This window comes from Rhizobium sp. BK289 (genome assembly GCF_014193575.1).
Classification (GTDB): Bacteria; Pseudomonadota; Alphaproteobacteria; order Rhizobiales; family Rhizobiaceae; genus Rhizobium; species Rhizobium tropici_C.
Genome location: NZ_JACHZO010000016.1, coordinates 115,343 through 164,038, shown reverse-complemented (window position 1 = coordinate 164,038; position 48,696 = coordinate 115,343). Strand labels below are relative to the sequence as shown.

The following is a 48,696-nucleotide window of genomic DNA, read 5'->3' as shown; positions in this document are numbered from 1 at the left end:
CCGCGCTCTCAAACCACCATCCACCACAACGATGTCCTCACTGCCGTATCAGGTTCCTAATGACCCCAAATTCAATTCTGCCAAAGTAGTGCTAGTGCATGTCATTGCCGCAAAACCGCTACGCACTTTTGCGCGACATGCCTTAGCGGCTGCGACCTCGTGTTCGGCCACGCCGGCGGGTTCGTCATCGATGTTCCCGCCGGTTGATATTTCATCACCCTCCGATCAGGGTCTCTCTTGCCATTGCCGAAAGGGATCAATCCTCACGGATGGCGCTGCTTTTGGCCGTATCCCGCATGAAGAGATAGATGACGAGCGAGATGCCGATCATTGCCGTCACATACCAGTAGAAGCCTTGCTCCCAGCCGCTGCTCTTGAACTTCAGTGCCACGAATTCGGCCGTACCGCCGAACAGCGTGTTGGCAAGAGCGTAGGGCAATGCGACGCCGAGGGCACGGATATGGGCCGGAAAAAGTTCCGCCTTCACCACCGCATTGATCGACGTGTAGCCGGTGACGATGATCAGCGCACCCATGACGAGCAGCCCTGCGATCAGCGGGTCCTTCGTGGTCTCGAGGGTCGAGAAGATCGGGTAGGTGAACAGCACGCCGCAAAGACCGAAGCCGATCATCAGCGGCTTGCGGCCGATCTTGTCGGAAAGCCCGCCTGCGATCGGCTGCAACAGCATGAAAACGAAGAGCGTGATCGCATTGATCTGGCTTGCCGTCTCGCGCGTGAATCCGGAGGTATTGACCAGGAATTTCTGCATGTAGATCGAATAGGCGTAGAAGGCGAGCGTGCCGCCGGCCGTCAGCAGCATCACCAGTGCGGTTTCCTTCGGATGCTGGGTGATGAGCATCCAGAAGCCGGATTTCTGCATATCGCTCGCGCGCACATTCTTGAAGCTCTCGGTTTCGGCAAGGCCGCGCCGCAGCCAGAAGACGACGACGGCAAGCGCCGCGCCGACGAAGAAGGGAATGCGCCATCCCCAGGCATTGAGCGTCTCCGCCGTCATAAAAGCCTGCAATATGATGAGGACGGCGATGGCGAGGAGCTGCCCCGAGATCAGCGTGACATACTGGAACGACGAGAAGAAACCCCGGCGCTGCCGGCCAGCCATTTCGGAAAGATAGGTCGCCGAAGCGCCGTATTCGCCTCCCACCGACAGGCCCTGCATCAGGCGGGCAAGGACCAGAAGTGCCGGTGCCGCCACGCCGATTGCTTCGTATCCCGGTGTCAGGGCGATGATCAGCGAGCCGGCACACATCAGCGTCACCGAAAGCGCCAACCCGGCCTTGCGACCCTTGCGGTCGGCATAAAGCCCCATGATCCAGGCGCCGATCGGCCGCATGACGAAGCCTACGGCGAAGACTGCTGCCGAGTTCAGCAACTGCGCCGTCTGATCGCCGGCGGGAAAGAAGTGCGGAGCAAAATAGAGTGCGAATGCGGCATAGACATACCAGTCGAACCATTCGACCAGATTGCCCGTCGAGCCGCCGATGATCGATTTGAGACGATTGCGTTTTCCGGCGGCATCCGCTGCTGCCGTCGTCTCGATGGAATCTTGCAATGTGTCCAGCATTGAACCTCTCCTCCCTTGGTCGCTTCAGCCGCCGCCATCACGATCGATCGCGACGGGATTTTGAGAGAAGCCGCATATGCGCTTGCCCGCCGGCCCATCGTTGCGAGACGGAACGGGCCAATACCGATTACTATCGAGGATCACTCTCCCAGTGCCATCATTGTTGCGTGTGGAAATCCCAGAGACGAGGACTATCAGGCGTCATGATACCCATATTGAAATATTTCATATTTTCATGATCTCACCGTGGTTCTTGCTATTATTTGCGCAAGATTCTGCATGGCAATTTCGAGGCTTGTGCAATATTCTGCACAAATGACTGCATTCGGATGGGCACGGATTCTACTTATAGCAATGGCTGGTGTGGCTGCCGCAGCCGGCATTTGGCTTACGGCGCTCTCGCTGTCGCGCCATGAGGCGCTGGCGCGGCTGGAAGCGGAGGCCGCCGGGCTTGCCGTGCAGCACAGCCGCCTGGTCGACAGCGAGCTGGCTCGTTTCCGGCTGTTGCCGATCGTGCTTGGCGAATATCGCGATCTAGGCGAGGCTCTTGCAAGCCCCACCGCCGACGCAGCCCGTCGGCTCGACCAAAAGCTCGGCTTTCTCGCCCATCAGACCGGTGCCTATATCATATATCTGGTCGACCATACCGGCCTCGTGATCTCCGCATCGAATGCGGGGACCGAGGATAGTTTCGTCGGCAAGAATTTCAGTTTCCGGCCCTATTTTTCCGAGGCGATGAAAGACGGCATGGCGGAATATTATGGCGCCGGTGCAATCAGCGGCCGGCCAGGCCTGTTTATCGCGCGCAGGGTCGGCGATGCGGCGGCGCCGGCCGGCGTCGTAGTCGTCAAATTCGAATTCGAACCCGTGTCGCGGATCTGGGCGAACGATCCGGGTAAAACGCTCGTCGTCGACGAACATCAGATCATCCTTGCCGCATCCGACCCGTCACAGGTGCTGACCGCGCTCGCGCCGCTATCGCCGGAGGACCGTGCCCGCGTCGTCGCGAGCGGCCAGTATCGGGACGCGGCGCTGGGGCCGGGGAACTACCGTGTGGAAGATGCCGGCCGTATTCGCGGACCGCGAGATCAGATCATGGTCGCAGCCGAGCAGCCGGTCGCCGGCACGCGTCTGCGCCTCCTGCATCTTCTCGATACGCGCATGGCCTTGCAGGAGGCCCGCGCGCAGGCTTGGCTGCTGGCCTTGCCAGTCATCCTCGGGCTCGTTGTCATCGGGGCTGCGATCTGGTGGCGAATGACCCGCGTCGCGCGGGCGGCGGCTGATCGGCGGGCGCTTGAAGAGGCCGTCGCCGCGCGCACGGCCGAACTGCGTGACGAGATGGCCGAACGCACCCGCGCCGAAGACCGCTATCGCGATGCCCGCGAAGAGCTTGCCCAGGCCAATCGGCTCGCTTCCGTCGGCTCGATCACGGCGGGGCTGATGCATGAAATCAACCAGCCGGTCGCCACCATTCGCACCTTGGCCGAAAACGCTCGCCACCATCTCGCCGCCAACCGCCTCGATCGCGTCGGAGCCAATCTCGATGCCGCGGTCGACGTGACGGCGCGCATAGGAACGATCATGCAGGAGATGCGGCGGTTTTCGCGCCGGGGGCGGCATGCCGCCGGGCCGGAACCGCTCGATGCCATCATCGCCTGTGCCTTGCTGTTGGTCGGGAACCGGTTCCGCAAGGCGGCTGTGCGGCTGGATCTTCCGCCACAGGGCCAACCGCAGGTGCTGGCCGAACGGGTGCGGCTGGAACAGGTTCTCGTCAATCTGCTGCAGAACGCCATCGATGCGGTGTCGAACGTCGACGATCCGCATGTTGCTTTGCTCGTCGAGGCCGCGGAGAAAGATACGGTGAGGCTGACGGTCGCCGACAATGGTCCGGGCATAGACCCGGACTTGGGGAAGGAGATATTCCGTCCCTTCATGACGGGCAAGCCCGATGGGTTGGGCCTTGGGCTTGGAATCGCCCAGGACATCATGAACGATCTTGGCGGATCATTGACGATCGGCCCGTCGCCGCTTGGTGGTGCGGCCTTCATAGTTACGATGAGGCGGGCATGACGCTGCAAGTGCCGCAGAAAGTGCTGCTGGTGGAAGACGACGGCCCTTTCAATGCCGCTCTCAGCGATTCCTTTGCCATAGCCGGTTTCGAGGTGGAGACGCATGGCGATGGGCAGTCGGCGCTGGCGAGCCTTGCCGTTGCGCTGCCGGGCGTGGTCGTCACCGACATCCGCCTGCCCCGCGTCGACGGACACGATCTCCTCGAGGCAGTGCAGGCGCGCGATCCCGACCTCCCCGTCATCCTGATGACCGGTCATGGCGATATCGCCATGGCGGTCGGTGCCTTGAAGCAGGGCGCTTATGATTTTATCGCCAAGCCTTTTGCCACGGATCACATGATCGCCTCCGTGCGCCGCGCGCTGGAAACGCGGCGTCTGGTGCTGGAAAACCGCCGCCTGCGGCAGGCCGCGGCGGAAGCGGAAGATACTTCGCCGCTTCTGGGCCAGACGCCGATCATGGCGCGATTGCGTGAAACGATACGCCAGGTCGCCGTCGCTGATGTGGATGTTCTGGTCGAAGGTGAAACCGGCACCGGCAAGGAACTCGTGGCGCGCCTCATCCACCGCTGGAGCAGGCGGCATGGGCGCAGCTTCGTCGCGGTCGATTGCGCCGCCCTGCCGGATGTGATCGCCGACGAAACCCTGTTCGGAAACCGCGCCCGGCGCGGACGCATCGCCGAGGCGGATCGCGGCACGCTTTTTATCGATGAGATCGACAGCATGTCGCCCATGCTGCAGGGACAACTTCTGCGTGTGGTCGAGGAGCGCGAATTGCCCTCATCGACAGGCGAGCCGGCTCCCGTCAATCTCCGGATCGTCGCGGCGACCAAGACCGATCTGCATGGTTCGGTCGCCGAGGGCCATTTCCGCGCCGATCTGCTCTATCGGCTGGAGACCGTGCGGATCCGCATCCCGCCGCTACGCGAGCGCCGGGCCGATATCGGCCTGTTGTTCAGTGCCTTTCTCGACGATGCCGCGCGCCTACACGGTGTTGCGCGCCCGCAAATCGATGCTGCGATGGAGGCGCGTTTCCTGACTGATGATTGGCCGGGCAATGTCCGCGAATTGCGCAACTACGCAACCCAGGTCGTTCTGGGTCTGACGTCAGCCCGGAGCCGACCCGCTTCGGAACTTGGTCTGTCAGATCAGATGGATCAGTTCGAGGCGAGCGTCTTGCGCGCAGCGCTTGACCGGTTCGAGGGTGATATCGCCAAGGTCGCTGCGGCGCTGCAATTGCCGCGCCGCAGCCTCTATGCCCGCCTGCAACGCCACGGCATCAACCCATCGGTTTATCGAAAGCGAGATAATGCGCATGGTGACGGTGGGAGGGGCTGATCAAATATGGCTCGGTTCGTTCGTATAGCATTCGTGCATATTGCGTGCGACCCGCATCCTCAGTGAGCGCCTCCGCCACCGCCTGCCTGTGGGCGCTTGGTGAACAGCATCGTGATAGCCGCGATGGCGAGCACCACGCCGATGACTGCGAAGGTATCGCTGAATCCCATGATCAGCGCTTGCCTTTTGATGACTTGGCCGAGCGCGATGATTGCCTTCTGCTGGGCCGCCTGATGATCCGAAATACCGTGTGACAGGAAGTAGTTTGTCATCTGGTCTATTCGTTGACGAACCTCATCGCGAGCAAGGGTCACGGATTGGCCGATGATGTTGGAGTGAAACTGCTCGCGTTTGGTCAGGATGGTCCCAAGCGAGGCGGTTCCCACCGCGCCACCAAGATTTCTCAGCATGTTCGCCAGGCCGGAGGCCGCCGCCGCATCCGCAGGGGCAATGCCGGCCGTGGTGATTGCGGTAACCGGGGTGATGACGAACGCCTGGCCGATGGCGCGGATGATGTTCGGAATGAAGAACTGGTCCCCGGCATTGTCGGCCGAAAGCGTGACGTTCATGAAACAGCTGAGCGCAAAAACCGCAATGCCGAAGAAGGCAAGCCAGCGCACATCCACGCGTTTCATCATCAGCGGCACCAGCGGGATCAGCAGTAGCTGTGGCAACCCCGTCCATGCCAGGACGTTGCCGATCTGCTCGGCATTATACCTCTGCACCTGGCCGAGATATTGCGGCAGGATGTAGACTGTGCCGAACAGCGCGACGCCCACGAGAATATTCGCAAGCACGCCCAGCCCGAAGTTCCGTTGCTTCAGTAGCCGCAGTTTCACCAGCGGCTTCGAAACCTTCAGCTCGATGATAATGAAGAGCGTCAGGAACACGGCCGCGACGATGCTGAGCCGGACGATGAAGGGCGAGGAGAACCAGTCGTCCTTGTTGCCCTCTTCTAGCACGGTTTGCAGGGCGGAGAGGCCGATCGCCATCGTGACGATACCGGCCCAGTCGCCTTCGCGCAGCAATTTCAGCTGCATCGGCTGCTTGTCCAGCGCCAGCGCCAGCGCCACCACCATGATGGCGCTCGGGCCGGCATTGATGAAGAAGATGGTCTGCCAGCCGTAATTCTCGGTCAGGTAGCCGCCGATCGTCGGGCCGATGGCCGGAGCGAAAGTGACGGACAGGGCAAAGATCGCCAGCCCCAAGGGCTGCTGCGGCTTCGGAAGCTTCGTCAGCACCATGGTGAAGGCCATCGGGATCAACACGCCGCCGGCAAATCCCTGCAGACCACGCAGCACGATCATCGTTCCGAGATCGTGGGCAAAGGCGCAGGAGAGAGACAACAGCGGAAACAGAACCGAGTTCACCAGGATGTAACGGCGAAACGAGAAGACGCTGCTGAGATAGGCGGTGAGCGGAATGACGACGATCTCGCCGATCAGGTAGGAAGTCGAGATCCAGGCGCCATTATCAACTCCGGTGCCGATGCCCCCCTCGATGTCGAGGAGGGAGGCATTGGTGATCTGGATATTCAGGATCGCCATGAACGCGCCGATCATGCCGGCCAAAACCGCGATCCACTCTCTTGTCGATGCGCGCGGCTCCGCCGCTGCGGCCGGCATCGGACGGCCATCCATCGTAATCGTTGACATTGTGGGCTCCCGCCGTCAGTTCCGCTGTGCGGCGTCTGCTTTGGTGTTGATGCTCGGCTCGACGGACATTCCCGGGCGCAGTTCACCGCTCTTCATGGTCTGCGCGTCGAGCGCTATCCTGACCGGAATTCGCTGAACGACCTTGGTGAAATTGCCGGTCGCATTGTCAGGCGGCAGCAGCGCGAATTCCTGCCCGCTCGCCGGCGCAAGGCTATCGACATGGCCATGGAAGGTCTTGCCGGGGAACATGTCGACTTCGATATCGACGGGTTGACCGGCATGGACATCCGTCAGCTGCGTCTCCTTGTAATTGGCGACGACATAGGCTTGGTCGGTCGGCACGAGTGACATCAGCTGCGTTCCGGCCTGAACATATTGGCCGATGCGCAGCGTGCGGTTGCCGATCGTACCGTCGACGGGAGCAATAATGGTTGCATAGGAGAGGTTCAGCTCAGCCTGATGCTGGACCGCCTGGCTTTTCTGCAGGGCGGCTGTCGCCTGTGCGATCTGGGCCTTCAGAAGTTCGACCTGCTTGATGGCGCCTTCCAAGGTTGCGGTGTCCCGGACGATGGAAGCTTGCGCTGCGGCGATCTGCGATGCCGCCTGCTGCGCTGTCTGCACGGCGGCATAGCCGTTGGAGGCGAGGCTGGCATAGCGCCTGTTGTTCTGCTCTGCGAAGGTTTCGTTGGCCTTGTCCACATCCAGCGTGGCGCGCGCGGCCGCAATCGTCGACTGCTGGATATCCAGCGACGCCTGCTCGGCCTGTATGGTTGCCTGCGCGGCGGCGACATCGGCCTTTGCCTGGTCGAGCGCTGCGCGGAAATCGCGGTCGTCGATGCGGGCGAGCGGCTGGCCGGCCTTCACGGTCTCATTGTCCTTGACCAGGACTTCCGCCAGGTAGCCCGAGATTTTTGGGGCGATCGAGCTGTTGTCGGCCTGCACATAGGCGTCGTCGGTCGACACCTCGAAGCGGCCATTTTGCCAGTAATTGTGCCCGCAGTAACCCGCTGCAGCCATGATGACGATTGCGCCCGCGCCGTACATCAGGCGGCGCGGCATCTTGTTGCGCTTTGCGGCGGCATCGCCGGCCGCCGGGCCCTTCGGTGTCTCTGGACGGGGTTCGGTCGTCACCCCTTCCTTGACCTTCGCCTCGACACTCTCCTGCGCTTCGCCGGAAGTGTCCTTGGAGGTCACGATATGCAGATTGTTTGCCATGTACTTGCTCCTGACAGGGGTCGCTGCCGGGCAGGGGTAGCGGCCAAGTTCTATTTGGAAACTTGATATTTTCCAAAATAAGCGCTATAAGATGCAAGTCAACTATATTTTGGAAAATATTTATGGTCCTAAATCCAAAAACCACGAAACGACCACGAGGACGCCCACAGGTTCGTTGTGATGACGAAACTCGGGCAATCGTGCTCTCTTCGGCGCGCAAGCGCTTTCTGGAAGCGGGCTATGCATCGGCATGCATCAACGACATCGCGCAGGGCGCCGGTGTCTCCACGAAGACGGTCTATCGGCTGTTCGAAAGCAAGGGCGAGATCTTCAATGCGGTGATTACGGATCGCATCGCCCGTTTCAACGTCGAAGTGGATCAGGGTCTCCTGAAGCATCCGGACCTGCATCACCAACTCGAGCAAATCCTGATCGCCTATGGCCGTCTGGCGCTGGATCCGGAAACGATCGCCATCAATCGGCTGGCGGTCGCCGAAGCGGATCGCTTTCCCGAAATCGCGGCGTCCTTCTACGAGCGGGCAATCAGGGCCTCGACCGTGGTCTTCGAGGTCTGGCTGCGCAGCCAGCGCGACAAGGGCGCGATCGGGATCGCGGATGTTTCTCTTGCCGCCGGCTTTCTGCGCGGGATGATGACGATGGAGCCGCAAAGGGCCGTCATGCTGGGCCAGCGGCAAGCGCCGGACGACGAAGAAATCAGGATGCGAGCCGCCGAATGCGCCGCGATTTTCCTGCGGGGTTGCGTTACCGCTTCGTCCTGAGCCTTTTCTGGACAGAAAAAGAGCAGACGGATATCACATCTGCCGGGAGCGAGGCCGCCCGCGTGACCGCGGACGGCTTCGGGATCGTTCAGGGCGCCACCGTAAAGCCATAGGTGCCGTTGGTCTTGTGCCCGTCCGTGGACAGAACATGCCATTCGACCGTGTACTTGCCGGGCGCAAGCCTGTCGCTCACGGGCACCATCAATGTCGTGTCGCCGTTCATCAGCATGCCTTCGCCGGTCTTGACCGCCGTCTTGTCAGGACCTGTGACCTTGATGCCGCTGAATTTCAGGTTGAGGCCTTCGCTAAAGGTGAGGTCGATTTCCGAGGGGGCGGCCTTCACCGTCCCGTCGGCCTCCGGAACGGCCGATTTCAGATGGGCATGGGCCATGACCTGGCCGGCAAGCGCGATGCTGATTGCGGCGGCAGCGAGGAGCATTTTCGTCATCGGGGACATATCTGGTTTCCTTATCATGTTGATGACCCGCGAAAGTTCGCGAGCGTGCGATGGCGAGCCAGTGATCGCCGATATTCACCGGCGGGCCTGCCGGACGATATTATCTTTTTCGAGTGGCCGCCGAGACCACCGAACTATTCCCGTTGCAGCAGCTCCCGGATTTGTTTCGGCGCGGCATCGGCGAGCACCGCGGACGCAATGTGATCCATACTGGAGGAGGGCGGGAGCAGCAGCACCAAGACGGCGGAAGCAAAAGCGTGTTTCGGCATGATCGATATCCTTGATCTGGAAAAGGAGAGACAGGCGAAGCCTCAGGCTCCCCCTGATCTCGTCAGGAAAAGAAGCGCCGGAGCGGCGGGACGAAACGAACCACGAGCTGGTCGAAGAGCAGCATCGCGGCGATGGCGGCTCCCGTCAGCGGAAAGGCCGCGCCGAAGATGATGGCGATGAACCAGAGGCCGACATAGACGGACTTTTGCGGCGGCATCGGCGGTACGCCGAGGCGGCCTGTTGGCCTGCGCTTCCACCACATGATCGCGGCCGTCACGCAGCACAGGATGATGGCCAGGCAAGCGGCGAGCATCAGAAGCTGGTTGAAGAGGCCCCATTCCTGTCCCTGATGGATATTGATGCACCATTCGATCGCCCTGCCGAGCGCCGGATACTGATCATAGGAGATATCGACGAGCCGCTTTCCGGAATATTGGTCGATATGAACAGTGCGTTCCTTGCCAAGATCGCCGAAATAATGGCTGGCGGTGTAGACGCCGGTCTCATCCGTCGGGATAGCAAGGTCAGCGCCGGCGATCATGCCCAGGCCGTGCATGATCTCCACGGCCCTGTTCAGGCCAATCGGCTTTGCCGACTGCGCCGCCGGGATATCGGACACCGGAACCGGCGCGTTTTCGACCACCCAGCCGGGCCGGCTGACGATGTCCTGCGTGACCCTCGTCGATTTCGGTACATCGTCCCAGACTGCGGCCGGTGTTCCGAAATTGTGAGCGGTCAGCCAGGCATTGACATTGGCGCCCCAATAGCCGGACCAGGGCATGCCGCTGAAGGCCAGGAAGAGGATGAGGATGCCGGCAAGCGCGCCAGTCACGGCATGCAGGTCGCGCCAGAAGACGCGCCGCGACGGATTGCCGCGAACCGTGAGCACGCCGCCGCTCTGCTGTCGCGGCCACCACAGATAGATGCCGGTCACCACGAGAACGAGGGCAAAGCCCGCAACGATCTCGATGAGGCGATTGGTCCATGTCCCGAAATATTCGAGGCTGTGGATACGCTTGACGACCCAGCCGAATTCCTGCTTCGAGCCGACCGATCCCAGAATGCTGCCGTCATAAGGGTTGACGTAGACGATGGTTGATCGGCCGTCCTTGGATACCGTCACCCAGGCCGAGCGGTTTGGCGCCGACGCTTCGTGATAGGAGATTGCGCGGGCGCCCGGAAAGGCCGCAAGCGCCGCATCGGCAATCCGTTGCGGCGGCAGCATCGTGCCGGTCCCGGCAACGAGGTAGCGGTGCGAATAGAAAGTATCGGCGATCTGATCCTTGAACAGGTAGAGCGAGCCGGTGATCGCGAGATTGAGCATGAAGGGAATGACAAGAAGACCGGCGAAAAAATGCCAGCGCCAGATCGCGCGATAGAGCGAGATATTGTGGGTTGTTGCTGCTGCAGGCTCTGCAGCGGTAAAGGCAGACATGAAATCCTCCGAAGATCGGCAGGCTGCCACAAGCGGTCGATCCGAGGAGGAGCGGCGATGGTTCGCCGTTTTGGGGTGAGCTTGCTTGCCGATAACCAGCCGGGCCAATCGGCCACGTTCGGCATGGTACAGCTTGGAACACCAATCCTCAGATTTCACGACCCGATGGTCGTGCACGCGGCAGCGTTGACGGTGGGCGTCACGGGCAGAGCCGCAACGCGGGTTCAGCCAACGGTTTCGAGGATGGGTGGTGCTCTTGGGCCGGTGTTGGGCGGATAAAGCTGCCGGTAGAAGGCTTCCGATTTTACAACGACGATCTCGCCGCGCTGGGAGACGAGACGCTCGTAAACGTCGGTGGGTGGCGTCGGCAGGACCGCGGCAGAGGCGATCCGGCACGCCTCGCATCCGGGCGCATAGGCTTTCCCGTGTACCTTGCCGTCGGCATCCTTATAGGTGATGCAGAGGATGGGCAGCGATCCATCCGGGAGCCGGTATTGGGCAATCTCCAGCGGGGATATCTCATCCGCCGTGGCGACGACAGGCTGATGGGCGAAGCCGACAAACAACAGCGCCACGGCGCAAAGGATGCGCACGCTCCACTGCCATGTCAGCGAAATTGTCTTCCGCATACCTGCCCCCGCCACCGCATGTCGCGGATACGGTCTGCAGTCATAGGGCAGGCCCATCGCAGGCGCAATGCGGCAATTCGTGCCGCACTGGGCGAGGGCGCCGAAAGCAATGCCCGCAGATTGCGATCTAGCTTCGCGCAAGGTCTGGTTGCGATAGTCGATCCCGGGGCAAATGTTGGTGAATTGCGCTGTGGGGGCGATCGATGATTTCAACGTATCTCGGCTATGTGACCGCGACAAAGGATATGACGTCGACGCTTGCGCGCATCGCCAAGCAGCAAACGGTCAAAAGCGACCAGCAATATTATGACGAGCACATCGGCAAGATCAAGAATGTGGATGAGTTCCTTGCCGACCACAGGCTCTATAACTATGCAATGAAGGCCTATGGCCTGGAAGACATGGCCTATGCCAAGGCCTTCATGAAGAAGGTTTTGACAAGTGACCTCAGCGACACGAACAGTTTCGCAAATAAATTGACCGATAGCCGCTACCGGCAATTTGCCGCAGCCTTCAACTTCGGTGGCAAGTCAAAGAATCAGACGGCTCAAACCGATGCCCAGAAAAGCGATACGATCGGGCTCTATGAGCAATCTTTCGCCAATGAGGCAACTTTGGCTACGAAAGAGAGCAAGTTCTATAGCAGCTGGATCGACAAGGTGTCGAATGTCGACGATATCGTCAACAGCAGCAGGATGAGAGACTATGTCCTGCGGGCGCATGGCATCAATCCGGACAATATATCAAAGTCGTTTCTCAAGTCGGTTCTGACCAGTGATGTCAGCGATCCGAACAGCTTCGTCAATCAGGCAGGCAACTTCTCTTCGGCATCGGTTCAGGCGACCTATAAGCTGATCGCATCGCAGTTCAATTTCAACGATGATGGAACGCTTTCTGCCCCGTCGGCACAAACGGCGCAGCAGAAGGAAGCGATGATTTCTCGCTACAACAATACGGTTCCGAGCCTGCTGACCCCAACCATGGCTGTCAGCAACGACGATTATTATCGCCATGCAATCACGAAGGTGACGTCGCTGAGCGAAATCACCGGGGACAACAGGCTTTTCTCCTATATCAAGGAGGCTTTCGGCCTCAGCGCCAAACTTACGCCGACTCAATTCAATCTTGCTTTCGCCAACCCCGTCTATGCCGATGTTTCCGGTATGAAGGATATGGTCGCTCATTTCAATTTCGCATCCGACGGGACGTTGCCGGCGGGGCAGCCCGCGCAATCGGCGCAAGCCATAGACGACATCTCCATCAAATATTTGAAGCAGGCAAAAGGCGCCAAGCAGGCCTTGTTCAAGGATGCTGAGGACCACTACAAGTCGGCGGTGGGAAAGATCAAGACGATCGAGGATTTCTTTGCCGCCAACGACACGAAGAGCAAGGACCTGCCGACGATTGAGGACATGGCGCTCCGTGCTTTCGGGATCGACAGGAACGAGGTCTCGCGGGACCAATTGCGCAAGATCCTGGAAAGCGACCCCTATGACAGCAAGAGCTATGTCAGTTCCCTCAAGGACGACAGATACGTCGAGCTTGCCAAGGCGTTCAACTTCGACAGCAAGGGCAATCTCCGGGATCCGGTCACGGCTCTGTCGCAGAGCTCGATCAACAGCTTCATCTCCGCTTATTCGAAGGCAAAAACATTCGGGCTGACGGGTGAGATGCGCGACAAGGCGATCAAGGATGCGAAGGACGCGGCGACGGAATTCAGCAAATCGATTGCCAAGGTCGATACGGTCGATGAACTTCTGGCGGATAAGAAACTCACGGAATTCATTCTCGTTGCCAATAATATCGACCCCAAGACGGTCGACAAGGCGACCTTGAAGAAGGCCTTTACCGCCGATCCTGAAGATGCCAAGGGATTCCTGAACACGCCGGCAGGCGCGAAGTTCAAGGCCATGGTGAATGTCTTCAATTTCGACGCCAAGGGCAACTTGACGAACGCGAAGATCGGGCCGGGGCAGAACAAGGGCGCACGCCTCGCCACGGACGATCTCTTTCTCCATCAGACGTTGGAGACGCAGCAGGGTGCCTCCAACGATGGTGTCCGCCTTGCGCTTTATTTCCAGCGAAAGGCGCCGCAGATCAATTCCGTCTACGACATCATGTCCGATCCGGCGCTTTACAACGTGATCAAGACCACCTACTCGCTGCCGGCCGCCATGTCGAACATGGATGTGAGCCGCCAGGCGAAGATGCTGGAGAAGCTTTTTCCGATCAAGGATTTGCATGATGCCGGTAAGGTAGACAACCTGCTGAAGCGGTTCTCCGCCGTATATGACGCGGCAAACGGCGCAAATACCGCCTCGCCTGCATCCGCCATCCTAAACCGCGGCTCCGGAGTTGGCATGAGCGCGGATCTCATGCTGTCGATTGCCCAGCTCAGGTCGCGATAGGATATTCCGCGTTTGCCGTGTTGGATCGGGCTGGCGCCGGCAGCGCGAGCTTAGCGATGCCCTGCGCCCCGCCAAGCCCAGGGATGAGCCGGATTAGGCCGGTTCGTCTGTAGCAAGGAAGTCTCCCTATCTGCTATGTCCGGCATGACGGAGCGCACTATATTGTTAATCGGGATATTGAAACCTGGCCGGATGATTGGGCATAGGCAGTGCCGACTTTCTCCGTCCAATAGTTTTCGCCTCATGAGTTGAAACGCAGCCGCTGTCGCAATGCGGGGCTGTCCATGGAGGAGATTCGGAATGACGGAGGATGAAAAGGCAATCCGCAACGTCGTGGAAACCTGGATCACCGCAAGCAAGGCGGGCGATACGGCAACCGTTTTGGGGCTGATGACTGATGATGTCGTCTTCATGGTGCCGGGCCGAGAGCCGTTTGGCAAGCAGGCCTTCGCCGCAGCCTCCAAGGGAAGGGGCGGCGTGAAGATGGACGGCTCCAGCGAGATCGTCGAATTGCGGGTGCTGGGCGACTGGGCCTTCATTCGCAATCACATCGACATCACGATCACATCGCCCGACGCCGATGCCATCAAACAATCGGGTTACACACTCACGCTTCTGCGCAAGGAGGCCGATGGCCGGTGGCGCCTTGCGCGGGATGCGAACCTTCTGACCGTACATAGCTGATCGTTGCAGCGTTCAGCCGTGTCGTAAATCCGTAGGATTTACGTCATGCGGCTTCGAGCGCGGATGCCAGATCGGCGATCAGGTCGTCTGGATGCTCTATGCCGATCGACAGGCGAATCGTCGATTCCAGCACGCCGATGCGATGGCGCACATCCATTGGAACGCCGGAATGCGTTGTTGTCGCCGGATGGGAGGCCAGCGATTCCGTGCCGCCGAGACTGACGGCGAGTTTGAAGATCTGCAGCGCATTCAGGAATTTGAACGATGCCGGCTGGCCGCCCTTGATATCGAAGGAGAAGGTGGAGCCTGCCCCGCTGCATTGGGCGGCGAAAGTCCGGCCTACGGCCGATGCGGGGTCGGTATAGGGTAGATAGTGTATCTGCTCGACTTTTGGGTGATCCCGCAGGAAATCGGCCACGGCCCGGGCGTTGCTATCGGCCCGTTCCATGCGGATCTGCAGCGTTTCCAACGAGCGGCCGAGCATCCAGCAGGAATGCGGATCGAGCTGCGTGCCGATCGCGCCGCGCAGCGCCTTGACCTGTTTGATGACGGCCTTGGAGCCAAGGGCGGCACCGGCGATCAGGTCGGAATGACCGCCGACATATTTGGTCAGCGAATAAAGGGAGATATCGGCGCCGTGCTCGATCGGGCGCTGGAAGACCGGTCCCAGCAAGGTATTGTCGCACGCGATGATCGGCGTGTGACCCTGCCTCTTGCCGATCGCATAGGCCACGCGGCGGATCATGGCGATATCGACCAGGCTATTGGTCGGATTGGCGGGCGTCTCCACGAGAATGACGGACACTCGGCCCTTGGTCATTGCTTCCTCGGCACTCGCCATTACCGAGGTTTCGCTGACGCCATCGGCGAACCCCACCGCCGCAACGCCGAGATTGAGGAATGTCTTGGCGATAAGCGTTTCCGTACCGCCATAGAGTGGCTGGGAATGCAGGATCGCATCGCCAGGGCGGACGAAGGTCAGCAGCGTGGTGGCGATCGCCGACATGCCGGAGGAGAACAGCGCGCCGCTTTCCGTCCGCTCGTAGACGGCAAGGCGGTCTTCGACGATTTCACTGTTGGGGTGGTTGAAGCGCGAATAGACGAGGCCGACGCCCCTGCCTGCCGGCGGCTCGTTGCGGCCGGAGATGTAGTTGAAGAAATCCCGCCCGTCCTCGGCCGATTTGAAGACGAAGGTGGAAGTCAGGAAAACGGGCGGCTTGACCGCGCCCTCGGACAGCTCGGGGTCGTAGCCGTAATTCAGCATCTGCGTTTCGGGATGCAGGGCGTGGTTGCCGATATGCGTTTTCGAGGGATGCGGCGCAGTCATGACGGTCTCCTCGGCCGATGAAGTGAATTTTAGACTCACATTATACATCACTTAAGGTGCCGGCTCGCTATTCGCCATTGGCTGCGATTCAGTTTCGATATTGGCGCTGATATAGGCTGGAACTATCCAACCCGCGCATCACTATCCGAAATACGACAGAAAGGTCGCTATATTCGTTAGCAGCGCTCGTCTTGACACAGTCCCATCCCAGTTTCGAGGGCCTGCGGCTTCGCTATGCGCGGTCCTTGCAGAAGCGATGCATTTTTCAACCGGCTGCTTCCTGTCGATGAGGTGTTCGGTGGCGAAATGCGCGAAGAAAACAAGTGGGGTTTACATTTGAAATCGAGCGTTCGAAAATTTGTATTTCGCGATCTTCAGAAAATCGATGGTTATATCGACCCGCCGGATGCGCTTGTCTTCCTGTCGTTAATCGAAAAGCAAAGGCAGGAGAAACTCGACGGCGGCCTCGTCGAAATCGGGGTCTATTATGGGCGGTCCTATTTCTTGCTGCGCAAGATCAGCGCACCCGATGACAATGTGCTTGCAATCGACCTCTTCGACATAGAACCGGGCGGTGCGCAATATCAACGCTTCCTCGACAACGGGAGATCACTGGGCATTCCTGTCGACGAAGATCTCGTCATAACCGGCGATAGCACCAGGCTCGATCCGCAAGCCATCATCGACAAGGTTGGGCAGGTTCGTTTTTTCAGCATCGATGGAGGACATTTGCTTCGCCACATCGTTGCCGACAGCCGGTTGGCGAAGAGCGTGCTGGCCGATCATGGCATCATCGCCTTCGACGATACGTTCAATCCAGCCTGGCCGGAGGTGACGATCGGTGTCTCGGATTTTCTGCGCAGGAACAGCGATACCTTTGCCGCCTTCTGCATGACAAAGTACAAGACCTATGTCTGCCGGCGGGATTTTCATGAGGTCTATCGAGCCGCGCTTGGCAAGGCACGGCATCTTCTGCCATTCGAGCATGCGGAGATGGATTTTCTCGGCTCGAAAGTCCTCAGGCTGCACAATCCCATCAACCGGAGGGTCGCCTATGAACTCCTGCAGCGGCTGGGCTTGGGCGCCGTATCCGAATGGGCCTATCGCCCAGTCTGACTTCGGGCCGGCCTTGCTTACCGATAGGCGGAGTTAAAGGGATTTCGTTTTTCAAGTAATCCTTCAGAGGGGCCCGGCCGAGGCGGACCCCTCATCGATCCTGATCAGTAGATTTCCGGCACGTACATTTCCGGCGGCACCGGCGTGCGGTGATAGTCTGCATTGCGCATGCGTTCCGGCAGCACGATTTCCGGCTTCGGTACGCTTTCGTAAGGGATCTGCGTCAGCAGATGGGCGATGCAGTTGAGACGCGCCTTCTTCTTGTCGACGGCATGGACGACCCACCACGGCGCTTCCGGAATATGCGTGCGTTCCAGCATCTCTTCCTTGGCCTTGGTGTATTCCTCCCAATGCACGCGGCTCTGCAGGTCCATCGGCGAAAGCTTCCACTGCTTCAGCGGGTCCTGGATGCGCATGTTGAAGCGGAATTCCTGCTCCTCGTCGGTAATCGAGAACCAGTATTTCAGGAGAATGATGCCGGAGCGTACGAGCATGCGCTCGAAATCCGGCACGGAGCGGAAAAACTCCTCCAATTCCTCCGGCGAGCAGAAGCCCATGACGCGCTCGACGCCGGCGCGGTTATACCAGCTGCGGTCGAACAGCACCATTTCGCCAGCCGTCGGCAGGTGGGCGGCATAGCGCTGGAAATACCATTGGTGCCGCTCGCGCTCGGTCGGAGCCGGCAGTGCGACCACGCGGCAGACGCGCGGATTGAGGCGCTGCGTGACACGCTTGATGGCGCCGCCCTTGCCGGCGGAATCGCGGCCCTCGAACAGCACGACGACCTTGAGTTTCTTGTACTGCACCCAATCCTGCAGGCGCACCAGCTCGTGCTGGAGGCGGAAGAGTTCGCGGAAATAGACACGGCGGTCCAGCGCCGTTTCGCCTTCGCCGATAAGGCCTTCTGCGACCAATTCGTCCAGCCGGTCCTCTTCAAGCTGCATCTCCAGCTCTTCGTCGAAGCTGTCGACGATCTCATCCTTGATGCGGCTGAGCGGATCCTGGGTTTCATCAGTCATTATGCGCCTCCTGCTCTGTTTTCATGTTGATGCTGTGGCCTATAGCCACAGAAAGCCGGCGCGGTTTTCGAACCTGCGCCGGCTATGGTTTCGGCATTACTCAGCGGTCCAGCCGCCGTCGACGGAAAGCGTCGTGCCGGTAATCTGCTTGGCGGCGTCGCCGCAGAGGAAGACGGCGATGGCGGCCACTTCGTCGACGGTCACGAATTCCTTCGTTGGCTGGGCGGCGAGCAGCACATCGTGCTTGACCTGCTCCTCCGTCATGTTGCGCGCCTTCATCGTCTCGGGGATCTGCTTCTCGACGAGCGGCGTCCAGACATAGCCGGGTGCGATGGAGTTGACGGTCACGCCGTCCTGCGCGGCTTCGAGCGCGATGGTCTTCGTGAGGCCGGTGATCCCGTGCTTGGCCGAGACATAGGCGGACTTGAAAGGCGAGGCGACCAGTGCGTGTGCCGAGGACGTGTTGATGATGCGGCCCCATTTGCGTGCCTTCATGCCGGGAATGGCTGCCTTGATGGCGTAGAAGGCGGCAAGCAGGTTGATGCGGATGATCGCTTCCCATTTGTCGTCGGGAAACTCCTCGATCGGGGCCACGAACTGGATGCCGGCATTATTGACGAGGATATCGAGGCTGCCGAAGGCCTCCTCGGCTTCGCGCACCATTGATGTCACTTCTTCGCCATTCATCATGTTGGCGCCGGAGTAGCGGCATTGCACGCCGAAATCGGCTTCGATGGCAGCCCGTTCCTTTTCGATCGCATCGGCATCGCCGAGGCCGTTGATCGTTACATTCGCGCCTTCGGCGGCAAAGGCGCGGGCGATCGCAAGGCCGATACCGCTCGTCGAACCGGTGACCAGCGCATTCTTCGAAATCAACGAACCCATTAGGCTACTCCCGCGATCGCTTTGACATGGTTGGGTAAGGGGAAATGCTCAGGATGAGCGCACACTGCCAGCCGGATATGTCGCTTTGATAACAGTGGCCGGTCCGCTCCCGCGCAACCATTTGGCAGCTGACACTTCACTGTCATGCAACCGTGCAAGTTTTCGCTCCGGCGCCCGGCGATTTCCTCCAACGACGGACATAAGATGAAGGTCGAAGACATTCTGAAGCATGCCTATGCTATGCCGCTGACCAACCCTTCCTATCCCCCGGGACCCTACCGATTCTTCGATCGCGAATATATCATCATCACCTACCGCACCACGCGCGAGGCGCTTGAGGCTGTCGTGCCGGAGCCGCTCGAAATCGACGAGCCGCTGGTGAAATACGAATTCATCCGCATGCCCGATTCCACTGGTTTCGGCGACTATACCGAGACCGGACAGGTCATCCCCGTGCGATATCGCGGGCAGCGGGGCGGCTATGTCCACTCCATGTATCTCGATGACGATGCGCCGATCACCGGCGGCCGCGAAATCTGGGGCTTTCCGAAGAAGCTTGCCAGTCCGAAGATCGTCAACGAGGGCGAGGTCATCGTCGGCACGCTGCATTACGGCAGCGTTCTCTGCGCGACCGGAACGATGGGTTACAAGCACAAGCCGATCGAGCAAGGACCGCTTTTGTCCGCCCTCTCGGAGCCGAATTTCCTGATCAAGATCGTGCCGCATGTCGATGCGACCCCGCGCATCTGCGAGCTCGTGCGCTACTATCTGACCGATATCACGATCAAGGAAGCCTGGACCTCGCCCGCTGCTCTCGATCTCAGGCCGCATGTCATGGCCGACGTGGCGCGGCTGCCTGTGCTGGAAGTGGTTTCGGCGGTTCATTTCACTGCCGATCTGACGCTTGGGCTTGGCGAAGTCGTTCACGACTATCTCGCCGAGCGCAGGTAACTGAAAGCCTCATTGTTAGACCTTAGTGGAGACGGACCGTGCTTGAACGAAACACCAAGGCCGCAGCCCCGACCATCCCGGAAATTGCCGCTCAATATGATCGCGTCGCCCTGGTCTTTCAGGGCGGCGGCGCGCTCGGCGCCTATCAGGCCGGCGTCTACCAGGCGCTTGCCGAAGCCGGATGCGAGCCGACCTGGCTTTCGGGTGTGTCGATCGGCGCGGTCAATGCCGCCATTATCGCCGGCAACGAACCAAGCCGGCGCCTGCAGCGTCTTGAACAGTTCTGGCAGATCATCTCCGGCCGCAAGATCTGGGCCTATACGCCCGAAGGCGATTTCTTCCGCGATATCCGTAATCGCACCAGCTCGTGGATGACGATGACCATGGGCCAGCCAGGCTTCTTCAAGCCGCGCTTTCCTAATCCATGGCTCGAATTGCCGGGCGCCGAAGGCGCGACGAGCTTCTACGATTCGGCGGAGCTGAAGAAGACATTGGAGATGCTGATCGATTTCGACCTTTTGAACGATGGCAAGAAGCGTTTCAGCGTCGGCGCGGTGAATGTCCGCACCGGCAATTTCGTCTATTTCGACACCGACAATATCCGCATTGGCCCTGAGCACATCATGGCGAGCGGCGCGCTGCCGCCGGCCTTGCCGGCCATCCGCATCGAAGGTGAATATTATTGGGATGGCGGCATCGTTTCCAATACGCCGCTGCAATATCTGCTCGATCAGGAAGAAGACCGGAGCTCGCTGGTCTTCCAGGTGGATCTCTTCAGCGCGCGTGGCGTCCTGCCGCGCAGCATGCCGGATGTGCTGTCGCGTCACAAGGACATCATGTATTCCAGCCGCACGCGGCAGAATACCGACAACTTCAAGCGCATTCACGGGCTGAAGATGAAGCTCCTGGGTGCGTTGAGGCGTGTCCCGAAGGATCAGCTGACACCGGAAGAGGAAGAGCTGATCGCCGATTACTCCGATGCCGGCGTCGTCAACATCGTGCATCTGATCTATCAGCACAAGAATTATGAAGGCCATGCCAAGGACTATGAGTTCTCCGGCACGTCGATGCGCGAGCATTGGGACATGGGACTGGAGGACACCAAGCGCACGCTGCGCCATAGCGAATGGCTGCTGCCGCCCTTCAGCGGCGATGCCGTCGCCATCCATGATCTGCACCGGGAAGATCCGGTCTGAGCCGATCGATCGCTGTCGGATTTCAGCAGTGGTTGCGCCGGAGCGAGCTGTGCTCAGCTCCGGTTGATCTATGCACGTAACTTTTCGACTTTTTCACGCGCCAAGCCGGCAGTCCATCGGCATCAGCTCTGTTTGAGACGGTGCCGATGAGCTGCCTGTTTGGCGCGGTTGCCGCACATCGCCATGCTGCACCAACGTCTGCGGTGGCCGCGCGTGTGGTCGACGAAAAGCAAGGTGCATGCGTGGCCCTCGCAGGCCTTCACGTCAGAGAAATCCTCCGTGCAGACGAAGCGTCCCAGCGCTTCGCCGATCGGCAATAGCAGAGCTTCGGGCGAGCGCCATTTCCGCATCGGCTGAAAGCTGAATTTACCGTTTTCACCCGCCGGGCTCGCGACGATCCGGGCGAAGCCTTCGTCGCGTTCCAGCAGGCGGTTCAGTGGCTCCAGTTCGTTCAGGACATCCGATGTCAGCGGCTTTCCCTTGTGGGAGTTTACGAAAGCCCTGAACCATTCACGCAGGCTTCTTGCCTGGTCGGCGACCTTGTCAAGCTCGCCGGGCAACGCCTGTTCGCGCATGGCCGCGAGCGTCTCTCGCGGAACGAGGCCGGCCTGTTCCAGCCAGCGCAGCAGGCCCTCTCCGTCGTCGATCCAGTCGATCGGCACATCCACGGGCGTTGCGACCGAATTGAGGAAATCCAGTCCCAGCGTGTCGCCGACAAAGATGGCGGGCGAATGGTTGTCCATCGACTACTCCTGTTCCGGCCAGCAGCGATGCTGAAAGGCCGCTCGAAAACACAGCCTCGATATAACCTGTTAAAAGCCGCTTGACAAGTTACGCATATCAAGAGTAACCCTATTAACGTCATTTCAACGGTTACTTCCCGGGTCGGAGGGAGAAGGCTGATGTCGTCGCAAAATGCAGATGTTGTTCTTGTCCATGGTGCCTGGGCGGATGGATCCGGCTGGGCAAAGGTGATCACGCCGTTGGCGGCCGACGGCTTTTCGGTAACCGCCGCTCCATTGCCGTTGACCTCCTTTGCGGAGGATGTTGCCGCGCTCGAACGCGCCCTGGAACGGACGGAAAAACCCGTGATCCTGGTGGGTCACGCCTATGCCGGCGCCATCATCGCCGCTGTTTCCAGCGAAAAGGTCAAGGCCCTGGTCTATGTTGCAGCGCTTGCGCCGGATGAGGGCGAGACCGTTGCCGATGTCTTTTATCGCGGCGAACCTCAGTTGCAGGCGCCGAGGCTGGCGCCCGACGGCCACGGGCTGATCTACCTTCCGCAGGATGCATTCGCGACCGCCTTCGCACAGAACGCGAAGGCTGACGAGCTGGCAGTTCTGGCGGCCTCGCAGCGACCGATCTCGCCGGCATGCATCACCGTTCCCGTCCGCCGTCCGCTCTGGAAGGATCGTCCCACCTGGTTCCTGATCGCCGAGGAGGACCGGATGATCCCGGTCGACAATCAGCGTTTCATGGCCGCGCGCATGAAGGCGCGGCAGCACGCCGTCCCGGCCGATCACATGCCGATGGTCACGGCTCCGGCCGCCATTGTCGAGATGATTCGGGACGCAGCCACCGCTATCTGAATTCTCTGTTTATAACTCCATAAGAGCAATCAAAAAGGTTATGAAAGGACCTTGTCATGACTGATATCAACTATCGCACCGTCAATGTCGAAGGTGTCAAAGTCTTTTATCGCGAGGCAGGTTCGCCCGGCGCGTCCAAGCTTCTGCTGCTGCACGGCTTCCCGAGTTCCAGCCACATGTATCGCGATCTCATTCCGCTTTTGGCCGATCGCTATCACATCATTGCGCCGGATCTTCCCGGCTTCGGACAATCCGACGCGCCGAAGGGCACCAACAGCTTCGACAGTATCGCCGAGACGATCGACCGCTTCACCGAAATCGTCGGTTTCGACCGCTATGCCATCTATGTCTTCGATTATGGTGCGCCGACCGGGTTCCGGCTGGCGGTGAAGCATCCGGAGCGGATCACGGCAATCATCTCCCAGAACGGCAATGCCTATGAGGAGGGTTTGAGCGAGGGTTGGAATCCGATCCAAGCCTATTGGCGCGAAGCCTCTGAGGAAAATCGTAATGCACTGAAGGCATTCCTGCAGCCGGACGCGACGGCGTGGCAATATACGCACGGCGTTCCTGATGCCACCAGGATTTCTCCGGATGGCTACTCGCTCGACAATTTCTATCTGGCCCGTCCGGGTGCGGAGAAAGTTCAGCTCGATCTCTTCGGGGATTACAAGAGCAACGTCGCGCTCTATCCGACCTTTCAGGATTACTTTCGCACTTATAAGCCGCGTCTGCTGGCGATCTGGGGCAAGCATGATCCGTTCTTCCTGCCGCCCGGAGCCGAGGCCTACCGCCGGGACATTCCCGATGCGGTCGTCAAGCTTCTCGACACCGGCCACTTTGCCCTCGAGACGCATGCGGCGGAAATCGCAGCCGAAATTCGCTCTTTCCTCGGCTGATAACGGGCCTTGCCGCGCCGATGAAAGATCGGCGCGGCAGGCTTTGGTTTGAGCCTTTGAGGCATTGGTCAAGCCGAGAGCTTGAATCCTTCGGCCTTAGCCTGTTCATTGACGCGGCCGCTATAGGGCAGAATGCGGCGGAGAACCTCTTGAGCAAGCGTCTGGGCGTTCTGCTGCGCCTTGTCGAGATTGCTGACGGTATCGGAATCGATCGAATAGAGGGTCTGGCCGTAGCCGAAGACCTCGCGATAGGCCGCACGCTCGATGATCGGCGTCGACAGTACATGAACCCGGCGGCTGGAGAGCAGTTCCTTCACGGATTGCAGCGCGCGGGTGGTGACCATCGGATTGACGCGGGTCAGAACCACCGAATGCGGGATGCGGATATCGGCCCGATCCTCGAGATATTGCAGCAGTTCGATGACGTTGGTCGCGCCTTCCGCATCCATGGCCGAGCCTTGGACGGGGATGAGCACGTAGTTCGAATAGCCGAGCGCCTGTGCCAGCAGCGGACTGCGGGCGCCGGGCAGGTCGATGAGCAGGAAATCGACCTCGGCGCGCAGCTTGCGCGCATGCTGGCCGAGATTGGCGGCTGTCACGTAGGAAACGACTGACAAAGAGGACGGTGCCTTCGAGCCCAGCCGCTCATGCCATTTGGAGATCCACAATTGCGGATCCGCATCGAGGATGGCCACCGAAAAGCCCATGCGGGCAAGCTCGCAGGCAACGATGACGACGGCTGTGGTCTTGCCGGCGCCGCCCTTGGTGTTGGCAAAGGTCAAAACGGCCATGGGAATTCCCTGTACTGATCGGTTGGGCAACGCAATGGGGTAGGCGAAGAGCTGTCATGGCTTGCTGAGATCGTTACGCATTTATGGTTAACAAACCTTTTTGAATTACGGCGTGACCGATCGTGCCAACTCTTTACCCGCCAGCTAGCGGCGTTTATCCGCCGCCAGAATTTCGCGGGCGATCTGGTTCAGCCCCACAGTCCTGTCGACACCGCCATGGGCGATCGCCTCCTTGGGCATGCCGAAGACCACCGAGGTTTCCTCGTCCTGGGCGATGGTGAAAGCGCCGGCATCGTGCATTTCCTTCATGCCGCGGGCACCGTCGTCACCCATGCCGGTCATGATGACGCCCATGGCATTTCCCGCGGCCGAGCGCGCAGCCGACCGGAAAAGCACGTCGACGGAAGGCCGATGCCGTGAAACGAGAGGGCCGTCCTTGATCGCGACGACATAGCGCGCACCCTGGCGTTCCAGAAGCGTATGCCTGCCGCCGGGGGCGATCAGCACGTGACCGCGCAGGACCGCATCGCCATGTTCGGCTTCCTTGACCTCCACCTCGCAAAGGCTGTTCAGGCGCTTGGCAAAGGCGGCGGTGAATTTCTCCGGCATATGCTGCACGATGATCATGCCAGGCGTATTGGCTGGAAGCGCCACGAGCAGTTCGCGCAGTGCCTCCGTGCCGCCCGTCGACGCCCCGACGCAGACGATCATTTCCGTCGTCTTGGCCATGGCCCTGCCGCTCGGCGGCGGCAGGACGGCATCGGCGGTCAGCTTGGCCGTCGGTCCGCTCGGAGTGGCCGCGCGACGCCGTAGCGCTCCAAGTCTCGCCGCTGCCGCACCCTTGACCGTCTCGCGGATCGTCGCCGCCGTCTCCGCAAGATGGTCGGCGGCGGCGATCCTGGGCTTGAGGATGATATCGACGGCTCCGGCTTCGAGGGCCTGCATCAAGGTTTCCGATCCGGCTTCGGTCAGCGAAGAGCACATGACGACCGGGATGGGGTGCTGTGCCATCAGCTTGCGCAGGAAGGTGATCCCGTCCATGCGCGGCATTTCGACATCGAGCGTGATGACGTCGGGAATTTCTTCCTGGATCTTCTTCGCTGCCATGAAGGGGTCGGCAGCGGCACCCATCACCTCGATATCCGGGTCGGCCGACAGCACCTGTGTCATGACCTGCCGGACGCTGGCGGAATCATCGACAATGAGTACGCGGATCTTCTTCGGCATGCGTCAGACCTTCCGAAACACGGTATTGGCGACCTGCTTGACCGGCAGGCTGAGGCCGCTGATCGTTTCGGAATGGCCGACATAGAGGAAGCCGCCGGTCGCCAGCTTCTCGCAGAGCCTGGAGAGCACCTTTTCCTGCGTCGGCTTGTCGAAATAGATCAGCACGTTTCGGCAGAAGACGATATGAACCTTGTCGCCGATCTCATAGGCGCGATCCATGAGATTGAGACGACCGAAGCCGATCCTCGAACGCAGCTTGGGATGGATTCGAACTTCGCCCCGTTCGGGGTCGCGCGCTTCCATGACATAACGCAGGCGCCGCTGCCGGTCGACCAGGTCGATCATCGCGGCGGGATAGACGCCTCTGCGTGCAACCTTCAGAACATCGGTCGAAAGGTCGGTGGCAAGGATGCTGTATTCCGGTGCGCCACGGATTTCCCGATAATCTTCCATCACCATGGCGATCGTATAGGGTTCGGCACCGATGGAGCAGGCTGCGCTCCAGATCCGCAGGTGATTGTGTCCCGCCGCCAGCAGTTCGGGGATGGCGGCATTTTCGAGATGCTCGAAATGCTTCGGTTCCCGAAAGAAATCCGTCTTGTTCGTCGTGACCGCGTCGATCAGGTGAATGGCCTCGCGATCGATACCGCCACGCTTGAACAGATAGTCGCAATAGCCGTCGAGATCGCCGATCCCCGTTGCTCGCAGCCGGCGCCTCAAACGTCCTTCCAGCATCGTGCGTTTGCCCGGAGGCATCTTGATGCCGCTATAATCGTAGATATAGCGGGCGAGCTGGTCGAAATTCCGCCGGCTCAGCCCCTTGTCCTCGTAGTCCCTTACATCCTGCATTGCCACTTTACGCCTCACTCACACAGCGGCGAACTCGGAGGCCTGATGGCCGGTGCCCACGCCCATCAACGAGACCTTGTCGCTCGATGAGAAGAGCTTTGCGAGATCGATGATCACGACGAAGCCGCCCTCACGGCGTACGACGCCGGCAATGTATTCCGACGGCCAGCGCACGCCGATATCGGGAGCGCTTTCGATCGACTGGTGCTTGAAGGATGTCACCTCGAAGACACGATCGGCGACGAGGCCCAACGTGAGGGCCTTGTGCGTGATCGGAATGTCGATCACGAGGATGCGCGTGTGCGGCGTCTTCGCAGTGGCGGACATGCCAAGCCGCAGGCGCAGATCGATGATCGGTACGCCTTGACCGCGCACGTCCCTGAGGCCGAGCAGGTAATCCGGTCCATGCGGAATACGGAAGGCGTCCTGATGGTCCAGGATCTCCCGGACCACTTCGACGGGCACGGCGAAGCATTCATCGCCAAGGCCGAAGGTTACATATTGAGCTTCGGTGCTGGATGCAGCCATTTATGCGCTCTCCTTGAATTCCGCATCGTCTGCGTCTGGTCCGCCCATGGACATGTCGAGAGAGAAGCCCTTGAGGCGGGCTTGCTGCGCGGCAACGCTGTTGTCGGTTCGTGCGGCCGGTGTCCTGGCAGCTGGTGCCTTGGCGACAGGCCGGGACTTGGCCGGGCTGGCGGGAGCGTGGACCGGCTGATGCACGGTCTGCGTCTTGCGGGCATTGGCCTGGTCGACCTTGAAGAAGGCGATGGAAGCCTGCAGCTCCTCTGCCTGGGCGGCCAGTTCTTCCGAGGTTGCCGACATCTCTTCGGAGGCACCGGCATTCTGCTGCGTCACCTTGTCGAGCTGCTGAATCGCCTCGTTGATCTGCGAGGCGCCGATATCCTGCTCGCGGCAGGCAGCCGAGATTTCGGCCACCAGTTCGGCGGTCTTGCGGATATCGGGCACGAGGCGCGACAGCATCTCGCCGGCTTCGGTCGCAACCGTGACGGTCTCACCCGAGAGGCTGGAGATTTCGGCGGCCGCTGCCTGGCTGCGTTCTGCCAGCTTGCGCACTTCGGAGGCGACGACGGCAAAGCCGCGGCCATGCTCGCCGGCACGGGCTGCCTCGACCGCGGCATTGAGGGCCAGCAGGTCGGTCTGGCGGGCGATCTCCTGGACGATGGAGATCTTCTCGGCGATGGTGCGCATGGCGTTGACGGCGCGGTCGACGGCCTGGCCGCTGACCTCAGCGTCTCTGGCGGACTGACGGGCGATCTTCTCGGTTTGAGCGGCGTTGTCGGCATTCTGCTTGATGTTGGCGGCCATCTCCTCCATCGAGGCGGAGGCTTCCTCGGCTGAAGAGGCCTGCTCGGTGGCGCCCTGCGAGAGCTGCTCGGAACCGGCCGACAGCTGCTGGCTGCCCGACGAGACATTGTCGGAAGCCGACAGAGCATCCGCAACGACACCGCGCAGGCGTTCGACCATCGATTGAAGCGAGGTGCCGAGCGTGTCCTTGTCCGACATCGGCTTCGGCTTGACCGTCAAGTCGCCGTTGGCGATCTGATCGGCGATCGTTGCGGTATTGCGCAGGTTGCCGGTCATGACGTTGATGGTATCGACCAGATCCTTGATCTCGTCATTGGTCTTGATTTCGATATTCTGGTTGAGATCACCGATGGCAACGCCTTCGGCGACCGCCTGGATTTTTTTGAGACCGCGGTTGATGCCGAGCGCTATCCAGATGGCGATCACGCTCGACAGTACGAACATGACGGCGAGCGAGGTCAGCAGAAGGTTCCGCGCGAAAGCATATTGGTCATTGGTCGCCTGGTCGGTCGCGTGCAGATCCGCAATGATCCCGTCGTTGATTTTGCCGACAATGTCGAGAAGAACGGTCGTCGCCTTTCGTCCTTCGCCCATGGATAGTTCAGCCGCTTTCCGATTGCTGTCTTCGGTATTTTCGACCGCGAGCTTCAAAACCTGGGCGTCGACTTCCTTCCAGGCCGGAAACTGTCTGGAAAACTCCGCGACCTTGTCTGCGATGGCAGAATCTTGCGCTAATTTCTCTACGAGTTGGTCGATCGTGGCCTCATTGGCACGAACCGCATCGACGTAACCGCTGATGGCCTGCGGATCGTTGTTCAGAATCGCATTCTTTTCATTGCGGATTGCATTCAGGACGGCGTTAGAAAGTTCGCCGGAGCTGCGTTGATTTGCGGCCGGACCCTGAATGATCTCGGTAATGGCCGAATTCAAGGAAGACAGGCTCATGATCGCCAGGACCGACATGCCCGTGGACATGACAATCAGCAGGCCGAATGCGAGGGCCAATTTGAGTTTGATGGTAAAGCGCATCTCTGAAGCTCCTGGAGATGGAGAGATTTGATAGTTAAAAAAGTCAGACGGGGAGCCGTCTTGATGCGCGAAGACCGATACATTCACCCTTCCGCGAACCGTTTCCGGTTCTTGAGGCCCGCAACAGCATTTGCCGGCCTTTGATCCGGCGCCTTCGGGCGCCGGATCGTGTCGAGATCAGGCCAGCCGCTCAGGCGCTCTGGCGAAAGTCGTTGTCGTCTGCGTCTGGTCCGCCCATGGACATGTCGAGGGAGAAGCCCTTGAGGCGGGCTTGCTGAGCGGCAACGCTGTTGTCGGTTCGTGTGGCCGGTGTCCTGGCAGCTGGTGCCTTGGCGACAGGCCTGGACTTGGCCGGGCTGGCGGTGTGATGGATCGGAGCATGGACCGGCTGATGCACGGCCTGGGCCTTGCGAGCATTGGCCTGGTCGACCTTGAAGAAGGCGATGGAAGCCTGCAGCTCCTCTGCCTGGGCGGCCAGTTCTTCCGAGGTTGCCGACATCTCTTCGGAGGCACCGGCATTCTGCTGCGTCACCTTGTCGAGCTGCTGGATCGCCTCGTTGATCTGCGAGGCGCCGATATCCTGCTCGCGGCAGGCAGCCGAGATTTCGGCCACCAGTTCGGCGGTCTTGCGGATATCGGGCACGAGGCGCGACAGCATCTCGCCGGCTTCGGTCGCGACCGTGACGGTCTCACCCGAGAGGCTGGAGATTTCGGCGGCCGCCGCCTGGCTGCGTTCGGCGAGCTTGCGCACTTCGGAGGCGACGACGGCAAAGCCGCGGCCATGCTCGCCGGCACGCGCTGCCTCGACCGCGGCATTGAGGGCCAGCAGGTCGGTCTGGCGGGCGATCTCCTGGACGATGGAGATCTTCTCGGCGATGGTGCGCATGGCGTTGACGGCGCGGTCGACGGCCTGGCCGCTGACCTCGGCGTCTCTGGCGGACTGACGTGCGATCTTCTCGGTCTGTGCGGCGTTGTCGGCATTCTGCTTGATGTTGGCGGCCATCTCCTCCATCGAGGCAGAGGCTTCCTCGGCGGAGGAGGCCTGTTCGGTGGCGCCCTGGGAGAGCTGCTCGGAACCGGCCGACAGCTGCTGGCTGCCCGAGGAGACATTGTCGGAAGCCGACAGAGCATCCGCGACGACACCGCGCAGCCGTTCGATCATCGAGTTGACGTGGCCAAGAAGTTCGCCGATCTCGTCCTTCGTCCGTATTTCCGCAAACTCGCTCAGATCACCGTCGGCCACCGTTTGGACCGTCTTGACGGCACGGCTGATGCCCTTGTTGATCGAAACGACGATCCAGAGAGCCGAGACGAATGCAACGATCGAAGCGGTGGCGGCGATAATGATGAGAATGAAGCGTGCATTGGCGTAGTCGGCGTCCGAATCCTGATCCGCCTGTTTCAGCCTCGCACGTTCGGTATCGAAGATCTGAGCCAGAACACCGTCGATCTTGGTGCTGATGTCGCGTCCTTCCGTCGACGAAATTTCAAGCGCACCGTTGCCGTTGCCCGCAAGTGCCATGCTGCGAATGCGGTCGTCGGCATTTCGCCAGGCAGCAGACAGATCCTTGATCTGCGACCAATAGGCCATGTCCTGATCGGTGGTGTTGGCCAGTATTTTTGCAAAATCCGCATCGAATGCGGAACGCGCTGCATCGCTCTTGGCGATATAGCCTTTCGTCTCGTCGGCGGACGCGGAGGACAGCATGTTCTTCTGCTGCCGCAGCTGCTGCAGGACGGCGATGTCGAGATTCTGCGCAAGTCGCAGGCGTTCGGCAGGCCCTGACAATGTATCGGACCAATTGTCGTTCACCTGACCGAGGGTTTTGATGCTGTAGACGGCCGTGCCAAGAAGCATGGCGATCACGACAGCAAACGTTAGAAGCAGCTTGAGCTTGATCGTAAAACGCATCTGATGGCCTCCTTGTCCTAAAAATTCACGCTGTTGCTCGAAGTGTACCCGCCCGCTGCGACGAGAAGATCGCCTGCAAATTCGGGAGGATGATGAATTCGCCATCGCGCTTTACGAGGGCGTGGATGTAATCGGCGCGCCAGCGCATGCCGATGACGGGCGGCGGCTCGCTTGCGGCTCTAGAAAGCTGCGTGACCTCATGCACCTTGTCGGTGCGGATGCCGATCAGGGTCGTTTCTCCGTCCAGCTCGAGTTCGGTGACGACGATGCGGCTGTCGATGGTGACGTTGCCGGCTTCCATGCCGAAGGCGATGCGGATATCGGCAAGCGGAATGACCTTGCCGCGGAAGTTGATGACGCTGCCGACGAAGGGCAGGCTGCCGGGAACGCTGGTCTCGGGCAGCAGATCGAGGATTTCCTGCACGACGACCGCATCGATGGCAAAGGTTTCGCCATTGAGGCTGAAGGTCAGCACGGAAAGCTCGTCGGCGCCTTTCCAAATGGCGCGATAGTCTGATTTTAGGTCTGCGTCGGTCATCCTGCTGCCCGCAATTGCGCCTCCTGGTGCTGTCCGGCCGTGATGAGGTGAACGACATCGAGGATCAGGGCCACGTTGCCGTCGCCGAGAATGGTCGCGCCGGAAAAGGTGGAAACATGGTCGTGCAGCTTCGACATCGACTTGATGACGGTCTGATGGTCGCCGATGATCTGATCGACGACGAGGCCGACTCGGTCGCTGCCCGTCGAGATCACCACCACCTTCTGATAGGGATCGGGTTCCGTGCCGGTGCGGAAGAGTTCCCGCAGGCGCAGGAACGGCACGAGATCGTCGCGCAGAGAGATGAAGCTGCGTCCGCGCGAGCGCAGGTCCTGCTCGACCGAGAGCTCGAGGCATTCTTCCACCGCGGCGAGCGGGATCACGTAGCGCCCATTGCCGACACGAACGAGAAGGCCGTCGATGATGGCGAGCGTCAGCGGAATGCGCAACGCGATCTCGGAGCCCTTGCCGAACTCGCTCGTGATGTCGATTGCTCCGCGCAGCGTCTCGATCGTCTTCTTGACCACGTCCATCCCGACGCCGCGGCCGGAAAGGTTGGTGACCTTTTCGGCAGTGGAGAAGCCGGGCTGGAAGATCAGCTGCAGCAGCTCCTTGTCCGAAAGCTGGGCGCCGGGCCGGATAAGGCCGTTGGCTTCCGCCTTCGCGCGCACCCTCTGCCTGTCGATGCCGCGTCCGTCGTCCTTGATGGAGATGACGACTTCGCTGCCGGTCTGGTGTGCGGAAAGGATGACGCGCCCGGTCACCGGCTTGCCGGCTGCGACCCGATCATCCGGGCTTTCCAGGCCGTGATCGATGGAGTTGCGCACGAGGTGAACGAGCGGATCGGCCAGCCGGTCGATGACCGTCTTGTCGACTTCCGTGCCCTCGCCCTCGGTGACGAGTTCGATATCCTTGCCGGTCTCTCGGGCAAGGTCATGGACCAGCCGACGGAAGCGGCTGAAGAGGCTTGCAACCGGCATCATGCGCAGAACCATCATCGTGTCGCGCAGCTCGCCGGCCAGGCGCTCTATTTCTTCCGATACCGAGCGCAGGCCGAGATCGGCGGCCGAATTCGCCATCTGGCTCAGCCGCGACTGGGCGATGACCAGCTCGCCGACCCGGTCCATCATTTCGTCCAGGCGCAGGGCCGGGACGCGGACATTGTCTGCCTGCTTCTGCGATTTTGCGTCGGCCGGCGGGGCCTTTCCGGCATCGACCGGGTGGGCGGCAGCCTTCGATCCTTTGTCTTCGACGGGCCGCTCGACCTTGGCGACGACAGGTGCCGGGGCCGGCTCCTTTGGCGCCGCAAGCTCGTTCAGCTCCATCGTCATCTCGTCCATGACGAAGATAAAGACGTCTTCGATGTCGGAGCGCGGTTTTTCCGTCGTCAGACGAACCGTCCAGCCGATGTGCAGATCGCGCGGCTCCAGCTCGGCCAGCAGCGGAATGGCATCGGTATCGGCTTCGATCCGGCATTCACCAAGCTCGCGCAGCTCGTCCAGCAGCCCGAGCGGATTGGTGCCGTTGGCCATCGAATTGGCGGGCAGGCTGAATTTCAGATGCCAGGTCTTTGCACCGCCGGCATCCGGAACGACGGCAGGGATGACCGGCGTACTGGCCGGTGCAGCCGATGCACTCGTCGATCCGGCCGCACCGACAGCCTGACGCAGTTTTTCCAGGAGAACGGAACTCATGGCCTCGTGGTCGCCGTTCGGGTTTTCCAGCAGTGCCTGCATATGGCCCTGAGCGTCGAGAACGGCGCTGACCAGCTCCTTGGTGGCCGGCGCTTCGCCCTTGCGAACGCGGTCGAAGGCCGTCTCGCAATGGTGGGTGAAGGCGGCGAGCTGATCGAAGCCGAACATGGAGCCCGATCCCTTGAGCGTATGAAGACCCCTGAAGACCGCATCGACCTGAGCCCGGTCGCTGAGGTCGCGCATCAGATCGAGGAGGCCTGCCTCGATCAACTCGAGCTGCTCGGCGGCCTCCGTCCTGAAGACGGCGATCGGATCGAGTTCGTTCATTTGCCGAGAACCTTGCGCGCGATCTTGATGAGGGTTTCAGGGTCGAAGGGCTTCGTCAGCCATCCCGTCGCTCCGGCGGCCTTGGCCTGTTGCTTGAGATCGCCATCCGACTCCGTGGTCAGGAAGATGACGGGTGTCCCCATATAGGCCGGCAGCTGCCGCAGGTTGCGGATCATGGTCAGTCCGTCCATGTTCGGCATGTTGAGATCGGTGACGACGAGATCGAAATTGCCCGATTTCAGCTTGTCGAGACCATCGGCGCCATCGACCGCTTCGGTGACGGAATATCCGGCGTTGGTCAGCGCAATGCGCGTCGTCAGCCGAATGCTGGCGGAGTCATCGACGGTGAGAATATTGGCGCTCATGCTGCTTTTCCTTCTAGCCAGAAACTGTCTTCTTGCCGGTCCTCGCCAAGGAGGCCCGCGCGTTGCAGGACGGTCAGAAAATTGCCGTCCGCCGGTTTGTTCAATGCGATTGTCACGCCGGCGCGGCTTGCCGTCTGCCGTGCGGACAGAAGCAGCTGCGGCAGGGTGAGATCGATCTCTTCATTGTCGTCGATGTCGATGACCAGGGAACGGCTGCGCAAGGCCGCTTCCTGGAGGTAGACCTGGATGATGTCCCTGACATTGGTGATCGTCTTGATCGTCAGTGGTCCGTGAAGGTGTAGAATTTCAGTCTGCTCGTTCATGCCGGACCTCGGGATAGCTGAAGTGTGGGAACCGTTGTCGTTACGTCGCCGCGATCTTCGGATTCAAAGAGTGCCTTGATATCCACCCAGCGGCGGCAGAAGGCGGCAACGCAAGCCGGATCGAAATGGGTGCCGCTGCTGTTGACGACCTCACGGAATGCGTCGGCGATCGGCCAGGCGGCCTTGTAAGCCCGTTTCGAGCAGAGCGCGTCGAAGACGTCGGCGATGGCAACGATGCGGGCCTCTATCGGGATAGAGGTGCCGGAAAGCCCCTTCGGGTAGCCGGCACCATCCCATCTTTCATGATGGCTCTCGGCGATCTTGCCCGCCATCTGGATGAGCTCGCTGGAACTGTCGCGCAGGATCTCGGCGCCGAAATCCGTGTGCTCCTGCATCTGCCGCCGCTCGTCCTGGCTTAGCGGACCGGGCTTCGAAAGAATGGCGTCCGGCAAGCCGATCTTGCCGACATCGTGAAGGGCGCTGGCAAGGAAAATCATGCGGCATTGCCCGGCATCCAGGCCGACTTCCTCGGCGATTATCCGTGCGACGAGCGCGACCCTATCCAGATGGTCCGCCGTCTCTCCGTGACGGCAGGCGATCGCCTTGGAAAGGCGCCAGATGATTTCCTCCTCGCGCCGCTCTATCCGTTTCATGGCGGCGTCGAAATCGCGCTGCAGGGTCGCCGCTTTGGTCGCCAGCGCCAGTCGTTCTTCTCCTATGCTGAGAATGTTGCGGACGCGGATCGTCAGTTCCGTCTCGTCGATCGGCTTGGTCAGGAATTCCGTCGCGCCTGCCTTCATCGCTGCCAGCTTGATATCCGCTTCCCTACGGGAGGTAATCATGATGGCGGGAATATGAGAGGTAAGCGAATTCTTACGTATATGGGCGATGACCTCGACGCCGTTCATATCGGGCATCATGTAGTCGACAAGAACGAGATCCGGTGTCTTGTCGTCAAGCCGCGCCAAAGCATCGTTCGGCCGGAGGAAAGACAAGACTTCGCTGCCTTTGATCGCTTCGACTGCCCGGCGAAGCGTGGCGACAACGGAAGGACTGTCATCTATTACGAAGACGCGCATAGTTACCCCGCGGAGCGCCCGCGGCATATACGCGGACCTGCTCACGATTTTCGGCTTGGAGGTTGTTGGAGGCCTTTCTTATGAAAGGGCCGCGTCACAATGATTGTGAATCTTGGCTGAGGTAACGAAATCGTTAAATGGCTAACGGTGTGTTAAACTTCGTCTCAACCTGTAGGTGATTTTGCAATTAACTGCGATAAAGTGATAAGCTTGCGCTTTTCTGATATTAAATATCGGCGTCGTCGCTAACATTGCGGCGACTGACGCGCGTCGACGACGGCGAGACACCGTACATGGCTCGATAGCGCGCCGCGAAATATCCCATATGACTGAAGCCCCAGCGTGTGGCTATTTCCGATATATTCTCGTCGAGATTGCCATAAAGCAGATCGTGATGGATCTGCTGGAGCCGCAGGCGCTGCACGTAGTTCAAGGGGTTCATGCCCATATTGTGCTGGAAGGAGAGCTGCAGGCTGCGCACGCTCTGGCCGGCATTCCGCGCGATATCCAGCACGGTGAACTCGTCACCCAAATGAGCCTGGATCCAGTCCAGCGCCCGTTTGAGATTGCGCGGGCGGGCGCTCTGAATCATGGTTTTCGATGCCGATCTCGGCCATGATTGCACGAAGGTCGTTACCAGCGCCTCCTCGAACAGAGAAGCACCCAATGGAGAGCCGGCAAAAGGATGCTCGCCCGGTTCCAGAAGCAGGGCAGCCATACGGTGGATCGTTCGAACACCCTTGTCGCCGGTGCCGGCGATCGTGTCGAAGCCGCGAAAAAACAACCCAGGATCGTCTTTTCCGATGTCGATCAATGTCAGGCAATGAACGCGCGGTATGGCGAGGGCAATTTTGCCGGCATCCCTGGACGCTTTGATCCTTGTAGGCCCAGGAGACTGCAGCATGAAGGTGGTTCCCGCCATGGCCGTGAACTCCTGATCCTCGGTCTCGACATGGAAGGTCCCGCTTTCAACGAAATGCAGTTCTATACGATCTGCGGGATCGAATAGATAACGGATTTCGTAACCCGTTTCCGAAGAGATCTTCCAGACCGCCATCTTTCGGATGGTCGTCAGGGTAATATCGAGGCGAAAATGCGAGGCCTCGGGCATGCGTTCGAAAACAGCGGGTAGGCCGGCATGCGCGAGCCTTTCCTGCAATTCCTCGGTTTCGCAGAACGACCAAGCATATTTTCCGATCGCTATGTCCATCTTACTTCAATCCGCTTCAGCGGGCGCGTTGGTGAGTAGGGCCGCAGGTGACCGAGGCCTGAAAAAAGGCATGGCGTGCACGCACGCTATCTATAGGGTCCGGGTCTTGCTCAGGGCTTTCCGGCGCCACCTCGGGGATTGTGGCAATGCAGTAACATCGCCGTTTCGTCCTCGGCGTTAACTCCGTGTTTTTCTGTTCGTCTTAGTTTTCCGGAATGGTTCTAGGCGGAGTCCAAGACAGTATGGCGTATGCAGCGACAAGCCGACAATTTACCCCTTCGACGGATAGTTTCGTCGATCGCCTGGAAAGTGCCCGATTGCAGATCGAGCAGCGTTTCCTGGATGGTGGTGCGGTGCTGATCACCGTCACGGAAGCGCTCGCCAAGCTGGTCAGCCTGCTGGAACACATCGGCAGCTCACTGAAGGAGGAGAATGCGACCGAAGCGACGGCTCGCCTTCTCCAGACGGTGGATCTCCTGAACAAGCTGCCACCGGCCGAAGCGCGGCGCCACGCATGCGTGGCCTCGATCAGCCAGACCGGGCAATCGCTTGCTGAGCACGTGCTCTCGATGGAAGAAACGCTGCGCTATCTGAGAACCTTCGCCGCGACCGCCAAAATAGCGGGTGCGCGCATTCCGGATTTTTCGAGCTTCGCCAGCGAAATCGTCGAGCGCATCGAATTCGCCACCAAGGAGGTCAAGGCGCTGTCGCTGCAGATCCGCTCGCTGGAGGTGCAGATCGAAACCGCCGCCGCCAGTGAGGATGGGTCGCTGGCCCAGCATCTGAACGGCATACCGTCCATTGTCCAGCGTCTCGTGTCGAATGCCGAGGAGATCCAGGTCCAGCGCCGCAATCTTTCGGAGCTGGCGGATACGGTTGCCGGCCTGGCGCGCAAGATCCAGAGCAAGGTCGCCCATACACTCTCGGCCATGCAGATCGGTGATATAACACGGCAGAGGGTCGAGCATTGCCAGGCTGCCCACATGATGACCGAAGCCTATCTCGCGTCCGAAGCTCCGGCCGATCTTTCCGCCGCCGATCGCCAGCGCCTCTCGCAATTGACGATGACGCTGATCTTCGAGCTGCTCGGCGAGACGACCAAGGGATTCGATCGCGAGACCGCCAAGATCGTCGACAATATCCGCGGCTTCAGCGGCGATATCGGCACGCTGCTCAACCTCTACCAGACGATGATGTCGCAGAGCGGTGAGGACGGAAAGAGCCCGATCCATTCGCTGCGTGGCGATCTTTCCGCCGCCCGGGCTGTTGTCGATCGCATTGATGTCGCCGCGGCCGGAGCAAATCGGCTCAGCGAGAAGACGTCCGAAATGGTCAAGGAACTGACCGCAAGCATTCAGACCATTCAGCTGGTACGGCGTGATATTCAATACATGGCGCTCAACACCAATCTGCGCTGCGGCAAGCTTGGCGAGGAGGGGCGGGCAATCAATGTCGTCGCCGGCGAATTGCGGTCGTTTGCATCGCTGCTCGACGAGGATGCCGAGAAGATCCTGGTCGGGCTCGGCACGCTTGAAACGCAGACCGCCGGCCTCAAGGACTGGCGCCAGACCGGCGAGCCGGAAAACTCTTCCGGTCTCGGCAGCCATATCGACGCAGCTCTCGTCCATATCGGCGAAGCTGGGGCGTCGATGGATATGAATGTGCGGGAACTGCGCCAATGCGGCGAGACCATGACCTCGCAGGTGACCGAAATTGTCGCGAGCCTGGATTTTCGTTCCGGGATCGGGGAAATCCTGGCATCCTGCACCAGCGAGGCCGCACTTGCGCGCCGCGCATTTGCCGGCACGAGCGGACTGGAAGTGCCTGTGGCGGCCATTTCCGAGCGCATTTTCAAGATCTATACCATGGCCGCCGAACGCGAGATCCACGCGAGCATCTTCGGCGTGGTGAACCCTGTGGCCGAAAGCGGGCCAGCCCCAGCCAGCGATGAGGAGCTGTTCGCGGACGCTCTCTTCTGATTGCGATCTCGCGTGTCCAGCGACAGTCGCCGGCGTGACGGGCGAGGGCCTGTTGCGGCCTTTCTCTGTGCCTTCGTGATGCGAAGCCTACGTCTCATGCCATGCCCCATGAAAGGCTGACGCCGTCTTGATGTTCCCTTGACAATTCCGGCGCAGATGGTTCGGCGAAGCCAGTTTGCCGGATCTTTGCATGAATCGAGAGACATTGATCGCCGGGACGCCTGACGGCGTCGTATCCAGAATTCCCCTTCGCGCAACCGCGCCGGAGGACGCCGATGGAGCGCGTTCAGCACGATATGTCGTGCTGAAGAGGGTATTGACGTTTGGATTGCGGGTGCGCTGGAAGCGAGCGCTTCTCTTTTGGGGTCGCTTCGCGGCCAATCCGCTCCTCACCATCCGCTGGTGGCGCTTTGCCGCGGCCTTCGCCGCCGAGCAGGGATTGCCGCCTCCGCACGACGAGCTGCTGCAGAAGCCGCTCTCGAAATTTCTGGTCTATGGGATGCTGAACTCCCTGCGTCTTACGCTCCTCACCGATCATTTTGCGATCGCGGCAAGAATCCTTTCGGCGGAGAGCATGGCGCGGCTCTGGCGTGGCGAATGGCTGGAAATGGGTCTCGTCCAGGGACGCAGCGAAACCTATGCATGCCTTATCGCGCTTGCCGATCGCAGCGGCGGGCGCCATGAGGGCGCCTTTGCGGTCAAACTCATGCGCGTCGAAGACAAAGCCGTTCTCTGCACCGCCAGATTTACTTTTGTCAGCCAGGGTCCGGAGGATCGGTATACTTTCCTCGTCGGGAGCATGCAGGGGCCGCGCAATGCGAAGCAACGGATCGTCGAAGTGACCCGCGATCTTTTCGGCCTGCGTCCGAAGGAGGCGATACTGGTCGTCCTGCAAGGCCTGGTGACGGAAGGCGGCATGCAGCACTTCCTCGCCGTCTCGCAGGTCAAGCATCCGATCCGGTATCGCCGCCGCACGCGGCAATCGATGATGCTGTCGAACGTCGATGCTTTCTGGACCGAACGAGGCGCCGAACCCGAGGATACCTACGGCTTCAGAGTGCCATTTTCCAGAATCTGCGGAGCCGACAGGCGCAGCCGGAGCAAAATGTGTTTCTACAGTGTCGGCGAACTCTTCCATTGATCATCGGAGGCGGCCGCGCGAGCCGGATTCAACCATTCTATTTCTTGGCTTTCACGCAAATCCGGAAAGGAAACCGCGCTTTCCCGGAATTGCCTTTTATTGGCAAGGTTCGTGTGCTCTTTCCTGCTCGACGCTTGCAGGCAGATGGATTGCGACCATGGCGCCGCCTTCCGGCCGGTTTGCAAATTCCAGATACCCGCCATGGGCAACTGCTATTGCCTGCACGACGGATAGCCCCAGCCCTGTGCCGCCGGTTGCACGCGAACGTGAGGTATCGCCTCGCCAGAACGGGTTGACGGCGACGGCGTCCATGTCCTGCGGAAATCCCGGGCCGCGATCGAGGAGGCGGATGACGATGCTTTCATCCGGCAAGCGCTCGGTTTCGCATCGCAGCCAACCGCCGTCGGCGGCATAACGGCAAGCATTTTCAAGAAGCGCCAGAAGCGCCTGTCGCAGGCGGGGAGAATCCGCCGAGGCCCAGGCGGGCTGCAGATGCGTTTCAATCCGTAGCTTGCTTGCGTCCAGCATCGGCTTTGCCGAGGCAATGACAGTCTCGGCCAATTGCGATGCGTCGATGCGCCGGCGTTCGACCACCAGCTTCTGGCCGATGGCCAGAGACAAGGTGCGCAGGTCCTCGACAATCCGGCCGAGACCCTCGACCTGAAGGAGGAGGTCGGAGACGATCTTGCGGTCCATCGGGAAAATGCCGTCGATCATGCCCTGCAGCGATCCCTGCAGGATCGTCAGCGGGGTTCGCAGCTCGTGCGCGATCGCCATGTTGTTGAAGCGCAGCCTCTCCTCCATCGTCTCCAGCCCTGTCGCCAGCGCATTGAAGGTTTCGACAAGGCTCGCGACCTCGCGGGTGCTACGGTGGGAAGCGGCAACGCGAACGGAGAAATCGCCTGATTTCAGACCATCCGCGGCCAAGGTGAGCTCCTCAAGCGGACTTGCAAGGCGCCGCGCCAGATAGATACCGATGAGGGCGCAGATCAAAGCGGAAAGCAAGCCGCCTATCAGCACGGAAAGCTGTACCTTGAAATCCGTCGGCTCCGTCAAGGAATTGAGATGTTCAAACAGGATCCTGAGGGAATCGCCGTCCGGAACCTTGTTCTCGCTCAGCATCGTGTAGGCCGTCGCGGCCCTTGGCGGTAGGGCGTCGGTAATGTTCTTCTCCAGATAGGAGGCATACCAGTTGACCTCCAGATATGTCAGGCCGACGCTGAGGAGCAACATGATAGCGGTAACGATGGCCGTGAGCGTGGCCAGCGGCAGGCAGGGAAATCTTGGTATCTTCATCTCGGATCCGAAAAACGATAGCCGATGCCGCGCACCGCAGGAAAAAAGCCGTTCTGTCCCATGTCTTCCAGCTTGCGCCGAAGGTTGGAAATATGCGTGTCGACGGTGCGGACCAAGGCCTCGCTTTCGGGCAGACAGGCATCGAGAATGTCCGCGCGCGCGAACGCCTGCGTGGGGTGGCGGATCATGTAGGCGAGAATCCTAAATTCGCTGAGCGTCAGGAGCAATGGAATGCGGTGCCCGTCCTTGAGGACAAAGACGGAATAGCTGCCGAAATCGACCTCGATGGCACCGAAACGCCGAATGGTTTCCGCCCGGTCACCCTGCGTCCGTCGCAGAACCGCCCTGACGCGAGCAACGACTTCCTGCGGGTTGAAGGGTTTGACGACATAGTCGTCGGCTCCGAGGCGCAGTCCGCTCAGGCGGTCTATGTCGTCGGCAACGGCCGTCACCATGATGACGGGCGTCGAGCCGGCCTGGCGCAAGCGACCAAGCACCCCGAAACCATCCAGTTTCGGTAGCCGTACATCCAGGAGCACGATGTCGGGCTTTAGAAGCGCGTGATGCTGAAGCGCGGTTTCGCCGTCGCCGGCGCGGACCGTACGAAAGCCGTCCCGCGTCAGATAGCCCTCCAATATCTGTGCGATAGCCGGTTCATCCTCCACGATGAGAACGAGACTGTTGTCCACCCTAGCGCCCTATTTTTTCGTTTTCCTTAGCGGCTTCGCCGCCCGACTCGTACTATCGCGGACGAAACCCGCTTCCGCAATTTCCAAACGGTCTTCCGGACGTCTGGCGATCGATTCTGAACACAGCCTTGATGCGATCTTGGTCAATTCTTGACAATCGCGATTCAGATTGCCGCCGTTCCGCCTCGGGAGATATGGCATGTGGAAATTTGCATTGTATTCTTGGAATTCCGCGTCCGGGCGTTCGGGCAGATCGGAGACCGGCGCGACCACGGATGGAGAGCTTGCGGTCATCGGCATGATGATCGTCTGGACCAGTTTTGTCTTCGTAGTCTTTCCCAAACTCGATCTTGCCGTTGCACGCCTGTTCGCTCATGGGCAGGTGTTCTGGCTTGCGGAGAATCCCTTCCTGAAGGCGGTACGGGACATCAGCCGCCAAAGCCAATCTTACCTTCTCTGCACCATGGCGGTGATTGTCATTCTCCATGTCTTCCTGCCGAGGCGGCTTCGTTTCTGCCCTCCGCACAAGCCCTTGTTCGTGCTTTTGAGTTTTGCCGCCGGGCCGCTCCTGATCGTGCAGACGTTGAAAGTCGCAATCGGACGCGTGCGTCCGCGCGATCTCATCGAGTTCGGCGGCATTGCGGATTTCACCCCGGTATGGCAGTTCTCGGCCGCCTGTTCTCGCAATTGCTCTTTCCCTTCCGGGGAGGCTGCGGCGGCTGCCGCCGGGCTTTCGCTGCTGGTTTTCGTGCCCGCCGGAGGCAGGTGGATTGCCGCGCTGCTTCTGACGCCGTGCCTGTTGTTCGTGGCGTTCAACCGCGTCATTTTCGGTGCTCATTTCCTGTCGGATGTGATGCTCGGCTGGCTTCTGACCATGTTGGGCATGGCGCTGATCTGGCGCTGGGTGGAAGCGAACTCGCGGGCGATCGATCGCTTCGTAACGCGCTTCATGTTCCGGTAAGCCGTCTTTTGCGTTTCTCTTTCGCCGTTGGGCAGGGCGGGCGAGCATTATTGTCGCCGGAATAGGTGATACTGACAGAACGCATGTTACAGACCTTAATACAACGTTTGTTCACCTTTCCATCGATCAGGGTTTACTTATTTACTGTTGGCATGCCGGCGGATGCGACGAAGGTCGAGCGCCGGATGGTTCATGGGGCCGACAGGGTGAGAGTGATGGGATGGTCTTGGTAGATTGGGCATTACGTGGAATGCTCGACATGGATCGCCGAAGAAGGGCGGGCGCTCGCAACGGCCACTTCGAGCCATGGGTCGTGCTCGCCGTGGAAAGTTTCGAGCGGGAAATGCTGGTTTTCTACAGGCGTTCGCAGTTCAAGGTCATTCATACGGCGGCATGACGGCCGCAGTGCAAACGCAACATACGGGTGTGAAAGCCGTCTCCGTATGCGGCGGTGAAGCGGGCGTGGATGTTGCAGGCGCGCTAGGGGCGCGCTTGCACTGTGCACGGCGTCAGCCGAGCCACATGGACAGTTCAATATCCTCGCCGAAAGCTACGGACATGTATCCGCTTGTCGGCGAGCGCACCCAGGTCAGATAATCGGGGCAGAAGTCTGCATTGTCGGCAAGCACGAGGGCTCCCGGCCTGAAATGGCTCTCCACCAGCTTCAGAATGTCGGGATAGAGCGCCTTGGCGCCATCGAGGAGCAGCAGGTCGATAGTATCCGGTAGGCCGGAACTCAACGTCTGCAGGGCATCGCCTTCCCGGATCTCCACGAGATCGATTAGGCCGGCGCCTGCCAGATTTTCCCGTGCCCGCGCCACCTTGGAGGGCTCGAATTCGGTGGTAATGAGGCGCCCACCGCCATTGTCCCGCAGCGCGGCGGCAAGATGGAGGGTGGAGATGCCGAAGGAGGTCCCAAATTCCACGATGGTCCGGGCACCGGTGCTGCGCGCCAGCATATAGAGCAAGCTACCTGCCTCCCGCGAGATGGCGAGCGGAATGTCCTTCAGCCGAGCGTAGAAATCGAGATAGTCGGTCTTGCTGCGCACCAGACGCGCGCGCTCCTCGCTGGAGAGGCCGCTCCAGTAAGCGGCAACCGATGGCGTTGTTGCCGGCGACGCAGCCTCCGCTTCCTCGAACAGGCGATTGAGCAATGGAGCGAGCGGGGGATTCGTCAGTGTGGTCATGTTCTCTCCGTTCAGAGCTGAGGTTTCTGCTTGCGGCGAAAATACGAATAATTCATCGCATTTTCTAATCGCGTTGACCGATGCTACGTGTGGAGTGATCGTATCCATTTGAAAATACATCGAAAAATAGACACCCCTGACCATGCGAGCGCAATTTCTCCGGCGCAGCCATTCGCATTTCAGGAGGCATCGGAGACATCGAAGCCGACGATATTGACCGGATGGTCGAAGCCCCTCAGCGCGTGGCTGCCGAAAGACCTGCATTGGACGCCGGCTGCCTCGGCGATATCAGCTGTCATCAGCATGACTGCGTCCAGCTCCTTGGCCAGCGCCTGCAATCGGGCCGAACGGTTTACTGGCGTCCCGATGATCGCAAACGAAAATCTGCCCGCCGAACCGATGTTGCCGTGGACGACTTCGCCGATATCGATGCCGATCCGCGCCCGTAATGGCGGCGCCGTCTTTCTCGACGGCATGGCATTGACGAGCTCCAGTGCCCGCAGCCCTTCCAGCGCGGCTTTTACCGCGGCGGCACAGAGCGGCTGTTCGCTTCCGGCGTCCGGAATGGGGAAGAACATGACGACGGCGTCGCCGACATGGCCGGACACCTGACCGCCGGCGCCGGACACAGGCCGGGTCATCGTCTCGAAGAACAGATTGAGATGATCGATGAGAGACCGGGGATCCAGTCGCTCGGTCAGCGAGGTGAACTGGAACAGGTCGCAATAGATCACGATCGCCCGAATTTGCTCGACCTCGCCAAGACCCACGCGGCCGTCGAGCAAGGCGGTTGCAGCATTGCGCCCGAGATAGGTCTGCAACAGGACGCGCGCGGCAGCGGCATTCAATCGGGCTCCGATAGCAAGTGCGAAAACCGGCGTCACGAGGTGCAGCAGCTCTATCTCCGACATTGAAAATCCGCCGGGGCGGTCGGTGATGAGCAGGCTCATCACGTCGTCGAAGAAACCGAGCGTGATATCTGGGGCAAGATAATTGGCAAAGGCTATGGCGTCAGTTGTTCCGCCGTGCGGAATGGATGCGAGGCGGCCGCTGCTGGCATTAAGACGGAGAACCGTTGCATCCTCCTCCAGCATGGCAGCGAAGATCTTGCCGGCAAGGATATCGTCTTCGGTGCCTTCGCCGTCTCGCCGCCAGCGAATGAAATGCTGTGCTCTCTCCGGATCGACGGCATCACAGGCGACCTCGATCGTCGAAATATCGAGACCCACGCCATTCAGCGTGCGGCCGAGGAGAATGACGAGCTCCGAGTCGCTTGCGCCGGCGAGTGCTGCTTCCACCAGCTCTCGGCTCACGCGCGAGAACGTCTTTGCCAGGGTTTCGGCCTCGATCGACCTCGTTACCGGTCCGTTGCTTTCATCGCCATGTTCTTCGGTTTGCATGGGACGCAAAATACGATTAATTCGTCAGCTTTCCTATTCGCATTGGCAGGCATCGATATGACGGATCGTCCAAGAGCCCGGATTTCCTCGCGAAAGCAGCCGAAGCAGGTTCGCTCGACCGAACTCGTTTCCGCAATCCTGAGTGCCGCGGCTCAGGTTTTGGCAAAGGAGGGCGCCCAGCGTTTCACCACGGCACGCGTTGCCGAAAAGGCCGGCGTCAGCGTCGGATCCTTGTATCAATATTTCCCCAATAAGGCGGCGATCCTCTTCCGTCTGCAGAGTGACGAATGGCGGCAGACGTCGGACCTACTGCGCCGCATCCTGGAAGACGCCGCGACGCCGCCGCTGGACCGATTGCGCGCTCTCGTCCATGCATTCATCCGCTCCGAATGCGAGGAGGCCGCCATGCGTGTCGCGCTTAACGACGCAGCGCCGCTTTATCGCGACGCACCGGAAGCGCATGAGGCGAGGTCATCCGGAGACCGTATCCTGCAGCAGTTCATGCGCGAAGCCTTGCCACAGGTTGATGATGCGGTCCGCATCCTGGCGGCGGACTTGATCGCGACGACGCTCAGTGCGACGGGAAAACAGCTTTCGGAGAGCCAGCAAACAGCGCAGGAGATCGAGGCCTATGGTGATGCCATGGCGGACATGTTCTGCGCCTATATCGAAAGCCTCAAGCGTCGATGAGAGGCGGTGCAGCATGGTTGCGCGCTCAGGCACAACGCTGTGTTGACACCCTTTCGACAAGCGCCTATTGGAAAAACCAGCCGGTTCCGCTGGCCGTAAGCGTTTGACGTCAAGCAACGCACTCAACGATCCTCGATGGTCGGAGTGCGTTTTGTTGTGCCTTCGCCGATCGAGGAAAGCCTGGAGACCATCATGGCTTTTCAATCGACACATGATCCGGCGCGCGGTCGCCTTCTGCTGCTGAGCGTCATTCTCTTTATCTCCTATCTTTGCGTCGGCATGACATTTCCGATCGTGCCGATCTACGTGACCGAGCAGTTGAAGCTCGGCAATGTCTGGGCCGGGCTCGGCGTCGGCATTGCCTTTCTTGCGACCATTCTGACACGCGGCTACGCCGGTAGTCTTTCCGACCATCGGGGCGCCAAAGTTGCAGTCGTTCGAGGGCTGGCATTCTACATGGCCGGCGCTCTGATATCACTGGCCGCCGGCCTGATCGTTGCTGCGACGATACCGTCATTTCTGCTTCTTCTTGCCGGCCGCCTGCTTCTTGGCCTGGGTGAAAGCCTTGTCGCCGTCGGCGTGATCGCCTGGGGCATCGGTTTCGTCGGGCCTGCGCGTTCGGGCAGGGTCCTCGCCCTGGTCGGGGCCGCGATCTACGGCGCTCTTGCTGTCGGCGGTCCCATCGGGCTGGTACTGCTCGATCGGTTCGGCTTTGCCGGCGCAATGGGGATCAGTGCCGCTCTTCCCTTCCTGGGACTGCTGGCGATCTCCCATATTCCCGGCGTTGCGCCACATCCCGGGGCGAAGCGGCCACCGCTCTGGAGCGTCATCAATCTTATATGGCTGCATGGATCCATCGTGTGCCTGCAGGGTATAGGCTTTGCGGCGATCGGCGCCTTTTTCACGCTGTATTTCCACGATCGCGGCTGGAACTATGCCGGACTGGGCCTGACCGCCTTTGGTGGTGGCTTCGTGCTGGTGCGCCTGCTCTTCGGTCATCTGCCGGATCGTCTCGGCGGTTTGCCTGTTGCAGCCATGTCGCTTTCCATCGAAGCGATCGGCCAATTCCTGATCTGGAATGCAAACGATCCCATTCTTGCGCTGGTTGGTGCATTTCTGACGGGGCTCGGATGCTCGATGATCTTCCCGGCCATGGGTCGGGAGGTCGTCCGGCTGGTGGACCCGCATCTGCGCGGCACTGCACTTGGTGGTTTCTCGGCCTTCCAGGATCTTGCCTATGGGCTGACCGGGCCGCTGGCTGGCATGCTGGCCGACAAAGCCGGTTATGGCAGCGTCTTCTTGGCAGGGACCGTCAGCGCGGCCGGCGGCCTATTGATCGCATTCTCGCTTCGCAGGGCGCGGGCCGCCGCGTTTAACTAAGCCGCATCTGGTCCCCACCTCCGGTGGGGATCAGCCATTGCCGCGTGGAACCGTTCGTCAAGAGTAAAGATCGAGAAGCAGCTACAGAGCGCGAAAAACGACGCCATAGTGATAGGGCGGCAGCTCGACCGTAGCTTGCGCTATGAAGTCACCGGCTTCGACGATGGCAGCGAGCGTTGCAGGCGGCATGCGCATCTCGCTCTTCGGCCCGCGCGGCTGTCCAAGTACCGTGGTTTCCTCGCGCGGCTGCGCCTTCCAGTTGACGATGCCGAACAATCCCTCTGCAGCAAGCACGGAACGGACGGCACGAACGAGGGCAAGCTGATCGGGAACGCCATGGAACGTGTTTGCCATCAGAACATAATCGATCTTTTCGGGAAGATGTCCTGCCACATCAAGCGCGTCGGCGTGAATCCATTTTTGCACGGATACCCTTTGTCGCGCGGTTTCCGCTCTCGCCATCTCGATCATGCTTTCATCCAGATCGAGCGCATAGACCTTTCCTTCGACGAGTTTCGCCAGCGGCGCCGTAAAGTATCCATCGCCGCAACACAGATCGAGAACCGTCATGCCCGGCGTGATACCGAGCGCTCGGAGCATGCCTTGCGGATCGGGCCAAAGCGCCGACCACCAGTCGCGGTCGGGCATCGATGTGGCCGGAAATGCTTCACCCATGACGGGCCTCCGCAAGGGGTTGAGTTGATCGCAGCCGGCTGGCATGCAGCCCGAGCTACCGCATCTGCAATATGATGGGGCTGCTGCTTGCCGGATCGGTATGCTCGCGCAGGGATTTCACGTCAACAGGCGCGACCGCCCCGCCGCGGTTTCCCCAGGAGGACCGAACGAAGGTCAGGACATCGGCGATCTGCTGGTCCGAAAGCTGCTGCCTGAATGGCGGCATGCGATAGGCGTCCGGAATGCCGTTCGCCACGACGCGGCTGGAGCCGTTCAGCGTCACGTTGATCTGAGAGGCGTTTTCCTTTGCGAGCGATGCGGCGGAGCCGGCCAGCGGCGGGATCCATTGTTCCTTTCCGCGACCATCGATGCCATGGCAGAAGCTGCATTTCGCGACGAATGTCTGGGCACCGGGCACTTGCTGACGGGCAGGCAGGGCGACGTCCTTGGCCGTAGCTTCGTCATATTGCCAGGGGGTACCGTCGCGTGCCGGGTCGCCTGGCAAGGACTTCAGATAATGGCTGATGGATCTGAGATCGTCATCGGTCATGAACTGGGTCGAATTGTTGAAGGCATCGGCCATGGAGCCGAAGACGACGGCATGGCCGTTTCGGCCGGTCTTGAGAAAGGCGTATATGTCCTCTTCGGTCCATCGGCCGAGGCCTGTATTCGGATCGCCGCGCAGGCTCGGGGCATACCATCCGTCGAGAAGGGCGCCGGAAAGATAGAGCGGGCTGCTTTCATCGAGCGCTTTTTCCGCCATGGTGATCGCGCGCGGCGTGTGACAGCTGCCGCAATGGCCCGGTCCCTGGACGAGATAGGCGCCTCGATTCCACCGATCGTCACCGGCGGCTTTAGGCTGATAGGCTCCGCTTTCGGTAAAGACCGCATTCCAGAGCGCAAGCGGCCAACGCATGTTCATCGGCCATTGGATTTCGGAAGGTTTGTTCGCCTGGCGAACGGGCTCGACCCTGTTCATGAAATAGGCGTAGAGCGCGCGGATATCGTCGTCGCTCATTTTCACATAGGAGGGGTAGGGCATTGCCGGATAGAGGCGATGTCCGTCGCGTGCAATGCCCTGGCGGACGGCGCGGTCGAAATCGGCCAGCGTATAGTCGCCTATGC

At 60.3% G+C, this 48,696-nt stretch carries 45 protein-coding genes (1 of these 45 running past the window's edge); 16 read left to right on the top strand and 29 right to left on the bottom strand.

Annotation, left to right across the window (positions count from 1 at the left end; translation table 11 throughout):
- Nucleotides 1-256 precede the first annotated feature (256 nt).
- Nucleotides 257-1,582 carry an MFS transporter gene (locus tag FHT84_RS25935; protein ID WP_112342809.1) on the bottom strand — a complete coding sequence of 442 codons (1,326 nt, stop codon included), beginning with the start codon at nt 1,580-1,582 and terminating at the stop codon, nt 257-259.
- Between the two features lie 354 nt (nt 1,583-1,936).
- Here FHT84_RS25935 and FHT84_RS25930 point away from each other — a divergent pair, with 354 nt between their 5' ends.
- Nucleotides 1,937-3,652, top strand: coding sequence for an ATP-binding protein (locus FHT84_RS25930; protein WP_246698636.1), 1,716 nt, complete (start codon nt 1,937-1,939; stop codon nt 3,650-3,652).
- The gene (locus tag FHT84_RS25925; protein ID WP_183764924.1) at nt 3,649-4,986 is read left to right on the top strand and encodes a sigma-54 dependent transcriptional regulator; all 1,338 of its coding nucleotides are present in this window, start codon (nt 3,649-3,651) and stop codon (nt 4,984-4,986) included. Before FHT84_RS25930 ends, FHT84_RS25925 begins: the two co-directional genes overlap by 4 nt.
- Nucleotides 4,987-5,045: 59 nt before the next feature.
- Here the strand turns inward: FHT84_RS25925 and FHT84_RS25920 are convergent, their stop codons facing one another.
- Together FHT84_RS25920 and FHT84_RS25915 are read right to left on the bottom strand one after the other, a co-directional pair.
- A complete protein-coding gene (locus FHT84_RS25920) occupies nt 5,046-6,626 on the bottom strand; it encodes a DHA2 family efflux MFS transporter permease subunit (protein WP_112342813.1) in 1,581 nt (526 codons plus the stop codon).
- A 30-nt stretch (nt 6,627-6,656) separates the two neighbouring features.
- Complete coding sequence (locus tag FHT84_RS25915) at nt 6,657-7,856, bottom strand: HlyD family secretion protein (protein WP_181592370.1); 1,200 nt, start codon at nt 7,854-7,856, stop codon at nt 6,657-6,659.
- Nucleotides 7,857-7,978: 122 nt separating this feature from the next.
- Between FHT84_RS25915 and FHT84_RS25910 the strand changes: the two genes are divergently transcribed.
- Complete coding sequence (locus tag FHT84_RS25910) at nt 7,979-8,635, top strand: TetR/AcrR family transcriptional regulator C-terminal domain-containing protein (RefSeq protein ID WP_112342806.1); 657 nt, start codon at nt 7,979-7,981, stop codon at nt 8,633-8,635.
- Between the two features lie 88 nt (nt 8,636-8,723).
- Here the strand turns inward: FHT84_RS25910 and copC are convergent, their stop codons facing one another.
- The 4 genes from copC to FHT84_RS25895 form a co-directional block, all read right to left on the bottom strand.
- Nucleotides 8,724-9,092: a copper homeostasis periplasmic binding protein CopC gene (copC, locus tag FHT84_RS25905; RefSeq protein ID WP_112342805.1), complete on the bottom strand. Its 369-nt coding sequence runs from the start codon at nt 9,090-9,092 to the stop codon at nt 8,724-8,726.
- A 134-nt stretch (nt 9,093-9,226) separates the two neighbouring features.
- A complete protein-coding gene (locus FHT84_RS31705; RefSeq protein ID WP_281411505.1) occupies nt 9,227-9,361 on the bottom strand; it encodes a hypothetical protein in 135 nt (44 codons plus the stop codon).
- Nucleotides 9,362-9,423: 62 nt separating this feature from the next.
- Nucleotides 9,424-10,797, bottom strand: a complete 1,374-nt coding sequence (locus FHT84_RS25900; protein ID WP_145644639.1) for a PepSY domain-containing protein — start codon at nt 10,795-10,797, stop codon at nt 9,424-9,426.
- 224 nt (nt 10,798-11,021) lie between these two features.
- The gene (locus FHT84_RS25895) at nt 11,022-11,426 is read right to left on the bottom strand and encodes a hypothetical protein (RefSeq protein ID WP_112342803.1); all 405 of its coding nucleotides are present in this window, start codon (nt 11,424-11,426) and stop codon (nt 11,022-11,024) included.
- Nucleotides 11,427-11,629: 203 nt separating this feature from the next.
- Between FHT84_RS25895 and FHT84_RS25890 the strand changes: the two genes are divergently transcribed.
- Nucleotides 11,630-13,834, top strand: coding sequence for a DUF1217 domain-containing protein (locus FHT84_RS25890; protein WP_112342802.1), 2,205 nt, complete (start codon nt 11,630-11,632; stop codon nt 13,832-13,834).
- 300 nt (nt 13,835-14,134) lie between these two features.
- Nucleotides 14,135-14,518, top strand: coding sequence for an SgcJ/EcaC family oxidoreductase (locus tag FHT84_RS25885; RefSeq protein WP_112342801.1), 384 nt, complete (start codon nt 14,135-14,137; stop codon nt 14,516-14,518).
- A gap of 43 nt (nt 14,519-14,561) precedes the next feature.
- On the opposite strand, the gene FHT84_RS25880 is transcribed toward FHT84_RS25885, so the two are convergent.
- Nucleotides 14,562-15,845, bottom strand: coding sequence for a cystathionine gamma-synthase family protein (locus FHT84_RS25880; RefSeq protein ID WP_112342800.1), 1,284 nt, complete (start codon nt 15,843-15,845; stop codon nt 14,562-14,564).
- Between the two features lie 336 nt (nt 15,846-16,181).
- Here FHT84_RS25880 and FHT84_RS25875 point away from each other — a divergent pair, with 336 nt between their 5' ends.
- Nucleotides 16,182-16,961: a class I SAM-dependent methyltransferase gene (locus FHT84_RS25875; protein ID WP_112342811.1), complete on the top strand. Its 780-nt coding sequence runs from the start codon at nt 16,182-16,184 to the stop codon at nt 16,959-16,961.
- A gap of 104 nt (nt 16,962-17,065) precedes the next feature.
- Here the strand turns inward: FHT84_RS25875 and ppk2 are convergent, their stop codons facing one another.
- Nucleotides 17,066-17,980 carry a polyphosphate kinase 2 gene (gene ppk2, locus FHT84_RS25870; protein WP_112342799.1) on the bottom strand — a complete coding sequence of 305 codons (915 nt, stop codon included), beginning with the start codon at nt 17,978-17,980 and terminating at the stop codon, nt 17,066-17,068.
- 96 nt (nt 17,981-18,076) lie between these two features.
- A complete protein-coding gene (locus FHT84_RS25865; protein WP_112342798.1) occupies nt 18,077-18,865 on the bottom strand; it encodes a 3-hydroxybutyrate dehydrogenase in 789 nt (262 codons plus the stop codon).
- A 204-nt stretch (nt 18,866-19,069) separates the two neighbouring features.
- On the opposite strand from FHT84_RS25865, the gene FHT84_RS25860 reads away from it, so the two are divergent.
- Together FHT84_RS25860 and FHT84_RS25855 are read left to right on the top strand one after the other, a co-directional pair.
- On the top strand, nt 19,070-19,816 hold the full coding sequence (locus FHT84_RS25860; RefSeq protein ID WP_112342810.1) for an acetoacetate decarboxylase: 747 nt from the start codon (nt 19,070-19,072) through the stop codon (nt 19,814-19,816).
- A gap of 38 nt (nt 19,817-19,854) precedes the next feature.
- Nucleotides 19,855-21,012 carry a patatin-like phospholipase family protein gene (locus FHT84_RS25855; protein WP_112342797.1) on the top strand — a complete coding sequence of 386 codons (1,158 nt, stop codon included), beginning with the start codon at nt 19,855-19,857 and terminating at the stop codon, nt 21,010-21,012.
- A 122-nt stretch (nt 21,013-21,134) separates the two neighbouring features.
- On the opposite strand, the gene FHT84_RS25850 is transcribed toward FHT84_RS25855, so the two are convergent.
- The gene (locus FHT84_RS25850; protein ID WP_112342796.1) at nt 21,135-21,755 is read right to left on the bottom strand and encodes an ABATE domain-containing protein; all 621 of its coding nucleotides are present in this window, start codon (nt 21,753-21,755) and stop codon (nt 21,135-21,137) included.
- A 159-nt stretch (nt 21,756-21,914) separates the two neighbouring features.
- On the opposite strand from FHT84_RS25850, the gene FHT84_RS25845 reads away from it, so the two are divergent.
- Both FHT84_RS25845 and FHT84_RS25840 read left to right on the top strand, forming a co-directional pair.
- Nucleotides 21,915-22,601: an alpha/beta hydrolase gene (locus FHT84_RS25845; protein ID WP_112342795.1), complete on the top strand. Its 687-nt coding sequence runs from the start codon at nt 21,915-21,917 to the stop codon at nt 22,599-22,601.
- A gap of 56 nt (nt 22,602-22,657) precedes the next feature.
- Nucleotides 22,658-23,500, top strand: coding sequence for an alpha/beta hydrolase (locus tag FHT84_RS25840; RefSeq protein ID WP_112342794.1), 843 nt, complete (start codon nt 22,658-22,660; stop codon nt 23,498-23,500).
- A gap of 68 nt (nt 23,501-23,568) precedes the next feature.
- Here FHT84_RS25840 and FHT84_RS25835 read toward each other — a convergent pair whose 3' ends face one another.
- The 12 genes from FHT84_RS25835 to FHT84_RS25780 form a co-directional block, all read right to left on the bottom strand.
- On the bottom strand, nt 23,569-24,291 hold the full coding sequence (locus FHT84_RS25835; protein ID WP_112342793.1) for a ParA family protein: 723 nt from the start codon (nt 24,289-24,291) through the stop codon (nt 23,569-23,571).
- 144 nt (nt 24,292-24,435) lie between these two features.
- Entirely contained in the window at nt 24,436-25,518 is a 1,083-nt protein-coding gene (locus FHT84_RS25830; RefSeq protein ID WP_112342792.1) for a chemotaxis response regulator protein-glutamate methylesterase, read from the bottom strand.
- A gap of 3 nt (nt 25,519-25,521) precedes the next feature.
- Nucleotides 25,522-26,367: a protein-glutamate O-methyltransferase CheR gene (locus FHT84_RS25825; protein WP_112342791.1), complete on the bottom strand. Its 846-nt coding sequence runs from the start codon at nt 26,365-26,367 to the stop codon at nt 25,522-25,524.
- Between the two features lie 18 nt (nt 26,368-26,385).
- A complete protein-coding gene (locus FHT84_RS25820) occupies nt 26,386-26,895 on the bottom strand; it encodes a chemotaxis protein CheW (RefSeq protein WP_112342790.1) in 510 nt (169 codons plus the stop codon).
- Complete coding sequence (locus FHT84_RS25815; protein WP_183764921.1) at nt 26,896-28,725, bottom strand: methyl-accepting chemotaxis protein; 1,830 nt, start codon at nt 28,723-28,725, stop codon at nt 26,896-26,898.
- A 190-nt stretch (nt 28,726-28,915) separates the two neighbouring features.
- Nucleotides 28,916-30,637, bottom strand: a complete 1,722-nt coding sequence (locus tag FHT84_RS25810) for a methyl-accepting chemotaxis protein (protein WP_145644636.1) — start codon at nt 30,635-30,637, stop codon at nt 28,916-28,918.
- 25 nt (nt 30,638-30,662) lie between these two features.
- Complete coding sequence (locus FHT84_RS25805; protein ID WP_112342487.1) at nt 30,663-31,175, bottom strand: chemotaxis protein CheW; 513 nt, start codon at nt 31,173-31,175, stop codon at nt 30,663-30,665.
- Nucleotides 31,172-33,196 carry a chemotaxis protein CheA gene (locus FHT84_RS25800; protein WP_112342486.1) on the bottom strand — a complete coding sequence of 675 codons (2,025 nt, stop codon included), beginning with the start codon at nt 33,194-33,196 and terminating at the stop codon, nt 31,172-31,174. The genes FHT84_RS25805 and FHT84_RS25800 overlap by 4 nt, the downstream gene beginning before the upstream one ends.
- Nucleotides 33,193-33,561, bottom strand: a complete 369-nt coding sequence (locus FHT84_RS25795) for a response regulator (protein ID WP_112342485.1) — start codon at nt 33,559-33,561, stop codon at nt 33,193-33,195. The genes FHT84_RS25800 and FHT84_RS25795 overlap by 4 nt, the downstream gene beginning before the upstream one ends.
- On the bottom strand, nt 33,558-33,884 hold the full coding sequence (locus tag FHT84_RS25790) for an STAS domain-containing protein (protein ID WP_112342484.1): 327 nt from the start codon (nt 33,882-33,884) through the stop codon (nt 33,558-33,560). The genes FHT84_RS25795 and FHT84_RS25790 overlap by 4 nt, the downstream gene beginning before the upstream one ends.
- Entirely contained in the window at nt 33,881-34,963 is a 1,083-nt protein-coding gene (locus FHT84_RS25785) for an HD domain-containing phosphohydrolase (protein ID WP_112342483.1), read from the bottom strand. Before FHT84_RS25785 ends, FHT84_RS25790 begins: the two co-directional genes overlap by 4 nt.
- Before the next feature lie 226 nt (nt 34,964-35,189).
- A complete protein-coding gene (locus FHT84_RS25780) occupies nt 35,190-36,173 on the bottom strand; it encodes an AraC family transcriptional regulator (RefSeq protein WP_112342482.1) in 984 nt (327 codons plus the stop codon).
- 242 nt (nt 36,174-36,415) lie between these two features.
- Between FHT84_RS25780 and FHT84_RS25775 the strand changes: the two genes are divergently transcribed.
- Nucleotides 36,416-38,152, top strand: a complete 1,737-nt coding sequence (locus FHT84_RS25775) for a hypothetical protein (RefSeq protein WP_145644635.1) — start codon at nt 36,416-36,418, stop codon at nt 38,150-38,152.
- Between the two features lie 190 nt (nt 38,153-38,342).
- On the top strand, nt 38,343-39,293 hold the full coding sequence (locus tag FHT84_RS25770) for a DUF535 family protein (protein WP_112342480.1): 951 nt from the start codon (nt 38,343-38,345) through the stop codon (nt 39,291-39,293).
- Nucleotides 39,294-39,389: 96 nt separating this feature from the next.
- On the opposite strand, the gene FHT84_RS25765 is transcribed toward FHT84_RS25770, so the two are convergent.
- Nucleotides 39,390-40,589, bottom strand: a complete 1,200-nt coding sequence (locus FHT84_RS25765) for an ATP-binding protein (RefSeq protein WP_112342479.1) — start codon at nt 40,587-40,589, stop codon at nt 39,390-39,392.
- Nucleotides 40,586-41,278, bottom strand: a complete 693-nt coding sequence (locus FHT84_RS25760; protein ID WP_112342478.1) for a response regulator — start codon at nt 41,276-41,278, stop codon at nt 40,586-40,588. Before FHT84_RS25760 ends, FHT84_RS25765 begins: the two co-directional genes overlap by 4 nt.
- A gap of 214 nt (nt 41,279-41,492) precedes the next feature.
- Here FHT84_RS25760 and FHT84_RS25755 point away from each other — a divergent pair, with 214 nt between their 5' ends.
- Nucleotides 41,493-42,239, top strand: a complete 747-nt coding sequence (locus FHT84_RS25755; protein ID WP_246698635.1) for a phosphatase PAP2 family protein — start codon at nt 41,493-41,495, stop codon at nt 42,237-42,239.
- Between the two features lie 259 nt (nt 42,240-42,498).
- Nucleotides 42,499-42,636, top strand: coding sequence for a hypothetical protein (locus FHT84_RS25750; protein ID WP_162736960.1), 138 nt, complete (start codon nt 42,499-42,501; stop codon nt 42,634-42,636).
- 112 nt (nt 42,637-42,748) lie between these two features.
- Here FHT84_RS25750 and FHT84_RS25745 read toward each other — a convergent pair whose 3' ends face one another.
- Nucleotides 42,749-43,426 (bottom strand): O-methyltransferase, encoded by a 678-nt coding sequence (locus tag FHT84_RS25745; protein WP_112342476.1) that lies wholly within the window; start codon nt 43,424-43,426, stop codon nt 42,749-42,751.
- 179 nt (nt 43,427-43,605) lie between these two features.
- Nucleotides 43,606-44,826 (bottom strand): adenylate/guanylate cyclase domain-containing protein, encoded by a 1,221-nt coding sequence (locus tag FHT84_RS25740; protein ID WP_112342475.1) that lies wholly within the window; start codon nt 44,824-44,826, stop codon nt 43,606-43,608.
- A 57-nt stretch (nt 44,827-44,883) separates the two neighbouring features.
- On the opposite strand from FHT84_RS25740, the gene FHT84_RS25735 reads away from it, so the two are divergent.
- Nucleotides 44,884-45,516, top strand: coding sequence for a TetR family transcriptional regulator (locus FHT84_RS25735; protein ID WP_112342514.1), 633 nt, complete (start codon nt 44,884-44,886; stop codon nt 45,514-45,516).
- A gap of 192 nt (nt 45,517-45,708) precedes the next feature.
- Nucleotides 45,709-46,896 carry an arabinose transporter gene (locus FHT84_RS25730; protein ID WP_112342513.1) on the top strand — a complete coding sequence of 396 codons (1,188 nt, stop codon included), beginning with the start codon at nt 45,709-45,711 and terminating at the stop codon, nt 46,894-46,896.
- A gap of 81 nt (nt 46,897-46,977) precedes the next feature.
- On the opposite strand, the gene FHT84_RS25725 is transcribed toward FHT84_RS25730, so the two are convergent.
- Together FHT84_RS25725 and FHT84_RS25720 are read right to left on the bottom strand one after the other, a co-directional pair.
- Nucleotides 46,978-47,571: a class I SAM-dependent methyltransferase gene (locus tag FHT84_RS25725; protein ID WP_112342474.1), complete on the bottom strand. Its 594-nt coding sequence runs from the start codon at nt 47,569-47,571 to the stop codon at nt 46,978-46,980.
- A 55-nt stretch (nt 47,572-47,626) separates the two neighbouring features.
- Nucleotides 47,627-48,696: the 3' portion of a cytochrome c gene (locus FHT84_RS25720; protein ID WP_112342473.1), read on the bottom strand. It continues 280 nt past the right edge of the window; 1,070 of the gene's 1,350 nt are visible here — the last part of the coding sequence; its start codon lies off the right edge, out of view; its stop codon occupies nt 47,627-47,629.

Coding starts and splice junctions, on each gene's coding strand:
- FHT84_RS25930 (WP_246698636.1), top strand. CDS start 1,937: ATGGCTGGTGTGGCTGCCGCAGCCGGCATTTGGCTTACGGCGCTCTCG.
- ppk2 (WP_112342799.1), bottom strand. CDS start 17,980: ATGACTGATGAAACCCAGGATCCGCTCAGCCGCATCAAGGATGAGATC.
- FHT84_RS25770 (WP_112342480.1), top strand. CDS start 38,343: ATGAATCGAGAGACATTGATCGCCGGGACGCCTGACGGCGTCGTATCC.
- FHT84_RS25730 (WP_112342513.1), top strand. CDS start 45,709: ATGGCTTTTCAATCGACACATGATCCGGCGCGCGGTCGCCTTCTGCTG.
- FHT84_RS25880 (WP_112342800.1), bottom strand. CDS start 15,845: ATGACTGCGCCGCATCCCTCGAAAACGCATATCGGCAACCACGCCCTG.
- FHT84_RS25800 (WP_112342486.1), bottom strand. CDS start 33,196: ATGAACGAACTCGATCCGATCGCCGTCTTCAGGACGGAGGCCGCCGAG.
- FHT84_RS25740 (WP_112342475.1), bottom strand. CDS start 44,826: ATGCAAACCGAAGAACATGGCGATGAAAGCAACGGACCGGTAACGAGG.
- FHT84_RS25775 (WP_145644635.1), top strand. CDS start 36,416: ATGGCGTATGCAGCGACAAGCCGACAATTTACCCCTTCGACGGATAGT.
- FHT84_RS25895 (WP_112342803.1), bottom strand. CDS start 11,426: ATGCGGAAGACAATTTCGCTGACATGGCAGTGGAGCGTGCGCATCCTT.
- FHT84_RS25920 (WP_112342813.1), bottom strand. CDS start 6,626: ATGGATGGCCGTCCGATGCCGGCCGCAGCGGCGGAGCCGCGCGCATCG.
- FHT84_RS25765 (WP_112342479.1), bottom strand. CDS start 40,589: ATGAAGATACCAAGATTTCCCTGCCTGCCGCTGGCCACGCTCACGGCC.
- FHT84_RS25840 (WP_112342794.1), top strand. CDS start 22,658: ATGACTGATATCAACTATCGCACCGTCAATGTCGAAGGTGTCAAAGTC.
- FHT84_RS25750 (WP_162736960.1), top strand. CDS start 42,499: ATGGATCGCCGAAGAAGGGCGGGCGCTCGCAACGGCCACTTCGAGCCA.
- FHT84_RS25790 (WP_112342484.1), bottom strand. CDS start 33,884: ATGAACGAGCAGACTGAAATTCTACACCTTCACGGACCACTGACGATC.
- FHT84_RS25830 (WP_112342792.1), bottom strand. CDS start 25,518: ATGCCGAAGAAGATCCGCGTACTCATTGTCGATGATTCCGCCAGCGTC.
- FHT84_RS25725 (WP_112342474.1), bottom strand. CDS start 47,571: ATGGGTGAAGCATTTCCGGCCACATCGATGCCCGACCGCGACTGGTGG.
- FHT84_RS25835 (WP_112342793.1), bottom strand. CDS start 24,291: ATGGCCGTTTTGACCTTTGCCAACACCAAGGGCGGCGCCGGCAAGACC.
- FHT84_RS25815 (WP_183764921.1), bottom strand. CDS start 28,725: ATGCGCTTTACCATCAAACTCAAATTGGCCCTCGCATTCGGCCTGCTG.
- FHT84_RS25820 (WP_112342790.1), bottom strand. CDS start 26,895: ATGGCTGCATCCAGCACCGAAGCTCAATATGTAACCTTCGGCCTTGGC.
- FHT84_RS25795 (WP_112342485.1), bottom strand. CDS start 33,561: ATGAGCGCCAATATTCTCACCGTCGATGACTCCGCCAGCATTCGGCTG.
- FHT84_RS25860 (WP_112342810.1), top strand. CDS start 19,070: ATGAAGGTCGAAGACATTCTGAAGCATGCCTATGCTATGCCGCTGACC.
- copC (WP_112342805.1), bottom strand. CDS start 9,092: ATGTCCCCGATGACGAAAATGCTCCTCGCTGCCGCCGCAATCAGCATC.
- FHT84_RS25900 (WP_145644639.1), bottom strand. CDS start 10,797: ATGTCTGCCTTTACCGCTGCAGAGCCTGCAGCAGCAACAACCCACAAT.
- FHT84_RS25825 (WP_112342791.1), bottom strand. CDS start 26,367: ATGCAGGATGTAAGGGACTACGAGGACAAGGGGCTGAGCCGGCGGAAT.
- FHT84_RS25915 (WP_181592370.1), bottom strand. CDS start 7,856: ATGGCAAACAATCTGCATATCGTGACCTCCAAGGACACTTCCGGCGAA.
- FHT84_RS31705 (WP_281411505.1), bottom strand. CDS start 9,361: ATGCCGAAACACGCTTTTGCTTCCGCCGTCTTGGTGCTGCTGCTCCCG.
- FHT84_RS25935 (WP_112342809.1), bottom strand. CDS start 1,582: ATGCTGGACACATTGCAAGATTCCATCGAGACGACGGCAGCAGCGGAT.
- FHT84_RS25845 (WP_112342795.1), top strand. CDS start 21,915: ATGTCGTCGCAAAATGCAGATGTTGTTCTTGTCCATGGTGCCTGGGCG.
- FHT84_RS25925 (WP_183764924.1), top strand. CDS start 3,649: ATGACGCTGCAAGTGCCGCAGAAAGTGCTGCTGGTGGAAGACGACGGC.
- FHT84_RS25810 (WP_145644636.1), bottom strand. CDS start 30,637: ATGCGTTTTACGATCAAGCTCAAGCTGCTTCTAACGTTTGCTGTCGTG.
- FHT84_RS25745 (WP_112342476.1), bottom strand. CDS start 43,426: ATGACCACACTGACGAATCCCCCGCTCGCTCCATTGCTCAATCGCCTG.
- FHT84_RS25850 (WP_112342796.1), bottom strand. CDS start 21,755: ATGGACAACCATTCGCCCGCCATCTTTGTCGGCGACACGCTGGGACTG.
- FHT84_RS25785 (WP_112342483.1), bottom strand. CDS start 34,963: ATGCGCGTCTTCGTAATAGATGACAGTCCTTCCGTTGTCGCCACGCTT.
- FHT84_RS25735 (WP_112342514.1), top strand. CDS start 44,884: ATGACGGATCGTCCAAGAGCCCGGATTTCCTCGCGAAAGCAGCCGAAG.
- FHT84_RS25910 (WP_112342806.1), top strand. CDS start 7,979: ATGGTCCTAAATCCAAAAACCACGAAACGACCACGAGGACGCCCACAG.
- FHT84_RS25890 (WP_112342802.1), top strand. CDS start 11,630: ATGATTTCAACGTATCTCGGCTATGTGACCGCGACAAAGGATATGACG.
- FHT84_RS25805 (WP_112342487.1), bottom strand. CDS start 31,175: ATGACCGACGCAGACCTAAAATCAGACTATCGCGCCATTTGGAAAGGC.
- FHT84_RS25885 (WP_112342801.1), top strand. CDS start 14,135: ATGACGGAGGATGAAAAGGCAATCCGCAACGTCGTGGAAACCTGGATC.
- FHT84_RS25865 (WP_112342798.1), bottom strand. CDS start 18,865: ATGGGTTCGTTGATTTCGAAGAATGCGCTGGTCACCGGTTCGACGAGC.
- FHT84_RS25780 (WP_112342482.1), bottom strand. CDS start 36,173: ATGGACATAGCGATCGGAAAATATGCTTGGTCGTTCTGCGAAACCGAG.